General features: G+C 40.7%; 39 protein-coding genes and 1 pseudogene. 35 read left to right on the top strand and 5 right to left on the bottom strand.

Features of this window, described 5'->3' with window-relative positions; all coding sequences use genetic code 11:
- From LI164_RS12800 to LI164_RS12745, 12 genes are all read left to right on the top strand, one after another.
- Nucleotides 1-1,763: class I adenylate-forming enzyme family protein (locus LI164_RS12800; protein ID WP_227087244.1), on the top strand; the 1,763-nt coding region annotated here is incomplete at its 5' end.
- A 287-nt stretch (nt 1,764-2,050) separates the two neighbouring features.
- The gene (locus tag LI164_RS12795; RefSeq protein WP_005333925.1) at nt 2,051-2,878 is read left to right on the top strand and encodes an AAA family ATPase; all 828 of its coding nucleotides are present in this window, start codon (nt 2,051-2,053) and stop codon (nt 2,876-2,878) included.
- Between the two features lie 452 nt (nt 2,879-3,330).
- On the top strand, nt 3,331-4,698 hold the full coding sequence (locus LI164_RS12790) for an MATE family efflux transporter (protein ID WP_005333924.1): 1,368 nt from the start codon (nt 3,331-3,333) through the stop codon (nt 4,696-4,698).
- 16 nt (nt 4,699-4,714) lie between these two features.
- The gene (locus LI164_RS12785; RefSeq protein ID WP_005333922.1) at nt 4,715-5,299 is read left to right on the top strand and encodes an AAA family ATPase; all 585 of its coding nucleotides are present in this window, start codon (nt 4,715-4,717) and stop codon (nt 5,297-5,299) included.
- 181 nt (nt 5,300-5,480) lie between these two features.
- A complete protein-coding gene (locus LI164_RS12780; RefSeq protein ID WP_005333921.1) occupies nt 5,481-6,383 on the top strand; it encodes a ketopantoate reductase family protein in 903 nt (300 codons plus the stop codon).
- Nucleotides 6,370-7,149: a hypothetical protein gene (locus LI164_RS12775; protein WP_227087243.1), complete on the top strand. Its 780-nt coding sequence runs from the start codon at nt 6,370-6,372 to the stop codon at nt 7,147-7,149. Before LI164_RS12780 ends, LI164_RS12775 begins: the two co-directional genes overlap by 14 nt.
- On the top strand, nt 7,149-7,949 hold the full coding sequence (locus tag LI164_RS12770; RefSeq protein WP_005333917.1) for a class I SAM-dependent methyltransferase: 801 nt from the start codon (nt 7,149-7,151) through the stop codon (nt 7,947-7,949). Before LI164_RS12775 ends, LI164_RS12770 begins: the two co-directional genes overlap by 1 nt.
- A gap of 26 nt (nt 7,950-7,975) precedes the next feature.
- Complete coding sequence (locus LI164_RS12765) at nt 7,976-8,923, top strand: acyl-CoA thioester hydrolase/BAAT C-terminal domain-containing protein (RefSeq protein WP_040015551.1); 948 nt, start codon at nt 7,976-7,978, stop codon at nt 8,921-8,923.
- A 98-nt stretch (nt 8,924-9,021) separates the two neighbouring features.
- On the top strand, nt 9,022-9,651 hold the full coding sequence (locus LI164_RS12760) for a TetR/AcrR family transcriptional regulator (RefSeq protein ID WP_005333914.1): 630 nt from the start codon (nt 9,022-9,024) through the stop codon (nt 9,649-9,651).
- Nucleotides 9,652-9,843: 192 nt separating this feature from the next.
- A complete protein-coding gene (locus LI164_RS12755) occupies nt 9,844-11,598 on the top strand; it encodes an ABC transporter ATP-binding protein (RefSeq protein WP_005333912.1) in 1,755 nt (584 codons plus the stop codon).
- Nucleotide 11,599: 1 nt separating this feature from the next.
- Complete coding sequence (locus tag LI164_RS12750) at nt 11,600-13,339, top strand: ABC transporter ATP-binding protein (RefSeq protein WP_005333911.1); 1,740 nt, start codon at nt 11,600-11,602, stop codon at nt 13,337-13,339.
- A gap of 321 nt (nt 13,340-13,660) precedes the next feature.
- Nucleotides 13,661-14,629, top strand: coding sequence for a carbohydrate kinase (locus LI164_RS12745; RefSeq protein WP_040015550.1), 969 nt, complete (start codon nt 13,661-13,663; stop codon nt 14,627-14,629).
- Here the strand turns inward: LI164_RS12745 and LI164_RS16370 are convergent, their stop codons facing one another.
- The 3 genes from LI164_RS16370 to LI164_RS12730 are packed head-to-tail and all read right to left on the bottom strand — an operon-like array spanning nt 14,630 to nt 15,871.
- Complete coding sequence (locus LI164_RS16370; RefSeq protein WP_227087245.1) at nt 14,630-14,899, bottom strand: GHKL domain-containing protein; 270 nt, start codon at nt 14,897-14,899, stop codon at nt 14,630-14,632.
- Nucleotides 14,859-15,038 carry a hypothetical protein gene (locus tag LI164_RS12735; RefSeq protein WP_005333905.1) on the bottom strand — a complete coding sequence of 60 codons (180 nt, stop codon included), beginning with the start codon at nt 15,036-15,038 and terminating at the stop codon, nt 14,859-14,861. The genes LI164_RS16370 and LI164_RS12735 overlap by 41 nt, the downstream gene beginning before the upstream one ends.
- Nucleotides 15,039-15,097: 59 nt before the next feature.
- Entirely contained in the window at nt 15,098-15,871 is a 774-nt protein-coding gene (locus LI164_RS12730) for a transposase (protein WP_227087242.1), read from the bottom strand.
- Between LI164_RS12730 and LI164_RS12725 the strand changes: the two genes are divergently transcribed.
- The 12 genes from LI164_RS12725 to LI164_RS12675 all read left to right on the top strand — a co-directional run bounded on the left by LI164_RS12725 (nt 15,833) and on the right by LI164_RS12675 (nt 28,817).
- Nucleotides 15,833-17,491 (top strand): alpha-glucosidase, encoded by a 1,659-nt coding sequence (locus LI164_RS12725; RefSeq protein ID WP_005333902.1) that lies wholly within the window; start codon nt 15,833-15,835, stop codon nt 17,489-17,491. The genes LI164_RS12730 and LI164_RS12725 overlap by 39 nt on opposite strands.
- A 336-nt stretch (nt 17,492-17,827) precedes the next feature.
- Entirely contained in the window at nt 17,828-18,136 is a 309-nt protein-coding gene (locus tag LI164_RS12720; RefSeq protein WP_028087852.1) for a type II toxin-antitoxin system RelB/DinJ family antitoxin, read from the top strand.
- The gene (locus LI164_RS12715; RefSeq protein WP_005333891.1) at nt 18,133-18,459 is read left to right on the top strand and encodes a type II toxin-antitoxin system RelE/ParE family toxin; all 327 of its coding nucleotides are present in this window, start codon (nt 18,133-18,135) and stop codon (nt 18,457-18,459) included. Before LI164_RS12720 ends, LI164_RS12715 begins: the two co-directional genes overlap by 4 nt.
- Nucleotides 18,460-18,701: 242 nt before the next feature.
- Nucleotides 18,702-18,836 (top strand): hypothetical protein, encoded by a 135-nt coding sequence (locus tag LI164_RS15965; protein WP_255642446.1) that lies wholly within the window; start codon nt 18,702-18,704, stop codon nt 18,834-18,836.
- 133 nt (nt 18,837-18,969) lie between these two features.
- Entirely contained in the window at nt 18,970-19,194 is a 225-nt protein-coding gene (locus tag LI164_RS12710; protein WP_005333887.1) for a tyrosine-type recombinase/integrase, read from the top strand.
- A 437-nt stretch (nt 19,195-19,631) separates the two neighbouring features.
- Nucleotides 19,632-22,217 (top strand): ATP-dependent chaperone ClpB, encoded by a 2,586-nt coding sequence (gene clpB / locus LI164_RS12705; protein WP_005333884.1) that lies wholly within the window; start codon nt 19,632-19,634, stop codon nt 22,215-22,217.
- A gap of 3 nt (nt 22,218-22,220) precedes the next feature.
- Nucleotides 22,221-23,468 carry a DNA polymerase IV gene (locus tag LI164_RS12700; RefSeq protein WP_005333883.1) on the top strand — a complete coding sequence of 416 codons (1,248 nt, stop codon included), beginning with the start codon at nt 22,221-22,223 and terminating at the stop codon, nt 23,466-23,468.
- Nucleotides 23,469-23,584: 116 nt separating this feature from the next.
- Nucleotides 23,585-25,339, top strand: coding sequence for an indolepyruvate ferredoxin oxidoreductase subunit alpha (iorA, locus tag LI164_RS12695; protein ID WP_005333881.1), 1,755 nt, complete (start codon nt 23,585-23,587; stop codon nt 25,337-25,339).
- Complete coding sequence (locus tag LI164_RS12690) at nt 25,339-25,908, top strand: indolepyruvate oxidoreductase subunit beta (RefSeq protein ID WP_005333879.1); 570 nt, start codon at nt 25,339-25,341, stop codon at nt 25,906-25,908. The genes iorA and LI164_RS12690 overlap by 1 nt, the downstream gene beginning before the upstream one ends.
- Nucleotides 25,909-25,940: 32 nt before the next feature.
- Nucleotides 25,941-27,272 carry a phenylacetate--CoA ligase family protein gene (locus LI164_RS12685; RefSeq protein ID WP_005333877.1) on the top strand — a complete coding sequence of 444 codons (1,332 nt, stop codon included), beginning with the start codon at nt 25,941-25,943 and terminating at the stop codon, nt 27,270-27,272.
- Between the two features lie 16 nt (nt 27,273-27,288).
- Nucleotides 27,289-27,732 (top strand): ACT domain protein, encoded by a 444-nt coding sequence (locus tag LI164_RS12680; RefSeq protein WP_022279028.1) that lies wholly within the window; start codon nt 27,289-27,291, stop codon nt 27,730-27,732.
- Nucleotides 27,733-27,899: 167 nt separating this feature from the next.
- Nucleotides 27,900-28,817, top strand: coding sequence for an AEC family transporter (locus LI164_RS12675; protein WP_005333873.1), 918 nt, complete (start codon nt 27,900-27,902; stop codon nt 28,815-28,817).
- Nucleotides 28,818-29,023: 206 nt separating this feature from the next.
- Here LI164_RS12675 and LI164_RS12670 read toward each other — a convergent pair whose 3' ends face one another.
- The gene (locus LI164_RS12670; RefSeq protein ID WP_005333869.1) at nt 29,024-29,221 is read right to left on the bottom strand and encodes a cold-shock protein; all 198 of its coding nucleotides are present in this window, start codon (nt 29,219-29,221) and stop codon (nt 29,024-29,026) included.
- Between the two features lie 245 nt (nt 29,222-29,466).
- On the opposite strand from LI164_RS12670, the gene ptsP (LI164_RS12665) reads away from it, so the two are divergent.
- The 8 genes from ptsP (LI164_RS12665) to LI164_RS12630 all read left to right on the top strand — a co-directional run bounded on the left by ptsP (LI164_RS12665) (nt 29,467) and on the right by LI164_RS12630 (nt 39,903).
- Nucleotides 29,467-31,092 carry a phosphoenolpyruvate--protein phosphotransferase gene (gene ptsP / locus LI164_RS12665; protein WP_005333866.1) on the top strand — a complete coding sequence of 542 codons (1,626 nt, stop codon included), beginning with the start codon at nt 29,467-29,469 and terminating at the stop codon, nt 31,090-31,092.
- Nucleotides 31,093-31,461: 369 nt separating this feature from the next.
- Entirely contained in the window at nt 31,462-32,208 is a 747-nt protein-coding gene (locus LI164_RS12660) for a DeoR/GlpR family DNA-binding transcription regulator (protein WP_005333863.1), read from the top strand.
- Nucleotides 32,209-33,129: a 1-phosphofructokinase gene (pfkB, locus tag LI164_RS12655; RefSeq protein ID WP_005333862.1), complete on the top strand. Its 921-nt coding sequence runs from the start codon at nt 32,209-32,211 to the stop codon at nt 33,127-33,129. It abuts the gene before it with no gap.
- An 11-nt stretch (nt 33,130-33,140) separates the two neighbouring features.
- Complete coding sequence (locus tag LI164_RS12650) at nt 33,141-35,105, top strand: fructose-specific PTS transporter subunit EIIC (protein ID WP_005333861.1); 1,965 nt, start codon at nt 33,141-33,143, stop codon at nt 35,103-35,105.
- Nucleotides 35,106-35,174: 69 nt separating this feature from the next.
- The gene (locus LI164_RS12645; protein ID WP_005333860.1) at nt 35,175-35,432 is read left to right on the top strand and encodes an HPr family phosphocarrier protein; all 258 of its coding nucleotides are present in this window, start codon (nt 35,175-35,177) and stop codon (nt 35,430-35,432) included.
- Nucleotides 35,433-35,506: 74 nt separating this feature from the next.
- Nucleotides 35,507-37,129, top strand: coding sequence for a phosphoenolpyruvate--protein phosphotransferase (gene ptsP, locus LI164_RS12640; protein ID WP_040015664.1), 1,623 nt, complete (start codon nt 35,507-35,509; stop codon nt 37,127-37,129).
- Between the two features lie 172 nt (nt 37,130-37,301).
- Complete coding sequence (locus LI164_RS12635) at nt 37,302-39,158, top strand: ABC-F family ATP-binding cassette domain-containing protein (protein WP_005333858.1); 1,857 nt, start codon at nt 37,302-37,304, stop codon at nt 39,156-39,158.
- A gap of 13 nt (nt 39,159-39,171) precedes the next feature.
- Entirely contained in the window at nt 39,172-39,903 is a 732-nt protein-coding gene (locus tag LI164_RS12630; protein ID WP_040015549.1) for a DUF975 family protein, read from the top strand.
- Between the two features lie 130 nt (nt 39,904-40,033).
- On the opposite strand, the gene LI164_RS12625 is transcribed toward LI164_RS12630, so the two are convergent.
- Complete coding sequence (locus LI164_RS12625; RefSeq protein WP_040015548.1) at nt 40,034-40,684, bottom strand: TetR/AcrR family transcriptional regulator; 651 nt, start codon at nt 40,682-40,684, stop codon at nt 40,034-40,036.
- A 257-nt stretch (nt 40,685-40,941) separates the two neighbouring features.
- Between LI164_RS12625 and trxB the strand changes: the two genes are divergently transcribed.
- The 3 genes and pseudogenes from trxB to LI164_RS12610 all read left to right on the top strand — a co-directional run.
- Nucleotides 40,942-41,880: a thioredoxin-disulfide reductase gene (gene trxB, locus LI164_RS12620; RefSeq protein ID WP_005333855.1), complete on the top strand. Its 939-nt coding sequence runs from the start codon at nt 40,942-40,944 to the stop codon at nt 41,878-41,880.
- 102 nt (nt 41,881-41,982) lie between these two features.
- Nucleotides 41,983-42,300 carry a co-chaperone YbbN gene (locus tag LI164_RS12615; protein WP_005343166.1) on the top strand — a complete coding sequence of 106 codons (318 nt, stop codon included), beginning with the start codon at nt 41,983-41,985 and terminating at the stop codon, nt 42,298-42,300.
- A 70-nt stretch (nt 42,301-42,370) separates the two neighbouring features.
- Nucleotides 42,371-42,443, top strand: a pseudogene (locus LI164_RS12610) (glycine/sarcosine/betaine reductase complex selenoprotein A); the annotation flags it as partial.

Here is a 42,443-nt window from a genome sequence, read left to right as displayed (position 1 = left end):
AGACAGACAGACAGACAGACAGACAGACAGACAGACAGACAGACAGACAGACAGAGCATGAGCTGACGGGGTATCCGTCTATCGATAAACCGTGGCTGAAATATTATGGAGAAGAGGTTCTGCATCGTCTATTGCCGGAAGGTTCGATGTATGATTATCTGACTTCCTGCAATGCAGACCGGATGGATGAGGCTGCTTTAAATTACTTTGGAAAAAAGGTTACGCACCGGCAAATGCAGGAGAAGATTGATGCATGTGCGAGAGCATTACTAGCGTATGGAGTTCGCGCTGGTGATGCAGTAAGTCTTTGTGCTCTGGCAATGCCAGAGGCTGTGTATCTGCTTTATGCAATCAATAAAATCGGAGCAATCGCTAATATGCTTGTGATGAATGCAACGGAAGCGGAGATTCATGAGAAGTTAGCCGTAACGAAGAGTAAAGTTGTGATTACGGTTGATCTGGCATTGGAAAAGATTGTACAGGCATCAAAGGAAACATCTGTAAAACACATCATAGGTGTTTCACTGGCAGAATCTATGCCATGTGTAATCGGTACGCTTTATAAGTGGAAATCAAAAGTAAAGAAGGAAAATTGCATTTTATTTTCAGAATTTCTAAAGGCAGGTCAAGGAAAGAAGATAGATTGTCAGGAAATAAAAGGAGATGCACCTGCAGTGATTGCATATACAGGAGGGACAACCGGCAAGGCAAAAGGTGTACTGTTGTCAAACCGTGCAGCGAATGCGATAGCATTTCAATACAAATATGCAGATAAAGTGCTGGACTTTCAAAATGGAGAACGTTTTTTAGATATCATTCCGCCTTTCTTAGCCTATGGTTTATTTTTTGGGGTACATATGGCACTATGTACATGTCTTGAGGATGTTCTTTGCCCAGATCCGGCACCAGAACGATTGCCGAAACTTTTTACAAAATATAGACCAAATCATCTAAGCGGAGGTCCATTGCATATGGAGGCAATGACAAAAGATAGAAAGATACAAAAAATGAATCTTTCTTTTGCCAAGACGGTTGCTTACGGTGGTGACGGGATGAATCAAGAATGGGAAGATGAGATGTCAAAGTTCTTGAAAAGTCATCAGGCTTCGTATGGACTGATGAAAGGTTATGGAATGACGGAAATGGCAGGACCTGTATGTACAAGCAATCATAAATTCCCTGTCATGCTTCCATTTTTCTGTAACAATATTAAGATATTAGACATTGATACGGGCGAGGAACTTGGATATGATCAGGAAGGTGAGATCTGTGTCAGCGGTCCGAGTATGATGATGGAATACTATAAGAATCCGGAAGCTACAAGAGAAATCATTTTCGAAGAGAACGGAACAAGATGGCTTCGAACCGGAGATTTGGGACATGTGACAAAAGAAGGATATTTCCGACTGACCGGAAGACTGAAGAGAATCTTGTGGTCGATCGGAGCAGATAAGACACCGTCAAGAGTTTATCCGATGGAGATTGAAAATGTATTGAGCAGGCATTCTGCTGTGGATAAATGTGCGGTAGTAGGAAGAATCAATGGTGAAAAAGGTTATCTTGTGATTGCCTATGTGACATTGAAATCCAAAGATACCGGAGACAATGTGGAAAAAGAATTAAGACAGCTCTGTAGACAGGAGCTGAAAGAAAACTCCTGGCCTTTTGAATATCACTTTGTAGAGAAACTGCCGACAACAGGAGCAGGAAAGATTGACTTCCGGACACTGGAGAAGTGGGCGAAAAACTCAGATTCTTTTTAATTTAATATAGCAAGAATTTTCTTGATATAAAGTAGTCTTTCATTTACTTATGAAATAGTTTAGAATAGTTAGTAGAAGTGCCTTAAGAGAAAGTTCAACAGATAATTTACCGAAAAGAGCGACATTCTGAATGGTTATATTGTGCCGGAATATGAAGTGGATGGAGAAGAATTGACAAATAGATTGATTGGTTATATGAAAAAGAAGAATATCAAGTTTGAAAGTATGAAGCTGTTTCTACCGTATTATCTGGAGCTCTTTTATCGGGAAAGGGATAAAGAAAAGTTATGATATATTTAAGTAGTTTTAAGTTAAGTGAAAGAAAAGTAAACAATCCTAACATTTATCCCTACAATGTATTCCGGGATAAGTATATTGAACCATTTGTTTTTATACCTATCACTGTTTTTTATGGGAATAATGGCTCAGGTAAATCAACACTCTTAAATATTATAGCCAATTGCTTACAACTAAAAGGAAAAGAATACGCAACAAGTAATTCATTTGGAAGTGTCGATTACTGTGATTCGTTTTCCAGCGAATGCTTGTATACTTTTGGGGAAGATGACTATGGAAATACAATAAAAAAAATACCGGGAAACAGCCGGTATATTAAAAGTGAAGATATATTGTATGAGATTAAAAAGATACAACAAAAGCAGATATTATCAGATGGCATGGAGTATGATTATGTTAAGAGAGGCATGTCTTTACTTGAAGCAAAGACATTTTTAACATCCAAAGAAGGGAGAAAGCAGGAAGAATATATAAAATTTGCACAGGAAAAATATTCTAACGGAGAGACATCAATGCAATATTTTGAGGAATATTTACAACCGGATGCATTATATTTATTAGATGAACCAGAAGTATCGCTTTCACCTGCGAATCAGGTTATGCTAGCAGAGGAAATTAATAAAATGGCAAGGTTGTTAGGATGCCAGTTTATTATTGCAACGCATTCGCCATTTATGCTTGGAACATTAAATGCCCAAATATACAATCTTGATACGGAAGAGTATGATATTGCAAAATGGAGTGATTTGGATAATGTGCGATACTTTTATAATTTCTTCAAAAAACATGAGGATGAATTTAAAGAAAATCATCTATAAAAAGAATATTCGTATGGGCAGATACCACTTGGTAGAACAACCACTTCAAGTTTGACGGACTAATGATATACAAAAAACAATATTAGAGTAGGTAACAAGCAGGTGGTCATATAATAGACTGTCTGCCTTTTTGTATTTATATGATATGAAAATGCTAAAATGGCTATAAGATATTTAGGTATTTATTAACCGAAATATCTTTTGGGGGAAATACTGAAAACTGTTTGATGTGTCAATGCAAGAAAAATTTTGTTTGACTTTTTGAAAAAGAGGCAATATAATTACAAGAAACGAGTAGCAAGTAAGCGTAAATCCAGTTTACCGGCTACTCGTTTTTGTTTTGCAAAAAGTAAATATCGCCATGAAAAAGTGTGTAGCGTGTAAGCGTAAGTCCAGCTTATATGACAGGGTACGCACTTTTTTTGTGTCAAAAAGAAAGGAGTTAAAACGAAATGGCGGAAAGCAACAAGATGAAGGAGATGCCGGTGAATAAGCTGATGGTCCAGATGGGAATCCCGATGATTTTATCCATGGCATTGCAGGCAGTCTATAACATAGTAGACAGTGCATTTGTGGGAAATATGAGAGAGGGAAGTGAAGCAGCATTAAATGCTTTGACACTGGTATTTCCGGTGCAGATGCTTATGGTGGCAGTGGGGATTGGAACCGGTGTAGGAACCAATGCACTTCTTGCAAGGACACTTGGACAGGGAAATAGTAAAAAAGCTGCAAAGGTAGCAGGAAACAGTCTGTTTCTGGGAGTGATTATTTATGTGGTCTGCTTATTGTTTGGTATCTTTGGGGTGAAAGCATATATTTCATCGCAGACAGTAGATGCAGAAGTATTGGAGATGGGAGTCAGCTATCTGAGGATATGCTGCGTAATCTCTTTTGGTATTATTTTCTTTTCTTTATTTGAAAAGTTATTACAGGCAACAGGACGTTCTCTTTATTCCACGATTGGACAGGTGGTTGGCGCAGTTGTAAATATCATCCTTGATCCGATCATGATCTACGGTATTGGCCCCTGCCCGGAAATGGGAGTGAAAGGAGCGGCTTATGCAACTGTAATTGGTCAGGTAGCATCCGCGGTATTACTGCTCATTTTTCATATCAAATTAAATAAGGAATTCGAGCATGGGGCGAAATACATGAAGCCGGATGGCGGAATTATCAAGGAGATCTATACAATCGGACTTCCGGCAATCATTGCACAGGCACTGATGTCCATTATGGTTTATGTCATGAATCTGATTCTGAAATTCAATCCGTCAGCACAGACAGCTTATGGATTATTTTATAAAGTTCAGCAGTTTGTACTGTTTCTTGCTTTCGGTCTGCGAGATGCGATCACTCCGATCATTGCATTTGCTTATGGAATGAGAAGCAAAAAGAGAATTCAGGATGGAATCAAATATGGTCTGATCTATACGGTTATATTAATGATTCTGGGAATTGTAATTACAGAGATTTTTCCAGGGGGATTTGCAACGCTGTTTAATGCAGGGCCGTCCAGAGAATATTTTATCGGAGCAATGAGGATAATCTCAGTAAGCTTCTTGTTTGCCGGAATCAATATTGCTTATCAAGGCATTTATCAGGCATTGAATGGTGGTGTGGAATCACTGGTTATTTCGCTTCTGAGACAGCTTATTATTATTCTGCCGCTGGCTGGAATTTTTTCCGTGTTTGCCAGAAATGGTCAGATGACAGTTTCGCTGATCTGGTGGGCATTTCCGATTACTGAAATTATTTCATGCTTTGTAGGATATGTGTTCTTGAAGAGAATCAGTAAAAATAAAGTTGATGTTTTGAATTAAGCAGGAGGGATCAGAGATGAAAAAAAGAATTATTACAATCAGCAGAGAATTTGGAAGTGGCGGACGTTTTATCGGAGAAGAAGCAGCGAAGAAACTTGGGATTGCTTATTATGATAAAAATATCATTAATGAGATTGCAGAGAAGTCTGGTTTATCTCCGGAATATGTCCAGGAAAGTGCAGAATTATCTCCGAAGAAAGGATTATTTGCATATGCATTTGCCGGACGTGATATCACAGGAAAATCCATAGAAGATATAGTGTATGAGACACAGAGAAAGGTTATTTTAGAACTGGCTGATAGGGAATCTTGTGTAATTATCGGAAGAAATGCAGATTATATCCTGAAGGATCGGGATGATGTATTGAACGTATTTATCCATGGGGATATGCCGGAAAAAACACAGCGTATTATGAACTTATATAATGTAGGAGAGAAGGAGGCTGTCAAAATGATGGCAGATACAGATAAAAGGCGTATGACAAATTATAATTTTTATACAGAGCAGAAATGGGGAAAAGCCAGCAACTATACGTTGAGTCTGAACAGCTCGCAGCTTGGATATAACAGATGTGAGAAGATTATTATGGAGTGTATTTGAGGAATATAATGACAAAATCTGGTTGATAAACCAAATAAAAGTGATATACTGAATGCATAAGGAAAGAAACCGTGTGGAATTACAGTTTTGTTTTCACACGGTTTTTTAGGAAATAGGAGTTAGACATAACTAATATGCACAATGGCAATTTATTGGATAATGTAAAAGAGGGCAGATTTCTATGAGAATATTGATTTATGGTGCAGGTGTGATTGGGTCCTTGTATGCGGCTTTATTCGCAGAAGCGGGTTATGATATAAGTATCTATGCCAGAGGTAAAAGACTTGAGTTTTTAAAGAAAAATGGATTGCTTTATAAGAAAAAACAGAACATAAAACGGGCAGAAACCACGATTCTTGGAGAAGTGCCAGATAATGATATTTATGATTTTGTCTTGCTGACTGTCCGGGAAAACCAGTTGTATGAAGCACTTACGGAATTGAAAAATAATAAAAGCAGTACGATTGTTACAATGGTAAATTCACTGGACGGTTATAAAAAATGGGAAGATATTGTTGGAACAGGAAGAATATTGCCGGCTTTTCCGGGAGCAGGCGGAAGTATAAATGATGATGGCATCCTTGATGCAGCACTCACTCCAAGAATGATTCAGCCGACAACATTTGCAGGAATATCAGGAAATAAATCCGAAAAGACAAAGCAGTTTTCAAAGATATTGAGGCATGCTCATATACCATATCAGAAAGTAGTGGATATGCATATGTGGCAATTATGTCATCTTGCCATGGTGGTGCCGATTGCAGATGCATATTACGAAGCAGAATGCCCGGAAAGAGCGGGAAAAGACTGGAAGATTATGAAGAAAACAGCAAAAAAATTGAAAAGAAATTTTAGCTTTTTGCGAAAACAGGCAGGTAGGCTGTCACCTTGTAAAATGAATATTTTTCGTTTTTTACCACTGCCAATTATGACGATTATGCTTGCTGTTACATTCGAAAGTAGCTTTGGAGATAAATTTATGTATCAACATGCCAGGAAGGCACCAGATGAAATGAGGAAGCTGCATAAGCAATTTTATGCTTATATGAAAAAACTAAAGGAGGCCAGATATGAAATTTTATGAAAGTGGAGACAGTAGTAAACCAGTGATATTTTTATTTCCTGGTACCTGTTGCCTGTATAGTAGCTTTGATCATATACTGGATAGATTACATTCTTATTTTTACACGGTAACAGTTTCTTATGATGGATTTGATCCAAATGAGAAAACAGAATTTTATTCAATGGAAGATGAATGCGAAAAGATTGAGCAGGAAATCAAGAAAAAGTATGATGGAAGAATTAAAGCAGCGTATGGGTGTTCCCTTGGTGGAAGTTTTGTATCCCTTTTGATTCAGCGAAAAAGAATTCATATAGATCATGGCATTATTGGGAGCAGTGATATGGACGAAGCAGGTCATCTTGTGGCAAAAATCAAGTCATCCATGGTAGTCCCTTTCATGTATAAAATGATACATACAGGTGCTCTTCCGAAATTTATGCAGAAAAAACTGAATAAGACAGATGAGGTTAAAAAAGAATTATATAATGGATTTTTGAATATGTTTGGAATCGGTAAAGGAGGAAATCCGTGGATTACAAAACAGAGTATTTATAATCAGTTCTATTCGGATCTGATTACGAAAGTCCAGCATGGAATTGATGTGCCGGGAACAACTATCCATGTGTTTTACGCTACAAAGATGGGTAAAAAATATGAAAAGAGATATTGGACTTATTTCAAAAATCCGGATATTCGGAGACACAACATGCAGCATGAAGAACTGTTTTGCTGTCATAGTGCAGAGTGGGTAAAAGAAGTAAAAAAATCAGTGGAAGGCGACAGATAATGAAAGAAAAAGTGAATGTGACAGGTGTGCCGGAAACGATGGTACAGACCCTGTATGCAAGAGCAAAAGAAACAAAAAAACAAAATGCAAAGATCAAAGATGAGATTGCAGTAGAACTTGTGGAAAAGCTGGACTATGACTTTTCTAAAGCAGATAAAGATAACGCTATGAACTATGGTGTGATTGCAAGAACAATTGTATTAGACCGGATGGTTGAGCAATATTTGAAGAAGCATGAAAATACAGTTGTCGTAAATATTGCATGCGGACTGGATACCAGATGTTATCGAATGAAAGGAAAATATCTGCGCTGGTATAATGTAGACCTTCCGGAAACAATGAAAATAAGGAGCCAGTTCCTTACCGAAACTGATCCGGTGTATCAGATTGCAAAGTCTGCAATGGATGATTCCTATGTAGATGATATCGATTACCACTGTGAGAATGTTCTGGTAATAATCGAAGGGCTTACAATGTATTTGTGTGAAAAAGATATCAGAAAGATGTTTTTTATTATTGAAAAATCATTTCAGGAAGTAACCGTAATGGTCGAAACCATGTCACCTTTTGTTGTAAACCATGTGAAAGAAAAATCCATAGAGGGAAGCAATGCAAAATTCACATGGGGAGTTAAGAACGGAACAGAACTGCAAAGAATTGTGCCGGGATTTTCTGTTCAGCAGGAAGTCAGCCTGGTCGAAGGAATGAAAGAACTTATGCCTGTATATCATGTGATAGGAAAGATTCCAATCGTTCGGAATATCTCAAACAAAATAATAGTTATGGAGAAACATGGCTGATATTATACGAGCAGGAGATGATACAGATGAAGAAAAGACATTTTGATGTGGAAACAGATGGATTTTATGGCGCATACTGGAAATGCAAAACAGAATCAGACTGTGCAATGATTGCCATGATCGGGGATGATCCAGAGGATTATCTGGCGCGCACATCTGTGAAATGGTTACATAAACTCGGTGTGAATGTGATGACGATGTCACCTGGAAAAAAAGATTATGGACATCATAATTATCCATTGGAACGTATAGAGAAAGCAATCAATTGGTTAAAAATGAATAGTAATCAGAAGATAGGAATTGTCGGGGCATCTACTACAGGAACACTTGCATTGACTGCTGCTTCTTATTTTAAAGATATCACATTAACAATTGGTCTGACACCGAGTGATTTTATCTGGCAGGGATTTATGCAGGGCAAAAAAGATGGTTGTAAGGAATGGCCGATTGATGGAGAATCTCTTTTTTCTTACAAAGGAGAACCCCTTCCGTATATGCCTTTTTGCTATAAACATCCAGATTACTGGCATGTGATTAAGAAAGAAACAAAACGGACCGGTGATATGATCAATTCAAGAAAACTATTTGATGATTCTGAAAAGGCTCACCAAATCACAGAAGACGAGATGATCAAGATTGAAAAAATCCATGGAACAGTATTGTTAATTGGTGCTGAAGATGATGTGTTGTGGGATACTGCAAAATATATCCGCCGTATGAAGCAGCGTATGAAAGAACATTCACACACATGCAGATTGGATTATGTCATTTATGAGCATGGAACCCATTTCGTTTTTCCAGAGAGTATACTAAAGACAATGCTCCCGGTTGGATCCGGACTCTTTGTGAAACTGGCATTTCAGGCAGCAAGAAAACATCCGAAAGAATGTCGCAGAGCACGACTGGATATTGACCAGCGGGTGAGAAATGCTGTTGCTGAATGGAAGAATAGAAAAGAAACAGAAAAAATCTAAGCAGCAGACTTGACAAATTCCTGTAATGAGTTAAAATATAACAGTGCTATATAACACTGTTATATTTGTGAAAAGAAAATTTTGAGGATACAAAAAGCATGTCGACGAAAGCAGAAGATACACAAAAAAATATATTAGATACAGCCAAAAAACATTTCCTGAAAGATGGTTTGACCGGAGCATCATTAAGAAACATTGTAAAAGATGCCGGACTTACTACTGGCGCATTTTACAAATATTATCCGACGAAAGAGGCACTTTTTGATGCACTGACGGATCCCTATATGGAACATATTTATCAGATTTATGACCAGATCGTTGAGGAGTTTGAAAAGCTTTCTGCCAGTGATCAGACAAGGAATATGTCGGATACATCCAGTGATGGGATGGAGCAGATGGTTGATTATATCTATGATCATTATGATAATTTCAGATTATTGTTGAAATGTGGAGACAGTGGAAAATTTGAATTATTCATACACAATATGGTGAAGCGGGAAATGAAGTCCAGCCTAAAATATATGGAAAAAATGAAGGAGGCTGGTGTAAAAATACCTGTTGTAGAGGAAAGCCTTATGCACATGATCTATACAGGATTTTTTTCATCAGTATTTCAGATCATTGAGCATGATATAGACAGGGAGACCGCAAAGAAAAATGTGCATCAGCTGAAAGAATTCAATACAGGTGGCTGGGAACGATTGTGGAATATTGAATTTCCAGTATAACTGATGCAGGAATTCTGAATAGGTTATGTGTGTTGCAGGTTCTGGATTTCTGAATAAAGTTCAGACAGGATAATAATATCAGGTGGTTGATGCCAGTAAACCACCTATTTTATTATATGCTGGTTAGCACGGGCTAACAGAAGGTAAAACAATAAAACGAAACAATAAAACGAACGTAAGGAGTGAACAGATGTGAAAGAAAAAAAGAAGTCGGCAGTCAGCTGGATCCTGACGTGGGCCGGACAAAAAAGAATTGCCTATGTGTGGAGTGTGTTACTTGCAATAGGAAATGTGATTTTTAAGATTTTGCCGTATTTTATTATTGCAGATGTAGTAAAGCTGTTTTTAAATGGTGAAAAGGAGTTTGAAATATATCTTGCAAAAGCGGTTCTGATTGCATTATCGTTTATCATTGCAGAACTGCTTCATTCACTTTCGACAGCATTGTCACATAAAGCAACGTTTGCAGTACTTGCAAATATAAGAAAATCCTGCTGTGACAAGCTGGCGCGGGTACCTCTTGGCTATGTGAAAGACACACCTTCCGGTACATTTAAAAATATCATGGTGGAAAGAATCGACAGTATCGAGACAACACTGGCGCATATTGTCCCGGAATTCACGTCCAATCTGCTAGCACCGATTGTGATTTTGATTTATTTCTTCCTGACAGACTGGAGACTGGCACTCTGGTCATTGGTGCCGGTTATAGTGGGATTTCTTTCCTATTTTGGAATGATGCTGGATTATAAACCAAGCTTCGAGAGAACGGTTCAGACAACAAAAGATCTGAATGATGCGGCAGTGGAATATATTGACGGAATCGAAGTGATCAAGGCATTTGGAAAGACTGAAAGTTCTTATGCCAAATTTACAAAGGCGGCTTTTGAATATGCGGATTCCTTTATTTCCTGGATGAAACGGTGCTCGATCTTTCATGCACTGATGATGGTGGTCACACCTTATACGCTTCTTACGGTATTGCCGTTTGGGGCACATTATGTAGCGAATGGAACACTTGCGGTTTCTGATTTTGTCATCTGCATTATTTTATCACTTGGAATCGTTGGACCGTTGATCACAGTGGGTTCCTATACAGATGATCTTGGCAAGATTGGGGTGATCGTTGGAGAAGTAGCAGGAATTCTGGAACAGCCGGAGCTTGAACGTCCGGAGAAAAGTGAAAGAGTTCCAAAAGATAATTCCGTTACTCTTGAAGATGTCAGATTTGGTTATCACGACAAAGAGATTTTGCATGGCGTAACTATGGAGTTGAAAGCAGGAACGGTAAATGCAATCGTAGGACCTTCCGGAAGCGGCAAGTCGACCATCGCAAAGCTGATTGCGTCCCTGTGGGATGTGGATTCCGGAAGCATCAAAATCGGTGGAGTTGATGTCAAAGAACTGGCATTTGCAGATTTTAATCGGAAAATTGCATATGTTGCACAGGACAATTATCTGTTTAATGAAACAGTCCGTGAAAATATCAGACAGGGAAATCCGGATGCTACAGATGAACAGATCATCGAGGTGACAAAGAAAAGTGGATGCTATGAATTTATCATGCAGTTGGAGAATGGATTTGATACGGTTGTAGGAGGTGCAGGAGGCCATCTGTCAGGTGGCGAGAGGCAGCGTATCTCCATTGCAAGAGCAATGTTAAAGGATGCTCCGATCGTGATCCTTGATGAGGCAACTGCCTACACAGATCCGGAAAATGAGGCAATTCTGCAGAATTCTATCGCAAAACTGGTAGCAGGGAAGACCCTGATCGTAATAGCACACAGACTTTCTACTGTTAAAGACAGTGACCAGATCTTTGTTGTAAATGATGGAAATGTAACAGCACATGGCACACATGAGGAACTTCTGGTGTCATGCCCGCTTTATAAGGAAATGTGGAATGCCCATATTTCTGTAAAAGATACGGTGAAGGAGGGAGAATGATATGTTTGGGATTCTGGCAAAATTCTTCCATTTTTCAGGCAGGGAAAATGGCAATAAATTTAAACTGTCGATAGTGATCGGACTCATAGAGGCTCTTGCCTCAGCAATGAAGATTCCGGCTATTATGTACATACTGATTGGTCTGCTGAGTGGGAAACCGACAGGAAAATATATTGGAGGCTCCGTTGCGATTATGGTTCTTGCAATTGTAGTCGACGTAATCTGCAAGAGATACTCTACAGTGCTTCAGACAGAGGGAGGATATAATGCAAGTGCTTTTATGAGAATCAAGATTGCAGAACATCTGCGATATCTGCCGATGGGGTATTTCAATTCCAATAGTATCGGGGAAATTTCTTCCATTACAACCAATACAATGGAAATACTTGGCGATGTGGCTGCGAGAGTGGTTATGCTGACAATGCAGGGAATTCTGGAAACATCAATGATCATTCTTATGCTGTTTATTTTTGACTGGAGAATCGGACTGATCGCTGCAGCAGGAGTACTTATTTTCTTTGGGGTCAATTCTGTGATGCAGAATGCGGGTAAAAAAGATTCAGAGCAAAAAGTAGTATGCGATACGGAGCTTGTAAACCAGATCATGGAGTATCTGCAGGGAATATCAGAAGTTAAATCATATAACTTGCTTGGGAAACAGGCGAAAAGATTAAATGATGCAAATGAAGCATGTGAAAAGATCAATACAAAGATGGAAATGCTGTTTGTGCCCTATCATTTTCTGCAAAGTGTGATAACCAAAATTACAGGTGCTGTGATCGTGGCTTGCAGTGCATATTTTTATATTAATGGAACTATGAGTGCGGTCTATGCGATTGGTATGACAATTTCAGCATTTATGCTTTATGCCAGTCTGGAATGTGCAGGAAATTATTCATCTCTTTTACATGTGGTAAGCGTATGTGTAGATAAAGCAAATGCAATATTGGAGCTGGATACCATGGATATCGACGGTAAAGAAATACAGCCGGAAAATTACGATATCAGACTTTCTAATGTTTCGTTTTCTTATGACAAACGGAAGATCATTGATGATATATCGCTCTCTATTCCGCAGAAAACGACGACAGCAATCGTTGGACCATCTGGTGGAGGAAAATCAACACTTTGCAATCTGATTGCCAGATTTTGGGATGTGGATTCCGGAGAAGTGATGCTTGGAGGCGTGAATGTAAAAGACTATAGCATGAATAGTTTAATGAGTAATTTTTCATTTGTATTTCAGTCGGTGTATTTGTTTGCAGATACCATTGAGAATAATATTAAATTCGGACGTCAGGATGCAAGCCATGAGGAAGTGGTGGAAGCGGCAAAGAAAGCGTGCTGTCACGATTTCATCAGCAAACTTCCGAATGGATATGACACAGTAATCGGAGAAGGCGGAGCCACACTTTCCGGCGGTGAGAAACAGCGGATCTCGATAGCCAGAGCAATCATGAAGGATGCGCCAATCGTTATATTAGATGAGGCAACGGCCAATGTTGATCCGGAGAATGAAAAGGATCTGATGAATGCAGTAGATGCACTTACAAAGGAAAAAACGATTATTATGATTGCCCATAGATTAAAAACAGTCAGACATGCAGACCAGATTGTGGTTGTTGACAAAGGAAGAATTGTACAGCAGGGAACACATGAGCAGCTAATGAAGCAGGAAGGTATTTATAAGAGATTTGTGGATGCAAGGCAGCAGGCGGTAAGCTGGAAACTGTCGCACTAATTTTTATTTAGTACGACAGTCCTGATTTGCATATAATTCGGATATTTATAGCACAGGGGCAAATTTAAAAGTAATGTTCAGTGAAATATCAGCTGATATAGCCTCCGGCAGGGCGCACATTGTCCGGTGGACAATGGTTTTGCGCCGACCGAAACGGAGTGTAGACTTGCAGAGGTGCGCAGTAGAAGTATTTACAGGAGAAAAACTGGAAATGAATTCGGTATGGATGAATCCTTATCAGTACAGATGGTGCGTGAAAAAATAGAAATCTGTTGAGAATAGAAAAAATGTTGCCGCTTTGGCAGCAGAATGGAGAAGAAAATGAAAAAATATGATGTAGTGGCACTTGGAGAATTATTGATTGATTTTACAGAAAACAGAAAAAGTAATCAGGGAAATCCGCTTTTTGAGGCAAATCCGGGAGGAGCGCCATGCAATGTACTTGCAATGCTGACGAAACTCGGACATAAGACGGCATTTATCGGAAAAGTAGGGGAAGATTTTTTCGGAGAACAGCTGAGAGATGCGATAACAGAAGTAGGGATTGATGCAGATGGATTATGTACAGATAAGGAAATCCATACGACACTTGCTATGGTACATACTTATCCGGATGGAGACAGAGATTTTTCGTTTTATCGTAACCCGGGAGCGGATATGATGCTGAACAAAGAAGAAATTTGTGAAGACATTATTAAAGAAACGAAAATCTTCCATTTCGGAACATTGTCTATGACTCATGAAGAAGTGCGCGAAGCAACAAAAGAAGCAATCCGTATTGCAGAAGAATCCGGTGCAGTTATTTCTTTCGATCCGAATTTACGACCACCACTTTGGAATTCTTTGGATGAGGCGAAGGAACAGGTATTATATGGCCTTAAGCATTGTCATATCCTGAAAATCTCAGATAACGAAATTCAGTGGTTGACAGGAGAAGAAGACTATACTGCGGGGGTAAACTGGATCAGAGAAAGATATCAGATTCCGCTGATTCTTGTATCTATGGGTAAAGAAGGAAGTCGTGCATACTATAACGGAATGATGGTAGAAGCAAAACCATTCCTTCAGAAAAATACAATTGAGACGACAGGAGCAGGAGATACATTCTGTGGTTGTGTATTACATTATATCTGCGAACACGGAATGGAAGGTTTAGAGGAAGAAAATCTGAAGGAAATGCTGACTTTTGCAAATGCGGCAGCATCTGTGATCACAACAAGAAAAGGGGCACTGCGTGTAATGCCAACCAGAGATGAAATTCAGAATCTGCTGGGTATAATCAGTTACTGATTATACCCGGAGCATTATTTTGGCAGAAAAAATACCATCTTCATAGGTAAAGTCACAGGCACCGCCGTTTTTGGCGGTAATGTGGCGGACAGATTCGATTCCTATGCCGTTTCCGGAGCGTTTGGAGGATTGGAAAATATTGTTTTCTTTAGGAAAGTTCTCCTTTGGAGAACTCTTGATATAAAAGTAGCCCGCACAGAGGCGGGCATAGCAAATAAACGATAAGTTTTTAGAAGATATAAAAACCTTCAGTACCGGGAAAATCTTCATCAAACACATCGTCTTCGTTTAAAAAGTAATCCATATCAAGCAAATCATCCTCACTCATGTGACGGATGTCATCAGCGGTCATGCCTTCTGGTGGATTTTTTATATATTTATTTCTGATTTCATCTGAATGTTTTGACATAGTTTTGTGCCTCCGATCTTTAAATTATTCTATCACAGACGGAGAAACATGAACAGTGGTCAGGCAGATGAGTGTGCATGAAATCTGTGCATTGTCCTTTCGTACATTTCATTCAGAGAAATATGCTGATGATTATAATAACGGTCAAGAAAAGTCATGGTCTCACCGCAGCATGGACATTTAAGAGGATCATATCCGAAGGAATGTAAAATACAGTCGCGCCAGCGGTTGAAGGAAAGAAATATCTTTCGTTTTTCTTTTGCAATGGCAAGATTTAGTTTGGAATCATTTTTATGATTTCCAGCATATAGACCATAGTATCGGATCTGCTTGAAATGTTTTTCAGGGATGTGTTGGATCAACCGCTGAATGAATTGCATAACAGGAACAGATTCGGTAATAAGCCGGTTGTCTTCGTGCCGGTTATAGTGAAAGGTGACAGTTTCACCATCGTAATGATCGATACGTGAGGTTGCGATGACTGGACGACCAAGATAACGACCAATGTATTTGGTGACGATTTTAGGGTTGCATTTGTTGGGTTTGGCATAGACATAGAAGCCATGTTTGTGTTCCTGGTAACAACGCGCTTTCACTTTCTTGAAGGAAACACCAAGTTCCTTTTCCATAAGATCAAGAAGTGCGGTACGAAATGCATTACGAAGAAAGGTATAGTTGAATGTCGGAATGAATGGGCATATCGCAAAGCCGATCCAGGTTGATAAGCTGCTGTCGATATTAGCAGAAATTATAAGGCAACAAGAAAATTGAGCATAAGAGAGGAAGGAACTAAGATGAGTAAGGCATGGTGGAAAAGCAGTGTGATTTATCAAATCTATCCAAGAAGTTTTGCGGATAGTAACGGAGACGGTATCGGTGATCTAAACGGTATTACGGAACATCTGGATTATCTGAAGGAACTGGGTGTGGATGTAATCTGGCTGTCCCCGATTTATAAATCACCGAACGATGATAATGGATATGATATTTCTGATTATCAGGATATCATGACTGATTTCGGAACAATGGAAGATTTTGACCGAATGATCACAGAGATGCATAAACGTGGTATCAAACTGGTGATGGATCTGGTAGTAAATCACAGTTCCGATGAGCACAGATGGTTCCTGGAAAGTAAAAAATCGAAAGATAATCCATACCGCGATTATTATATCTGGAAAGATCCGAAAGACGGCAAAGAGCCAACAAACTGGGGAGCATGTTTTGGTGGTTCCGCATGGCAGTTTGATGAGACAACCGGCATGTATTATCTGCATTGTTTCTCCAAAAAACAGCCGGATCTTAATTGGGAGAACCCGGCAGTACGTGACGAAGTATTTCACATGATGACCTGGTGGTGTGAAAAGGGAGTAGACGGATTCCGCATGGATGTTATCAGTATGATTTCCAAAGACCCTGCATATCCGGACGGAGAAATCAGGGATGGTCTGCATGGTGATATGTCTCCATATGTATGTAACGGTCCCCATGTACATGAATATCTGCAGGAAATGAACAAACGTGTACTTTCCAGATTTGATCTGATCACTGTTGGTGAAACGCCGGGTGTTACAACGGAAGAAGCAAAGAAATATGCGAATCTGGATGGAAGCGAACTGAACATGGTGTTTCAGTTTGAACATATGGGAACCACAGACGGCAAATATGGTAAATGGACAACCAGAAAACCGGAGATGAAAAAAGTGCGTGCTGTCATGAACAAATGGCAGACCAAACTGGAAGGAAAAGCATGGAACAGTCTGTATTGGGATAATCACGATCAGCCCCGTGCGGTATCCCGATTTGGTGATGACAGTCCGATGTACCGGGACATATCTGCAAAGATGATTGCAACTTGTCTGCATATGTTAAAAGGATCTCCATATATTTATCAGGGAGAAGAAATAGGTATGACAAATGCATATTTCAAATCGATCAGTGATTACAGAGACATCGAATCGATCAATGCATACAAAGAGTATACAGAAAGCGGGCTGATGACAGAAGAAGAAATGTTGAACTGCCTGAAGATGATCAGCCGTGACAATGCCAGAACACCAATGCAGTGGGATGACAGCGCAAATGCAGGATTTACTACGGGAACCCCCTGGATCAGTGTAAATAAAAATTATACACAGATTAATGCAAAAGCAGCACTGGAAGACAAGGATAGTGTATTCTACTACTATCAGAAACTGATCCGGCTGCGTCACCAGTATGAAGTGATCGTGGAAGGAGTATTCCACGGACTGCTGGAAGATAATGATGATATCTATGCATATGAGAGAACGCTTGGAAACGAAAAACTGGTGGTAGCATGCAACTTTACAAATAAGGAAGTTCCATGCGAACTGTTCGAAGAAAACAAAGGCGAAGAGCTGATCACAAACTACAAAAACCATGTAGAAGGAATTTTGCAGCCATACGAGACAAGAGTGATTCTCTACAAATAGCAACGGCTTCAGAAAAAATATAGCCGTGTTATCGAATACTTTGCCAAAGAGCAGGGACTTTCACTCATTTGATGGAATTATTATGACGGATACTACAATGCAGACAATCTTCCTGCAAAGGCTAGGGCTCTTTTCCAATGCTGTCAGGAAAACAAATGTGACTGGAGTTAAGAAAGGTAGCCGTTGGTCTTGTATTCAATGCGTCCGGTGTAAAAGACGTATTGTTACAGTTATTCAATAAGATTATTGGAGCGCAAAATTAGTATTGCTATTGTGCGGACATTTGCATATAATAAAGATAGATGGAAACACTACTCACGAAAGGAGATGTTTTATATGGCTACAAAATCAGCAAATTTATATGCAAGGATTGAACCAGATGTCAAAGAAAAAGCAGAAAGTATCCTGTCTACACTTGGTATCCCTGCTTCCAGTGCTATCAATATGTTTTATAAACAGATTATCTTACAGAGAGGACTTCCGTTTGAAGTAAAAATACCATCTGCCAGACCTGTTGATATCAGCACATTATCAGAAGCAGAGTTCAATGAAGAATTGGAGAAAGGATATGCGGATATGCAGGCTGGACGGACAAAAAATGCGAAGAAAGCCTTTGCTGACATTCGCAAGGATTATGGCTTATGATATATGAAGTAGAAGTATCCGAACAGGCTGACAGTGATTTGAGAGGGATTTTTGAATATATTGCTTTTGAATTACAATCGCCGGAAAATGCAATCGGACAGCTTGACCGTCTGGAAGAACAGATATTAAGTTTGGATACGATGCCAGAGCGTTATCGAAAATATGAAAAAGAACCGTGGAAAAGCCGTGGGCTTCGTGTATTGCCAGTAGATAATTATGTGGTACTTTATATTCCAGACAACGATAAAAAAGTTGTAACAATACTTAGAGTAATGTATGCCGGACGGGACATAGACAATCAGTTAAATCTCCATACAAAGTAATAAAGAATATGATTTAAAGCAGTCTTTCATTTATGATCGACTGCTTTTTTCATATTCAAAATTAAAAAGAAAGGACTGAATTACGATGGAAGAATGTAGCGTATTGATTGAAACGACAAAATCCGTCTTTGTGCAGACAGAATCCTGAAACTGATTCGCAGATTAAGCTGATTGTGTCAATTTAGTTGTTACGAGTCGGAGCTTCTGCCACAAGGCAGGGCTGGTTTGAAAAGGAAAGAGAAATGAAAAAGAATTATATCCGTATGTGGGACTACCGGATACGAAATACTTTGGGAAACATTCATGTTGTGGATTTTAAGACATCTCACGTAAGGATGTTCTTTTCCACATTGTCAGATGAAGGACTGGCACACTAGGAGATTATGGGACTCCGGCAAAGGAGAAAGAAGCACTGACGCTGGAACAGCAGGAAAAACTTCTGAAGTTTGTGGAGCAGAGTAATGTGTATAAGCCTCATCTTCCAATGATGCAGGAATCAGAGACATTCCTATGACACGGATGGTATATGCTGCGTTCCGTAAACAGAGAGAGCTGAACCTGATGCCTCCTAGTTCACCGCATACCCTTCGTCATACGGGATGTACCAGACTGGGTGAGAACAATGTCAATCCCAAAGTTATGCAGTATGTGATGGAGCGTTGGATGTCCGGTGGAGATCCGTTTAGCACCGACCGTAGCAGAGCGAAGAACATTCAGATGCACAGATCACAATGAATGTCTACAATCATATTGCAGAGAAGTCTCATGTGGAGAACGAGATGTCTAAAATGAACCTGCCAGAAACCGTACCTGCTGTGATATAAAACAGAAGCCGTTGTCGTAAAATGTGGTAAGAAAATCAGACGAATATATTTTCCAAAAGATTTGTCGTAAAAATGTGGTCAAATCAAGAAAATCGAGTGCGAAAGAGAATGTTACGCTATGCACAGCTCGGGAAAGAATTCCCTCGCTGTCGGGTTGTCGCCCTATAAAATAGCGAAAATAGACGCCTTTGCAAGTAAACTTGCAGGGCGTTTATTTTCACCATTTTGCATGGCTCGCAGCGTTCACAAATTTTTTGTGGAAAATTAGCACTCACCTCTTGACTGTGCTAACAACCTGTGATATTGTTATATCGTAAATAGAACAGATAAACAAAGGAGGTTGTCTCTATGAACATAAATAAGTTTACACAGAATTCATTACAGGCAGTTCAGAATTGTGAGAAGATCGCTATGGATTATGGTAATCAGGAGCTTGCGCAGGAACATTTGCTATATGCACTTCTTACACAGGATGACAGCCTGATCGCAAAGTTAATGGAAAAGATGGGACTGGATAAGAACATGGTCATTAACCGTGTGGAAGAGTCCTTAAGAAAACTTCCGAAAGTGCAGGGAGGTCAGCAGTATGTCGGACAGGCACTGAACAATGTTCTTGTACATGCGGAAGATGAAGCAAGGCAGATGGGCGATGAGTATGTATCAGTAGAGCATCTGTTTCTTGCTATGATAAAGTATGCTGGTAAAGAGATGAAGAGTATCCTAAGGGAGCTTGGAATCAGTCGAGATGGATTTTTACAGGCACTTTCCAGTGTCAGGGGTAATCAGCGAGTGACCAGTGATAATCCGGAAGCTACTTATGATACCTTGAACAAATATGGATCAGATCTTGTGGAGCGTGCAAGAGAGCAGAAACTGGATCCAGTCATTGGTCGTGATTCTGAAATTCGGAATGTTATCCGTATCTTGTCCCGTAAGACGAAGAACAATCCGGTTCTGATCGGTGAACCTGGTGTTGGTAAGACAGCAGTTGTAGAAGGACTTGCACAGCGTATTGTGCGTGGTGATGTGCCGGAAGGACTGAAAGATAAGACGATATTTTCACTGGATATGGGAGCACTGGTAGCAGGAGCCAAGTATCGTGGTGAATTTGAGGAACGTCTGAAAGCAGTGCTTGAGGAAGTGAAGAACAGTGACGGTAAGATTATCCTCTTTATTGATGAGTTGCATACGATTGTCGGCGCCGGTAAGACAGATGGTGCTATGGATGCAGGCAATATGTTAAAGCCCATGCTTGCAAGAGGAGAACTTCACTGTATCGGTGCAACAACACTGGATGAGTATCGACAGTACATTGAAAAAGATGCGGCACTGGAACGTCGTTTCCAGCCGGTTATGGTAGAAGAACCAACTGTAGAAGATGCAATTTCTATCCTTCGTGGACTGAAAGAGCGGTATGAAGTATTCCATGGTGTTAAGATTACAGACGGCGCATTGGTAGCGGCAGCAACGTTGTCAGACCGTTACATTTCCGACCGTTTCCTTCCGGATAAAGCAATCGATCTGGTTGACGAGGCATGTGCACTGATTAAGACAGAGCTGGACTCTATGCCGACGGAGCTGGATGAGTTGAACCGTAAGATTATGCAGTTAGAGATTGAAGAGACTGCTTTAAAGAAAGAAGAAGACCGACTTAGTAAAGAACGTTTGGAGCATCTGCAACAAGAACTGGCAGAACTGCGTGCAGAATTTGCAGGCAAGAAAGCTCAGTGGGATAATGAAAAAGTAGGAGTTGAGAGAGTTCAGAGACTTCGTGAAGAGATTGAGCAGGTAAATAAAGACATTGAAAAAGCACAGCATTCTTATGATCTTGATAAAGCAGCTGAATTGCAATATGGTAAATTGCCACAATTGCAGAAGCAGTTAGAGCAGGAGGAAGAAAAAGTCAAAGATGAAGATCTTTCACTGGTACATGAAAGTGTTACAGATGAGGAGATTGCCCGTATTGTGTCACGGTGGACTGGAATTCCGGTTGCAAAGCTGAATGAGAGCGAACGTAATAAGACATTGCATCTGGCAGATGAACTTCACAAGAGAGTCATTGGTCAGGATGAAGGTGTTGAACTTGTGACAGAGGCAATCATTCGTTCTAAAGCCGGAATCAAAGATCCGACAAAACCGATTGGTTCATTCCTTTTCCTTGGACCTACCGGAGTTGGTAAGACCGAGCTTGCAAAAGCACTGGCAGCAAGTCTGTTTGATGATGAGAATAATATGGTGCGTATTGATATGAGTGAGTACATGGAGAAATACTCCGTATCCAGACTGATCGGAGCTCCTCCGGGATATGTAGGATATGATGAAGGTGGTCAGCTTACTGAGGCAGTCAGAAGAAAACCTTACTCCGTTGTACTTTTTGATGAGATTGAGAAAGCCCACCCGGATGTGTTCAATGTCCTGTTACAAGTATTGGATGATGGACGTATCACGGATTCACAGGGACGTACGGTAGACTTTAAGAACACGATTCTTATTATGACTTCCAATATTGGTTCTCAGTATCTGCTTGATGGCATGGATGACCATGGCAACATCAGTGAGGAGAGCCAGACTATGGTTATGAATGATCTTCGTGCACATTTCCGCCCAGAGTTCCTGAACCGTCTGGACGAGACGATTATGTTCAAACCATTGACGAAAGACAATATTTATGACATTATTGATTTACTGGTAGCAGATGTGAATAAACGTCTGGCTGATCGGGAAATTCAGATCAAGCTTACAGAAGAAGCAAAGAAAATGATTGTGGATGGAGGATATGATCCGAATTATGGTGCAAGACCTTTGAAACGTTATCTGCAGAAAAATGTAGAGACATTAGCTGCAAAACTGATGCTTCAGGGAGATATCGGCACCGGAGATACAATTGTGATTGATGTGGAGAATGGCAAGCTGGTCGCAAGGAGCAGGTCATAAACGGTGATAATCTTTCATATAGATGTAAATTCAGCTTATCTTAGCTGGACAGCAGTAGAACAACTAAAGAATGGAGCCAGGACAGATATCCGTACAATACCGGCCATTATTGGCGGGGATCAAAAATCCCGCCACGGTATTGTGCTGGCAAAATCTGTCCCGGCGAAGAAGTATGGCATTCGTACCGGGGAACCGGTTGCGAATGCCTTTCGTAAGTGTCCGAATCTTCACATGGAAGCACCGGATCATGAAATGTACCATAAGCACAGCAGGGAGCTTATGGCTTTTTTGCGTTCTTATACTCCGGATATCGAGCAGGTCAGTGTCGATGAATGTTACATGGATTTTACGGGAATTTCAGGACGATTTGCGTCACCTGTGGAAGCTGCATTTGAGATCAAAGACGAAGTAAAAAAACGGTTTGGATTCACAGTTAATATCGGACTCTCAGACGTGAAAGTGTTGGCGAAGATGGCATCGGACTTTGAAAAGCCGGATCGTGTTCATACACTTTTCAGGAAAGAAATTCAGGAAAAAATGTGGCCGCTTCCAATTTCAGATCTTTTTATGGCAGGGCATTCCAGTGTGGAGACATTGAGAAAATTGGAGATTCAGACGATTGGTGATCTGGCAAAGGCTGATCCAAAGCTGATAGAATTGCATTTGAAAAGCCATGGAAGGCGTCTGTGGGAGTTTGCCAATGGAATGGATGACTCTATTGTAGAACCGGAAAAAGCTGAGGTAAAAGGAGTCGGAAATTCGACTACTTTATCCAAAGATGTGTCAACAAAAGAAGACGCGCAGAAAGTCTTACTTTCTCTAGCCCAAAGTGTGGGAGGACGTCTGAGAAAACACGGATATCATGCAGGTGTGGTCAATGTGGAAATCAAGTATGCAGATTTTACCGTGAATTCACATCAAAAACAGCTTGAAAGAATGACGGCAAGTGATCAGGTCATTTATCAGACTGCAGTGGAATTATTTTGTGAAATGTGGAATGGAAAACCAATCCGCCTGCTCGGAATCCGGACTTCCAAGCTGTCGCAGGAGGGGGAACCACAACAATTGAGTCTCTTTGATCTGAATTTCCATAGCAGAGAAAACATTTCTGAAGAAGTCAAAAGCTTTGAAAATAGCCAGAAACATGAAAAATTAGATCAGGCACTGGATGAAATCCGTAAAAAATTCGGCAAAGATGCAGTTGTGCGTGCCAGCTTTTTGAAAAAGCCGGAAAAAGGGGAAAAGATGTGAAAAAGCTGATTAGTAAAATTGACATTCCTATATAAAAACGCTAGAATAGTAAACAAGATTACGTTTATAGAGCGCACTCTAAAAGTGCCCCGATATTCGAAGGAGGAATAAGGAAAATGTCAGAAGCAAAAAAAGTGATTATGCTCGGTAACGAGGCGATTGCCCGAGGAGCATATGAGGCGGGCGTGAAAGTATCTGCCGCATATCCTGGAACACCGAGTACTGAGATCAGCGAGAATCTGGTCAAATACAAAGACGATCTTTACTGTGAATGGTCTCCGAATGAGAAGGTCGCAACAGAAGTTGCGATTGGAGCATCTGTCGCAGGTGTCCGGGCTATGTCCTGTATGAAACATGTAGGATTTAACGTGGCAGCAGACCCGGCTTATACCGTATCTTATATGGGAGTCAATGGAGGACTTGTCATTGTCGTAGCAGACGATCCGGGACTTTACAGCTCTCAGAATGAGCAGGATACAAGAATGGTCGCAAGAGCTGCACAGCTTCCGGTACTGGAACCTTCCGACAGTTCTGAGGCAAAAGAATTTATGAAGATTGCATTTGATCTGAGTGAAAAGTTTGATCGTCCATTTGTATTTCGCACAACGACAAGACTGGCACATTCACAGGGACTGGTAGAGTTATGTGACCGTGAAGAGATTCCGGATAAGCCATATGAAAAAAATATCCGCAAGACAGTTATGATGCCGGGAAATGCAAAACTCCGCCATGTGGAGATTGAGAAACGCAACCTGGAGCTTGCGGAGGCAGCCAATACACTCCCAATCAACCGTGTAGAGATGAACGATACAAAGATTGGTGTGATCACAAGTGGTATTCCATATCAGTATGTAAAAGAGGCACTCCCGAATGCTTCCGTACTGAAGCTTGGAATGGTGAATCCGCTTCCAAGAAAATTGATTGAAGATTTTGCTTCTAAAGTAGAGAAGCTTTATATTGTAGAAGAATTGGATCCGGTTATTGAAGAACAGGTGAAATCCTGGGGAATCAAGGCAACTGGAAAAGAAATCTTCACGGTTCAGGGCGAGTACAGTGCGAATATGCTAAGAGAAGCAATTCTTGGGGAGGAATTAAAGCTTGATGCACCGGCAGCCGCACCTGGAAGACCTCCAATCTTATGTCCAGGCTGTCCACACAGAAGCGTGTATTATGTACTGAATAAGTTAAAAATGCATGCGGCAGGAGACATCGGCTGTTATACACTTGGTGCAGTGGCACCACTTAGTGTTGTCGATACAACGATCTGTATGGGTGCAAGTATTTCCAGTCTTCATGGAATGGAGAAAGCAAAAGGCAAAGAATATATTAAGAACTGGGTAGCAGTAATCGGAGATTCCACATTCCTTCATACAGGTGTGAACTCTCTTATGAATATGATGTACAATAAGGCAACCGGAACAGTGATGATACTTGATAACTCTACGACAGGTATGACAGGACATCAGGATCACGCTGCAACTGGTAAGACACTGCAGGGAGATCCGACTTATGCCATTGACATTCCGGCATTATGCCGCGCAATCGGTGTGAAAAATGTCATCGAGGTCAACGCATTTGACATTGAGCGTCTGGAGAAAGTCATCAAAGAAGAAGTGGCAAAAGATGAAGTTTCTGTTATTATTACAAAAACACCATGTGTACTTTTGAGTAAAAAGAAAAAACCGCTTTACGCAGAAGAACCAGATAAATGTAAGAAATGTGGTATGTGTATGAAACCGGGCTGTCCGGCTATGACAAGAAATAAAGATAAGACGATCCATATTGATGATACCATGTGTACCGGATGCGGACTTTGCAAGAGTCTGTGTAAATTTGACGCTATCAAATTAGTAAGGGAGGGTGACAAATAATGGCTACTAAGAATATTATGATCGTAGGTGTCGGCGGCCAGGGAACACTCCTTACAAGCCGTATTCTCGGAGGACTGGCACTTGCTGGAGGATATGATGTTAAGCTTTCTGAGGTGCACGGAATGGCTCAGAGAGGTGGAAGCGTTGTTACATATGTGCGTTACGGTGAAAAGGTAGCAGAGCCAATCGTAGAGGAAGGACAGGCAGACGTTATCATCGCATTTGAGAAGCTGGAAGCCTTAAGATATGCACATTTTCTCAAAAAAGACGGTGCATTGATCGTCAATGATTGGAGAATCGACCCGATGCCGGTTGTGATCGGAGCGGCTGAATATCCGGAGAATATTTTGGAGAATCTGAAAAAAGATCACAAAGTCTATACGGTAAATGCAACGGAAGAAGCGAAAAAGCTTGGAAATTCCAGGGTATTTAACTTAATCGTGCTTGGAATCGCAGCACAGCATATGGATTTTACAAAAGAGCAGTGGTATGAAGTAATTGAAAAAACAGTACCTCCAAAGACGATCGACATCAATAAAAAAGCATTTGATGTAGGATATCAATTATAATAATACTATCAGAAAAGAGAGGCAAGAAAGCAATGGCAAGAGTAGCATTGGAAGATTGGCAGGAACAGATCCGTGACCCGAAGATTGAGTGTATGAGCCGCGATGAGATGACTGCCCTTCAGAGTGAGCGTCTGGTACGCCAGGTAAAGAATGTTTATGAAAATGTAGCATTTTACCGCAAGAAAATGGATGATATGGGAGTGGAGCCGGGAGATATCAAAGGAATCGAAGATATCGGTAAGCTTCCATTTACAACAAAAGAAGACTTAAGAGCCAATTATCCATTCGGACTTCTGGCAGTTCCGCAGGAGAAAATCGTCCGTGTACAGGGAACATCAGGAACGACCGGGAAACTGACACTGGCCTCTTATACAGAAAAAGATGTAGATGTATGGGGAGAGTGTGTTGCCAGAGGACTTACAATGGCAGGACTTAATGCAGCAGACCGTATCCATATCTGTTACGGATATGGACTTTTCACAGGTGGACTCGGGCTTGACTTCGGAGCCAGAAAGCTTGGCGCAATGGCAATCCCGATGTCTGCAGGTAATACAAAGAGACAGCTCATGTGTATGGAAGATTTTGGAGCCACAGCATTTGCATGTACGCCATCTTATGCCCTTTATCTTGGTGAGGCTGCAAAAGAGGCAGGAGTGGTTGATCGTCTGCAGTTAAAGGTTGGTATCAATGGAGCAGAGCCTTGGACAGATGAGATGCGCCGTAAGATTGAGGAACTTCTTAATGTCAACAGTTTTGATATTTATGGACTTTGTGAGATTACAGGACCGGGTGTTGCACTTGACTGCATTCATCACAAAGGTATGCATGTGCAAGAGGATTATTTCTATCCGGAAGTCTTAAATCCTACAGATCATACACCATGTAAAGATGGAGAGACGGGTGAGCTTGTATTTACAACGCTTGTAAAAGAAGGTATGCCGCTTTTGCGTTACAGAACAAAAGACCTGACAAGTATTGATCATTCAAAATGTGAGTGTGGAAGAACACTTCCGAGAATCCATAAATTTACAGGACGTACTGATGATATGAAAGTCATCCGTGGTGTGAATGTATTCCCAACTCAGGTCGAGACTGCACTTCTGTCAATGGGTGGCGGAGTTGCACCACACTATATGATGATCGTTGACCGTGAGAACAATCTGGACGTATTGACTGTAGAGGTAGAGGTTGATGAGAAGTACTTCTCAGATGAGATCCGTAAGCTGGACGGACTTCGTAACCGTGTAGCAGCAACTTTGAAGCAGGCACTTGGTGTAGCAGTTAATGTAAAACTGGTAGAGCCTAAAACAATTCAAAGAAGTGAAGGTAAAGCAAAACGTGTCATCGACAATCGTGACATGTAGGAAGGAGGATTGGATTATGGGAATCAGTAATACAATTCAGCAGTTATCTGTATTTTTGGAAAACAGAGAGGGACGTTTGGACACTGTGCTTAAGATACTGGCTGAAAATGATGTAAATATCGTGGCATTAAGCCTGGCAGATACTTCTGATTATGGAATGCTCCGTATGATCGTATCAGACCCACACAAGGGAAAAGCTGCACTTAAGGACGCTGGGATCACAGCTATGCTGACAGATGTCGTGGCTCTTCGCGTACCTCATGCGACCGGTTCACTGAGCAAAGCGATGCATCAGATCGTGGAAGGTGAGATCAACGTGGAATATATGTACGCATTTGCAAATGGTGCAGACGCTGCAGCCGTTTTAAAGAGTGATGATCCTGCGAGAGTGATTGATATCTTAAAAGGAAGCGGATTTGACGTATACACAGCCGATGAGGCATACCAGGCAAATCGCTAATGTATATGTTCGTGGATGCTTTTAAGTATTAAGCATGCGGTCAAAGGTTCAAAGGAGCCTTTTAAGTGACGCCTCTGCATCGTAAAAAGTGCAGAGGTGTTTTTTTCTCATGATATAATAGATCTTAGATTTGAAAAGAGGACGAGGAAAATAGAAAGGAATGAAAGATGGTATTATTACAGCAGATGGGGATTTTGTTCGTCTATATGATGATTGGGTATGTAGCATGTAAAAAGGAATATTTTGATCAGGAATTTGGAAAGAAATTATCCTGGCTTGTAGTAAATGTTGCGAATCCAATGTTGGCAATATCAGCAGTGGTGAACAATGAGGAACAGATCGCGAAAAAAGATTTTTATGTAACTGTATTGCTTGCAATATGTTTTTATGCGTTTTTTTTAATTCTTGCGCAGATCCTGCCAAGACTGATTGGTGTACAAAAGTCAGACATTGGTGTATATAAAATGATGACTACCTTTAATAATATTGGATTTATGGGCTTTCCGGTGATTGCTGCAGCATATGGAAATGGAGCACTGATCTATGCAGTTCCGTTTTCTATCATGTTCAATATTCTCTGCTATACATGGGGAATCCAGACGCTCTGTGGGGGTGGTGAAAAGGGAAATTGGAAAAGAATTATAAATATAGGAACCATAAGTGGGATTATTTCGATTGTTTTGTTTTTTATGCAGATCCCGGTTCCGAAAATGATCTGTTCTCTCTCAGCAGGACTCAGTAATCTGACAGGTCCGCTTAGTATGCTGGTGATTGGTATTTCTATCGCTGCAATGGAATTGAAAGATTTGTTCACAGATGTAAAACTGTTGAAATTTGCATTAATTAAATTACTGGCTGTCCCTGTTGCTGCAATGCTTCTTGTATGTCAGGTAATAGATAATCGGTTGATCTGCGAAGTATTTCTGGTCATGATGGCAACACCGGCAGCGAGCATGTGTGCAATGCTGTCTCAGCAGTATGGAGGGGATTATGAACTGGCAGCAAAAGGCGTGGCGCTGACTACAATCTTGTCCGTTGTAACGATGCCAATTGTATCTGAAATCGTATTTCATATTGCTGTATAGGTAGGACAGACATATATACCAGATTTTTTAGATATATGTTTTATGGTTTAATAAAAATACCAGGCCTAAGGCCTGGTATTTTTCTCGTCATTGCTGTCTTAATCTCATTTCATGTGTATGTCTTTTAAATATCAAAATGCTATAAAAGTTGCTTTTTATATATTATAAAAGGTACATCATCTAAAATATGATTAAATCATTCATGATTAAAGCTTAGTTACGTTAACAGCCTGAGGTCCTTTAGCTCCCTCAGTAACGTCGAATTCTACTTCCTGTCCTTCCTCAAGAGACTTGAATCCTTCCATGTTCAGTCCTGAGTAGTGTACGAAAACATCGTTTCCGGACTCATCAGAAATAAAACCGTAACCTTTTTGGTTGTTAAACCATTTAACTGTACCTTTCATTGATAGTACCTCCCTAAAAATTAAAAATAACTAAGAATGCTTTATCACATTAGCATGTATCAATAAAAAAGTCAATAAAATATGGAATATTTGTAATGTTTTTACCAAAAAAGAACATAAAAATGTAAGGAATTCGTCAGATACGGAAACCATTTGCTTGACGAATGGTTCACGGACGTGTAAAGTAGAATAGAGTATTAAAATGATTTTTACTTTATAATAATGAGCAGGGGTTTTGTAGAAGAATGATTACACTGACAGGAAAAAAGATATCCGAAGGCATTGCAATCGGGAAATTAACATTTTATAAAAGAGATATCAAAGAGATTAAAAGAATCTATGTAAAAGATGTAGAGAAGGAGATTCAGCGCTATAAGAAAGCAAGAGAAAAAGCAATTGCTGAATTGGAACTTGTCTATGATCTTTCTGTGCGCGAAGTCGGTGAGGCAAATGCAGCAATCTTTGAGATGCAAAAGGAACTCCTGGAGAATCAGGAATATACAGATTTTATCATGAAGCGGATCCTGGAAGAAAAACTCAATGCAGAGTATATTGTTCAGACATCTGTAGAACAGTTGATCCGTATCAGTAGTCATCAGCAGAATAATCCAATTCAGGGAAAAGAAGAAGATGTCAGAGACGTGGCAATTCGTGTGATCCGCATCTTGTCCCGAAGCTGGAAGGATCGTATGCTGACAGATGAGCCGTTTGTCATGGCTGCGAGAGATATATATCCAAGTGAAGCGCTTCAGTTCGATAAGGCAAAGGTACTGGGGTTTGTGACTATGTACGGAACAATTAATTCACATACTGCCGTTCTGGCCAGAACGAAAGGAATTCCGGCGGTCATCGGTCTTGGAGAATCTCTGAAAGAAGAATATGACGGAAAGACAATTATTATAGATGGTTATGAAGGAAAGATTTATATTGAGCCTGACTATGCAACTCTAACGAAGATGCGGGAACGCAAGGATGCGAATCTGAGACATGTCAGGAATCTGGAACGTCTGAAAGGTAAGGAGAACATTACCCAGAGTGGTCAGAGAATTGATATCTGTGCCAATGTAGGCACAAGAGAAGATATTGAAAATGTTTTAAGAAGTGATGCCGGTGGAATTGGATTATTCCGGAGCGAATTTCTGTATATGGAAATGGGAAGCAAACTGCCTTCCGAAGAGCAGCTCTTTCAAGTTTATAAACTGGCAGCAGAGTCTATGGGAGCCAACCGTGTTGTTGTCCGAATCGCAGATTTTGGCGGTGACAAGATGGTAGAAAGTGTAGATCTTGGAGAACAGGCAAATCCGGCGATTGGGTTGCGTGGAATACGTATTATGATGGAAAAAGAAGAATTGTTCCTTCCACAGTTTCGCGCGATTCTCAGAGCTTCTGCACTTGGAAATGTATCTATTATGTTTCCGATGGTTACATCCATGGAGGAAGTGGCAGCGGCAAAAGCCCTGCTTGAAAAGGCAAAGAAGCAATTGAAAGATGAAAAGACTGCTTATAATGAGAATATTGAAATTGGAGTCATGATCGAGACTCCGGCAGCAGTCATGATCAGTGGAGAACTGGCAAGAGAAGTAGATTTCTTCAGTATCGGAACGAATGATCTGTTGCAGCTTACACTTGGCATGGATCGTGAAAATCCAAAACTGGACAAGTATTATAACCCATACCACCCGGCTTTGATGAAGATGATCCGAATCGTAGCCAACAATGTACATCTGGAAGGAAAAAGAATCAGCATCTGTGGAGATTTGGCAGCAGATCTGAGCATGACAGAATTCTTCGTACAGATTGGAATTGACGAACTGTCCGTAGCGCCACACCAGGTACTTGGACTTAGAAAGAAGATCCGAGAGATACAGTAGTTAGATTTATAATAATATACGCAAAATTCCTGCATTGATGTTCCACACACGGAACACTACAGTGAGCCACAAAAACTATCATCGTGTTCAGCATAGGCTTCCACGATGATAAGCGGCTCACTTCCGTCGTGTGTCAGTCACATCACTGCAGGAATTTTGCGTTATCATCATAAACCGCTATGGAATGTAAGGCAGAGAGCGGGTATATTATGACAATCCTACTAATCCCTAATTGTGCAATCTGCAAAAAAATCTACATGATTTTTTGGCTATTATTTTGACTGAAAATGATTGACTCTGACCGAAAATGATTATATTATGTGATTAAAGATGAACGAAGTTGATTGAAAATGACTGAGAGGTGATTTGATGCTGGCGGAAGAAAGATTCCGGGAAATTCAGAAATATGTGGAAAGCCATGGTACTGTGACAGTACAAGAGCTGACAGATCTTTTGAATACGTCAGAATCTACGGTGCGGAGAGATCTGACAGAACTTCACAAGCGTGGAACTCTTATCAAGGTTCACGGTGGAGCGACAACTGTTGGCACTTCCGTGAGGACAAGAGATGAAGAATTGTCGGTCAGACGAGACCGGAATACAGAAGAAAAACATAAAATCGCAGCATATGCAGCTGAACTGATAGAGGCAGATGATTTTGTATATCTGGACGCTGGAAGTAGTGTAGATCTTCTGATTGACGAATTGAATGAAGAGTCAGCTGTTTTTGTGACGAATGCGATCGGGCATGCGCAGAAGCTTTTGAAAAAGGGGTATGAAGTTCTTTTGATCGGTGGAAAATTAAAAGGTGTGACGGAGGCAATCGTCGGTGCGGAAGCATTGGAGAGTCTGAACCGGTACAATTTCACAAAAGGATTTTTTGGAACGAATGGAGTTCACCCACAGAGGGGGCTTACCACACCAGACAGTGAGGAAGCGCTGGTCAAGAAAAAAGCGATGGAGCGGTGTGCACAGTGCTTTGTACTGGCAGATTCAAGCAAAATCGGTCAGGTAACATCAATTACATTTTCTGATATGAAAGAATCTGAGATTCTTACAACAGAGCTTAAAGATTCTTCTTATAAAAAATATAAAAATATCGTGGAGGTTAAGTAGATGATTTACACAGTGACATTTAACCCGTCTCTGGATTATGTCATCGGGGCGGAAAAATTGGAACCTGGAAAAATCAACCGGACAACGAGAGAAAACATTTACCCCGGAGGTAAGGGGAATAATGTTTCCGTGGTACTTTCAAATCTGGGACATAAGAGTAAAGCACTCGGATTTGTATCAGGATTTACCGGAGAGGCATTGGAGAAGATGTTGGACGATTTTGGCTGTTATACCGATTTTATCCAGTTGGATAACGGATTTACCAGAATCAATGTAAAAATCAACGCCGGTGAAGAGACGGAAATCAACGGTCAGGGACCAAGGATCAGTGAAGAGGCCATCGGAAAGCTTTACGAAAAACTGGATGCACTGACCAAAGGAGATGTACTTGTTCTTGCGGGAAGTATTCCGAATACCTTGCCGGAAGACATTTACGAACGCATCATGGCAAGACTTGATGGACGTGGGATCAGGATCGTGGTAGACGCAACAAAAGATCTCTTGATGAATGTCCTGAAATACCATCCATTTCTTATTAAGCCGAACAACCATGAGTTGGGAGATATGTTCGGGGTTCAGCTTGAAACAGATGAAGAAATCATCGAATATGCAGGAAAATTAAAAGAAATGGGTGCAAGAAATGTATTGATTTCCATGGCAGGCGATGGAGCCATTCTTTTAGATGAACATGGAAAAGTTTACCAGGGTAGACCACCGAAGGGAGAGGTTCTTAATTCCGTCGGAGCGGGAGATTCCATGGTAGCAGGATTTGTCACCGGTTATCTCAATACCGGAGATTACGAGAAAGCATTTGAACTTGGAATTGCAACTGGAAGTGCCAGCGCATTTGAGTATTGGCTGGCAGAAAAAGAAGATGTAGTGAAACTGTTGGAGAAGGAACCTGAATTATACGGATTGTAGGAGGAAAAAGAATGAAGATTGTAGATCTGTTAAAGCGGGAAAGTGTAGAACTGAACGGCAAAGTTACATCAAAGCCGGAGGCGATCGAGAAGATGGTCGCACTTATGGCTGCCGGAGGGAACCTGGCAGACGTGGAAGCCTATAAGAAAGGCGTATTTGCAAGAGAAGAGGAAAGTACAACAGGAATCGGAGAAGGAATTGCGATTCCACATGCCAAGACAGCGGCAGTAAAAGCACCGGGACTTGCAGCTATGGTCGTAAAAGACGGGGTAGATTATGATTCACTGGATGGAGAGCCGGCGAAGCTCATTTTCCTGATTGCGGCACCGGATACAGAAGACAATGTGCATCTGGAAGTGTTAAGCCGTCTGTCCATGCTTCTTATGGATCCGGATTTCAGAACCGGACTTATGGAAGCGGAAAATGTAGACGCATTTTTCAAATGTATTGATGAGACAGAGAGAAAGAGATTCCCGGAAGAGTATGAGACGGAAGAAAAAAGCTCAGAAAATACATCAGATGAAACGCAGGTAATGCATACAGTGCCGGAAAAGTCAGGATATCGGGTGCTGGCAGTTACCGCATGTCCGACTGGAATCGCACATACTTACATGGCGGCAGAAAGTCTGGAAAATAAAGCGAAAGAAATGGGCATCACGATTAAAGTTGAGACCAATGGTTCCGGTGGTGCGAAAAATGTGCTGACAGCTCAGGAAATAGAAGCTTGTGATTGTATTATTATTGCAGCAGATAAAGATGTAAAGATGGCAAGATTCGATGGCAAACCAGTCATCATGACAAAGGTGGCAAATGGAATCAGCAAGGCTGAGGAACTTCTTAATGAAGCCACCAGTGGAAATGTAAAGATATACCACCACGCAGGCGGTGAAGATGAAGAGGGCCAAGTAGCAGATGAGAGCCTGGGCCGTAAGATTTATAAGAGTCTGATGAACGGAGTATCCCACATGCTTCCATTTGTCATTGGTGGAGGAATTTTGATTGCATTATCCTTCCTTGTAGATGGAGCGAATGCAGGAACTTCAAGCTTTGGTAGTGGAACACCATTGGCAGCATTCTTTAACAAAGTAGGGAATACAGCATTTGGTATGATGTTCCCGATTCTGGCAGGATACATTGCCATGGCGATCGGAGACAGACCGGCACTCATGCCTGGTATCGTCGGTGGACTTCTTGCAAAAGCAGGAACTTCCATTTTCCTTCCGGAAGAACAGTGGGTTTCATCAGGATTCTTTGGAGCACTGATTGCCGGATTTGTAGCTGGATATCTGATGTTACTGTTAAAGAAGTTGCTTGAGAAACTTCCAAAATCATTAGAAGGAACAAAACCGGTACTGTTATATCCATTCTTTGGAATTTTACTGATGGGTGTGATTATGATCTTCCTCGTAAATCCACCAATCGGAGCATTTAACACATGGCTGAATAACTGCCTTGCAAGTATGGGAGAGTCCAGTAAAATTCTTCTTGGTGCAGTACTTGGAGGTATGATGTCTATCGACTTCGGAGGTCCATTTAACAAAGCAGCTTATGTATTTGGTACAGCGGCAATCGCCAGCGGACAGATAGATATTATGGCAGCAGTTATGATCGGCGGTATGACACCTCCAATCGGAATTGCACTTTCAACACTGTTTTTTAAGAATCGTTTTACAAAGAGCGAACAGCAGACAACGGTCACGAACTTCATTATGGGAATGTCATTTATTACAGAGGGAGCGATTCCGTTTGCGGCATCTGATCCACTCCGCATCATTCCACCTTGTGTCGTTGGCTCAGCAGTAGCAGGAGCATTATCCATGGCATTTGGTTGTGGATCCAGAGCACCTCACGGTGGACTGTTTGTAATCGGTATTATTGAAAATGCACCGATGTTCCTTGTGGCACTTGTTATCGGAGCAGTCATCACAATGGCAGGAATCGTACTTCTGAAAAAACCATTAAATACAGAAAAATAAATGAATTGTTGTTAGTAAAAAAGGTATTAAGTATAATTGAGTCAAAAATGAGAAAAGGAGATTAAAACGATGAAAGAATTTAAATATGTAATTACAGACGCAGAAGGAATCCATGCAAGACCAGCAACTATGTTAGTAAAGAAAGCGGCAGGATTTAAGTCCGATATTAACATTGAGGCAGAAGGAAAAAAAGTGAATGCAAAAGGAGTTCTTGGTGTTATGGGACTCGGCGCTAAAAAGGGAGCAGAGATTACAGTAACTGTAGATGGTGAAGATGAAGAAATCGCAGCAGCAGAGCTTGAAACATTTTTAAAAGAGAACCTGTAAGAAGCATTTCTTTTTGGAAAGCACAGAGGAATGGATTATTAAGAGAATCTTGAAAACAGGAGAGTCGGATCATGATGATTACTTTAGAAGGTAAAAGTGTATTTGGCGGGGTTGCAATTGGCAAAATCCAGTTCTATAAGAGAAATGAGATTACGATAAAGAGAACCCGTGTGGAAGATGTGGAGGCGGAAGTAGAACGCTTTCGGAATGCAAAAGCAAAGACGTTAGAACTGTTAAAAGGATTATATGAGAAAGCATTGGAAGATGTGGGAGAGGCAAATGCCATGATTTTTGAGGCGCATCAGTTAATGCTGGAGGATCCGGACTATGTAGAGTCAATTGAAAATATTATTCGCACCCAGGATGTGAATGCAGAATATGCAATCGGTGCGACAGCGGACAACTTTGCAGCAATTTTTGAAGCTATGGACGATGCTTATATGCAGGGAAGAGCAGCAGATGTCAGAGATGTCTCAGAGCGGCTCCTTCAGGCATTATCCAGTCAGAATGAAACTGTTATGGTGATGGATGAACCTGTGATCATTGCAGCAGATGATCTGGTGCCAAGTGAAACTGTTCAGCTTGACAAAGAGAAGGTGTTGTCCTTCGTGACCATGTATGGCTCTGCTAATTCTCATACGGCGATTCTTGCAAGAACCATGAATATTCCGGCAGTGATCGGTCTTGGTGAAGCATTGAAAGAAGAATATGATGGTAAGGTCGCAATTGTAGATGGAGTAGATGGAAAAGTCTATATTGATCCGGATGAAGAGACTATGGCTTCCATGCAGAAAAAGCAGAAGAAAGATCAGGAACAGAAAGAACTTCTGAATCAGCTCAAAGGCAAAGAGAATGTGACAAAGAGTGGCCAGAAAGTGAATGTCTACGCCAATATTGGAAACCTGGCAGATGTAGGAGCAGTCCTTAAGAATGATGCCGGCGGTATCGGATTATTCCGAAGTGAATTTTTATATTTGGAAAGTGATACTTATCCGACAGAAGAGCAGCAGTTTGCAGTATACAAAAAGGTTGCTGAAACGATGGCCGGGAAAAAGGTCATTATCCGTACTTTAGATATCGGAGCTGACAAGCAGGTAGATTATTTTAAACTTGATAAAGAGGATAATCCGGCACTTGGATATCGTGCAATCCGAATTTGCCTGACAAGACCTGAGATTTTTAAAACACAGCTTCGTGCGCTCTATCGTGCATCCGCTTATGGACAGATATCTATTATGTTCCCGATGATTATTTCGGTAGCAGAAGTAAAGAAAATCAAAGAAATCGTCGAGGAAGTCAAAGCAGAACTTCGCACAGAAGGAGCAGCTTTTCGGGAAGATGTAGAACTTGGAATTATGATTGAGACACCGGCAGCAGTTATGGTAAGCCGTGAACTGGCGAAAGAAGTTGATTTCTTCAGTGTCGGAACAAATGATCTGACACAGTATACACTGGCTATTGACAGGCAGAATCAGAAGCTGGAGGATTTTTATGATTCTCATCACCCGGCAGTACTTGCTATGATCCGTATGGCAGCAGAGAGCGCTCATGCAGAAGGAAAATGGATCGGTATCTGCGGAGAACTCGGAGCAGATGTGACTCTGACAGAGACATTTTTGAAAATGGGTATTGATGAATTATCAGTAGCTCCGGGAATGGTTTTGAAAGTCAGACAGAAAATCCGGGAAGCAGAGTAGAAATAGGATATGTAAAATGAAAGACTGCTATTTTACGAACCCCCAATTCGTAAAATAGTAGTCTTTTTTTCGCCTTTTTATGCAGTGTACTTCTGCCTTTTGCTACTGGTATCTTTTATATTTCTGTAGTATAATGATAAAACGCGAAGAAAGCGAAGGAGTATGAAACAATATGAATTTACTGACGATGGAACACGTCACAAAAGCATATACAGACCGTGTGCTTTTAGATGATGTGGCTTTTGGAATAAATGAGAATGAAAAAATCGGAGTCATCGGAATCAATGGTATGGGAAAATCTACACTTTTGAAAATTGTGGCTGGTGTGGAGGAATACGATTCCGGAAAGCTCAGTATGGGAAATACGGTAAAGATATGTTATCTGCCACAGACACCGGTGTTTGGAGAGGAAGAGACGGTACTTCAGGCAGCAGTGCGTGGAATCATCAGTGATACAGATCAGTGGACGATGGAAGCAGAGGCAAAATCTATGCTGAATCAGCTTGGGTTTTCAGACTATGAAGAAAAGATGTCGCATATGTCCGGAGGACAGAAGAAAAGAGTGGCACTTGTGAACGCTCTTTTGACACCGGCAGATATTTTGGTACTGGACGAGCCGACGAACCATTTGGACAACGCGATGTCTGAGTGGCTGGAGGAGTATCTGATCAGGTTTAGGGGAGCAATTCTCATGGTGACGCATGACCGTTATTTTCTGGACCGCGTTGCAAATCGGATCGTGGAGGTAGATCATGGAAATCTTTATAATTACCCGGGAAGTTATTCGGAGTTTGTAAAACTCAAAGAGGAACGCCAGAATATGGCACTTGCTACTCAGAGAAAACGAAAGAGTCTGTTGCGTACAGAGCTTGAGTGGCTGAGCCGCGGTGCGAGAGCGAGAAGTACAAAGCAGAAAGCGCACATTGACAGGATCAAAGCCATGCAGGAGATGAAAGATATCCAGGAAGAACGCCGTGTTGCTATGGATTCGGTGGCATCCCGAATGGGAAATAAGACGATTGAAGTGTCCGGACTGTGCAAATCCTATGGGGATAAAAAACTGATTGATAATTATGAGTATATTTTCCTGAAAAATGACAGGATTGGAATTATCGGACCGAATGGTTGTGGAAAGTCCACACTTTTGAAGATGATTTATGGAAATGTGAAACCGGATGTCGGCACGATAGAAATTGGCCAGACGATCCGCATGGGGTATTTCTCGCAGGAAAATGAAGAGATGGATGGTAAGATGCGTGTCATCGATTATGTTAAGGAAGTAGGAGAGTATATCCAGACTTCAGATGGCAGGATCACAGCTTCCCAGATGCTTGAAAATTTCTTGTTTGATGGGGCAATGCAGTGGTCACCTATTGAAAAATTATCTGGTGGTGAGCGGAGAAGACTGTTTCTTCTGCGTGTGTTGATGAGTTCGCCGAATGTTTTGATCCTGGATGAGCCGACCAATGACCTGGATATTCAGACACTGACCATTCTGGAAGATTATCTGGATCGATTTGATGGAATCATTATCATCGTATCCCATGACCGTTATTTCCTGGATCGTACTGTGAACCGCATTTTTTCTTTCGAAGGAAATGGAGTGATCCGTCAGTTTGAAGGAGGATATTCAGATTACCTGATCCGCAAAGAACTGGAAAGTCCGGAAAGCGGGAATGCTTCTGCCAGTCTGAAAGCACAGAACGCTTCAAGTGGAAAAGATAATTCAGAATCAGATGAAAATGAAAATAATTCTGCAAATTCGCAGGACGCATGGAAACGTAGAGAGAAAAAGCTGAAGTTTTCCTTTAAAGAACAGCGCGAGTTTGATACAATTGATGAAGAAATTGAAGTACTGGAACAAAAGATTGCAGATCTAGATAGCGAGATGATGAAAAGTGCAACGAATTCTGTGAAACTTGGTGAGCTTATGGTGAAGAAAGACGAGACAGAAAAAGCGTTGGAAGAGAAGATGGACCGATGGGTTTATCTGAATGATCTGAATGAACGAATCTTGAATGGTGAATAAAGGAGGAACAGATATGTGGACAAGGGAACTATTGAAACGTAATGCAAAAGAAATATTTAAAAGAAATTACTGGACTTGTGTTGGTGTGTCACTTGTACTTGCAGCGCTGACCGGAGGCGGCAGTTCTGTTATCGGAAGAATCGGAGGAAACAACACCAGTGTTTCTTATCATCATTATGGAAGTGATTATTATTATGGAGATTCTGCCAGAGGTTTTATGATTTCTATGGTCGTGGTGGCAGTTACGCTGATCGTAATACTTGCAGCTGTTGCATTTACGATTTTTGCAGGAAATGTATTTAAAATTGGCGGATGCAGTTTCTTTATTAAAAATCGTACCATGACAGGAACATTTGGAAATCTATTAGATGGATTCAAGTCCGGACATTACGGAAATGTTGTAAAGACCATGTTTTTTTATGATTTGTATATAGCATTGTGGTCATTGTTATTGGTGGTGCCTGGAATTATCAAATCCTATGAATATCGGATGGTTCCATATATACTGGCTGAAAATCCGGGTATGGATTCTAAACAGGTATTTGAAATCAGCAAGCGAATGATGAATGGACAGAAGATGGAGACATTTATATTGGACCTTTCATTTATTGGCTGGGCGCTCGTGGCAGGTATTACGTGTGGAATCGCAGGTGTATTCTATGTGACACCATATGTAAATGCAACAAATACAGAATTATATGCATTTAATAAAGTTCAGGCGTATAATGAAGGATACATTCGATAGCAGCGGTCAGAAAAAGAATCCGCAGTGAAAATGAAGACAAAATAAAAGCTGCTGTAAATTCATGGCATATCATAGGTCATGAATTTACAGCAGCTTTTTCTTATAATAGAAAATTGTATTTCCGATGTGACTATTTGGAAATTGTATATTCGATTATATTCATCAGATCACGGGTCAGCATATCGGAATCCAGCTCAGGTTCCATACATTTTTGTTCCAGTATATATTTGACACTGGCTACAATGATAGTGTTGATCATATTGATATTCTTAGATGTAAGTTGGTTATCCTTATCTTTGATCGTGAGAAGAAGCTTCATGCAGCGTTCCTGGATATTCTTTCCATAATACATGTCCATGAGGTCCGGTGAGAGTTTGTCAGCTTCCTCCGGAAATAATTCATAATACCGCTTAAACAGACTGCCAAAATCCTGTCCATGTTTCCCGAAGAAAAAATTATAATAAATCTTCGGATTCTTTAACATAGATTCTACGAAGAATCTCCATACAAAGTAAAAATTCTCAGTTGAATCCCAGTTCTTACTGCTCAGCCTTGCAAGCGCTTTGCTATATTCATTAAAATGTTTCATGGAAGCGAGAAGAATCAATTCGTTTACATCTTTAAAATAGAGATAAATAGTGGAATTATGAAAGCCGGCTTTCTCGGCAATCTTACGAACAGATACGTTATCAATGCCATGTTCATCAATAAGTTCTTCTGCGGCCTCGATGAAACGAATCGTATTCTCACGCTGTAATGCTTCTTTATTATTTCCGCCCATAATTATATAATCCTTTTCCTGAAAAATCTTTTTAAACGATGTCTCTATCATAGCATATTTTGATGATAAGTGAAAAATAAAAATTGAAATATATAAAAAATTGTATAAATAAAATTTCCAATAAAAATTCATATTGAAAAATATTTGAAAGATATTGACAAGCGAAAAATGTGTTGTTACTATAAATGCATGGCAATAAGTACAAGCGCGCTTATTATAGGGGAACCATGTAAAAAGAGAAAAGAGGAATAAAAAAGATGAGCAAGATTTATGACGTAATTGTTCTGGGTGCAGGTCCTGCAGGATTAGCAGCAGGTCTCTATGCAGGCAGAAGCCGCCTGTCTGTTTTGATTGTTGAGAAAGGACAGGACGGTGGACAGATCTCAATCACAGACGAGATTGAGAATTATCCAGGACAGGTTGTGGATCAGCCAGAATCTGGTCCGTCTCTGATCGCACGTATGACAGAGCAGGCTAAGAAGTTCGGAGCTGAGCGAGTATCTGACACAATTAAAGAAGTATCACTTGAGGGAGAGGTAAAGGTGCTCAAAGGTGAGAAAGGTGAGTACCAGGCAAAGAATATCATCATTGCTACAGGTGCTCATGCAAGACCGATCGGTTGCAAAGGCGAGGCAGAGTTCCTTGGAAGAGGAGTTTCTTACTGTGCAACTTGTGACGCGAACTTCTTTGAAGATTTTGAAGTATATGTAGTTGGCGGTGGAGATTCCGCGGTTGAGGAAGCTATGTATCTTACAAAATTTGCAAGAAAAGTTACAATTATTCACAGACGTGATGAGTTACGTGCAGCGAAATCCATTCAGGAGAAAGCTTTCAAGAACGACAAACTTCACTTTATGTGGGATACAGTTGTTGAGGAAGTTGGAGGAGATGGAATCCTTTCCTGGATGACAGTTAAGAACGTAAAAACCGGTGAAGTTACTAAGATTGAAGCAGATGAAGACGATGGAATGTTCGGAGTATTCGGATTTATCGGCACAATTCCTAATTCAGACATCTTCAAAGGCAGCGTCGAGATGGATGAGAGAGGATACATCCCAACAGATGCAGATATGCACACCAATATCCCGGGTGTATACGCAGCCGGTGATGTGCGTGTGAAGAGCTTAAGACAGGTTGTTACAGCAGCCGCTGACGGAGCAATCGCAGCAGTTCAGGTAGAAAGAAGCATGGCTTAATCAGGCATTCCGTTGGCTTACTTGAATGAAATTATTTGTAATAAAAGAACCATAGAAGAATGTTCAAAGCAAAGTATGGTTCGATTCAGGAGGATTTTTAAAATGTTAGAAGTAGATAAGAATACATTCCAGACAGAGGTTCTGGAGGCAGATGGTTATGTATTTGTAGACTTTTTTGGAGATGGATGTGTTCCGTGTGCAGCACTTATGCCAAAGGTACACGAGTTCGCTGATACATATGGTGACAAATTAAAATTTACATCTCTTAACACAACAAAAGCACGTCGTCTGGCAATTGGTCAGAAGATTCTTGGCCTTCCGGTTATGGCTATCTACAAAGATGGAGAGAAAGTAGATGAGCTTGTGAAGGATGATTGTACACCGGAGACAATCGAAGCGATGATCAAGAAATACATCTAAGATTTTAGAGGTAATTCTTTATCATATACACCTTAATAATATTTAATAAAGAGAAAGGAGAAGAATAATTATGGCTATTCTTGAAGGGAAAAAAGCAATAATTATCGGAGACCGTGATGGAATTCCGGGACCAGCTATCGCAG

The organism is Dorea sp. 210702-DFI.3.125, assembly GCF_020560945.1.
GTDB classification, from domain to species: Bacteria; Bacillota; Clostridia; order Lachnospirales; family Lachnospiraceae; genus Dorea; species Dorea formicigenerans.
The sequence above is the reverse complement of the archived record's forward strand: the minus strand, read 5'-3'. Positions and strand labels throughout refer to the sequence as shown.

Excerpts from the sequence above, each read along its gene's own strand:
- LI164_RS12795 (WP_005333925.1), top strand. The coding sequence starts at position 2,051 with ATGATATATTTAAGTAGTTTTAAGTTAAGTGAAAGAAAAGTAAACAAT.
- LI164_RS12790 (WP_005333924.1), top strand. The coding sequence starts at position 3,331 with ATGGCGGAAAGCAACAAGATGAAGGAGATGCCGGTGAATAAGCTGATG.
- LI164_RS12785 (WP_005333922.1), top strand. The coding sequence starts at position 4,715 with ATGAAAAAAAGAATTATTACAATCAGCAGAGAATTTGGAAGTGGCGGA.
- LI164_RS12780 (WP_005333921.1), top strand. The coding sequence starts at position 5,481 with ATGAGAATATTGATTTATGGTGCAGGTGTGATTGGGTCCTTGTATGCG.
- LI164_RS12775 (WP_227087243.1), top strand. The coding sequence starts at position 6,370 with ATGAAATTTTATGAAAGTGGAGACAGTAGTAAACCAGTGATATTTTTA.
- LI164_RS12770 (WP_005333917.1), top strand. The coding sequence starts at position 7,149 with ATGAAAGAAAAAGTGAATGTGACAGGTGTGCCGGAAACGATGGTACAG.
- LI164_RS12765 (WP_040015551.1), top strand. The coding sequence starts at position 7,976 with ATGAAGAAAAGACATTTTGATGTGGAAACAGATGGATTTTATGGCGCA.
- LI164_RS12760 (WP_005333914.1), top strand. The coding sequence starts at position 9,022 with ATGTCGACGAAAGCAGAAGATACACAAAAAAATATATTAGATACAGCC.
- LI164_RS12750 (WP_005333911.1), top strand. The coding sequence starts at position 11,600 with ATGTTTGGGATTCTGGCAAAATTCTTCCATTTTTCAGGCAGGGAAAAT.
- LI164_RS12745 (WP_040015550.1), top strand. The coding sequence starts at position 13,661 with ATGAAAAAATATGATGTAGTGGCACTTGGAGAATTATTGATTGATTTT.
- LI164_RS16370 (WP_227087245.1), bottom strand. The coding sequence starts at position 14,899 with ATGAAGATTTTCCCGGTACTGAAGGTTTTTATATCTTCTAAAAACTTA.
- LI164_RS12735 (WP_005333905.1), bottom strand. The coding sequence starts at position 15,038 with ATGTCAAAACATTCAGATGAAATCAGAAATAAATATATAAAAAATCCA.
- LI164_RS12725 (WP_005333902.1), top strand. The coding sequence starts at position 15,833 with ATGAGTAAGGCATGGTGGAAAAGCAGTGTGATTTATCAAATCTATCCA.
- LI164_RS12720 (WP_028087852.1), top strand. The coding sequence starts at position 17,828 with ATGGCTACAAAATCAGCAAATTTATATGCAAGGATTGAACCAGATGTC.
- LI164_RS12715 (WP_005333891.1), top strand. The coding sequence starts at position 18,133 with ATGATATATGAAGTAGAAGTATCCGAACAGGCTGACAGTGATTTGAGA.
- LI164_RS15965 (WP_255642446.1), top strand. The coding sequence starts at position 18,702 with ATGAAAAAGAATTATATCCGTATGTGGGACTACCGGATACGAAATACT.
- LI164_RS12710 (WP_005333887.1), top strand. The coding sequence starts at position 18,970 with ATGACACGGATGGTATATGCTGCGTTCCGTAAACAGAGAGAGCTGAAC.
- clpB (WP_005333884.1), top strand. The coding sequence starts at position 19,632 with ATGAACATAAATAAGTTTACACAGAATTCATTACAGGCAGTTCAGAAT.
- iorA (WP_005333881.1), top strand. The coding sequence starts at position 23,585 with ATGTCAGAAGCAAAAAAAGTGATTATGCTCGGTAACGAGGCGATTGCC.
- LI164_RS12690 (WP_005333879.1), top strand. The coding sequence starts at position 25,339 with ATGGCTACTAAGAATATTATGATCGTAGGTGTCGGCGGCCAGGGAACA.
- LI164_RS12685 (WP_005333877.1), top strand. The coding sequence starts at position 25,941 with ATGGCAAGAGTAGCATTGGAAGATTGGCAGGAACAGATCCGTGACCCG.
- LI164_RS12680 (WP_022279028.1), top strand. The coding sequence starts at position 27,289 with ATGGGAATCAGTAATACAATTCAGCAGTTATCTGTATTTTTGGAAAAC.
- LI164_RS12675 (WP_005333873.1), top strand. The coding sequence starts at position 27,900 with ATGGTATTATTACAGCAGATGGGGATTTTGTTCGTCTATATGATGATT.
- LI164_RS12670 (WP_005333869.1), bottom strand. The coding sequence starts at position 29,221 with ATGAAAGGTACAGTTAAATGGTTTAACAACCAAAAAGGTTACGGTTTT.
- ptsP (WP_005333866.1), top strand. The coding sequence starts at position 29,467 with ATGATTACACTGACAGGAAAAAAGATATCCGAAGGCATTGCAATCGGG.
- LI164_RS12660 (WP_005333863.1), top strand. The coding sequence starts at position 31,462 with ATGCTGGCGGAAGAAAGATTCCGGGAAATTCAGAAATATGTGGAAAGC.
- pfkB (WP_005333862.1), top strand. The coding sequence starts at position 32,209 with ATGATTTACACAGTGACATTTAACCCGTCTCTGGATTATGTCATCGGG.
- LI164_RS12650 (WP_005333861.1), top strand. The coding sequence starts at position 33,141 with ATGAAGATTGTAGATCTGTTAAAGCGGGAAAGTGTAGAACTGAACGGC.
- LI164_RS12645 (WP_005333860.1), top strand. The coding sequence starts at position 35,175 with ATGAAAGAATTTAAATATGTAATTACAGACGCAGAAGGAATCCATGCA.
- ptsP (WP_040015664.1), top strand. The coding sequence starts at position 35,507 with ATGATTACTTTAGAAGGTAAAAGTGTATTTGGCGGGGTTGCAATTGGC.
- LI164_RS12635 (WP_005333858.1), top strand. The coding sequence starts at position 37,302 with ATGAATTTACTGACGATGGAACACGTCACAAAAGCATATACAGACCGT.
- LI164_RS12630 (WP_040015549.1), top strand. The coding sequence starts at position 39,172 with ATGTGGACAAGGGAACTATTGAAACGTAATGCAAAAGAAATATTTAAA.
- LI164_RS12625 (WP_040015548.1), bottom strand. The coding sequence starts at position 40,684 with ATGGGCGGAAATAATAAAGAAGCATTACAGCGTGAGAATACGATTCGT.
- trxB (WP_005333855.1), top strand. The coding sequence starts at position 40,942 with ATGAGCAAGATTTATGACGTAATTGTTCTGGGTGCAGGTCCTGCAGGA.
- LI164_RS12615 (WP_005343166.1), top strand. The coding sequence starts at position 41,983 with ATGTTAGAAGTAGATAAGAATACATTCCAGACAGAGGTTCTGGAGGCA.